Raw genomic sequence first — 55971 nt, 5'->3', positions numbered from 1 at the left:
CCTGTGCGCCTTGTGCGCCGGTGTTGCCTTGAACGCCCTGTGCGCCGGTGTTGCCCTGTGCGCCTTGTGCGCCGGTGTTGCCTTGAACGCCCTGTGCGCCGGTGTTGCCCTGTGCGCCTTGAGCTCCGGTGTTGCCTTGAACGCCCTGGGCGCCGGTGTTGCCCTGGGTGCCTTGGAACCCCTGGGCGCCTTGCGCGCCCGTCTCGCCTTGCGTGCCTTGTACGCCGGTGTTGCCTTGGGCGCCTTGTGCGCCGGTGTCGCCTTGAACGCCCTGGGCACCGGTGTTGCCCTGTGCGCCTTGAGCTCCGGTGTTGCCTTGGGTGCCTTGTGCGCCGGTGTTGCCCTGTGCGCCTTGAGCTCCGGTGTCGCCTTGAGCGCCCTGGGCACCGGTGTTGCCCTGTGCGCCGGTGTTGCCCTGCGTGCCTTGGAATCCCTGGGCGCCCTGGGCACCTTGCGCGCCGGTGTCGCCTTGTGCGCCCGTCTCGCCTTGAGCGCCGGTGTTGCCTTGGGTGCCTTGGAATCCCTGGGTGCCTTGAGCGCCGGTGTTGCCCTGGGCGCCTTGAGCGCCGGTGTTGCCCTGGGCGCCTTGAGCTCCGGTGTTGCCTTGAGCGCCCTGGGCACCGGTGTTGCCCTGTGCGCCGGTGTTGCCTTGGGTGCCTTGGAATCCCTGGGCGCCCTGCGCGCCCTGGGCACCTTGCGCGCCGGTGTCGCCTTGAGCGCCCTGGGCGCCCGTCTCGCCTTGAGCGCCCTGGGCGCCCGTCTCGCCTTGAGCGCCCTGGGCGCCCGTCTCGCCTTGAGCGCCCTGTGCGCCGGTGTTGCCTTGCGCGCCGGTGTCGCCTTGGGTGCCTTGGAACCCCTGGGCACCGTGTGCGCCTTGAGTGCCCGTGTCGCCTTGAGCACCTTGCGCGCCGGTGTCGCCCTGGGGGCCTTGAGTGCCCTTGTCCTTGGAGCCATGGGAGTCCTGCGGGTAGTCCCAGTTCGGCTGCTTCCCCCCGTCGTGCCCGCCCCACGGGCCCTGCCAGCCCTGCGGTCCGTAGTCCGGTGCAATGCCATCGTCAGGTCTGTCGCCGTCTTGGCGGACGGTCGACCAGGACAGCGGCCACCCGCCGTACTGGCCGAGGGGTCCGGGTGTACCGACGTGCACGCCATGGGCAGACGAGTTCGCTTCCGCGGGTTGCGCGGCGACTACGGGCCCACCCGTCATCCCGACTACGAGCAGGGCAGAACTCAGCCCTGAAGCGGCGCGGGCATGGTTCAGCCTCCGCCGCAGCCGTCGGTTGTTGCTCATGACCCCTCCAGAGAGTCATCCCGGATACACCCAGAGCCACGCAGCGGTGACTAAACGTCACCAAGCGGGGTGGTCTGTAGCGTATTCGACTGCTTCACCGAGGGATGGGCGATTAGCCCCAGTTGGGTAGATTGCGGACAAAGCGGAATTTCTTCACGCGTACCCCAAGGGCCTGTCGCTTTGCGGTGAGCCAGGATTGATCATTGGCGGCGGTTCGATCGCGCGGGCGGCCTCACGAGAAGGTCCCGACCAGCAGAGACGCTGGGCAGGGCTTTCTCGCCATCCAGGTCGGTCCGAACCGGCTGCGGGAACGATCCCACAACGGCGCGAGGCCCCGGACCGCAGCAGGCGGTCCGGGGCCTCAACGGCCAGCGCTCAGCTGTTCAGGCCGCAATCCTTCGTCGGCATCGGTACGCAGGGCAGCTTCTGGTAGCCGGCAGGAGCGGTGACCTCCAGCTTCGCCAGGTTCTCCGGGGTACGGGGCAGCCACTCGAAGTTAGTCGTCGTGGTCCCGCCGAAGCCCTTGCTGATCACGCGCACCGGCAGGTACGTCTCGCTGTCGACCCAGATCTGCATGGACGCCTCGGTGGTCTTCGCCTGGTCCATGGCGCTGTCCGGACCACCCAACCACTGCAGGTGTACGGCCGGCTTGCCGTCCACCGACTCCTTGCCGACGAGCGTCAGCTTCCCGTTGTCAAGCGCGCGTTTGAGCCCGTCGGGGTTGAGCGCGGGCTGGAGCGACTGGATCTGGTCGCCGTCCACCGGCGTGGCCTGAACGACCTCGTAGGTCCACCACTTCTTCTTGTCGTGGTTGAGCTCGGTCGCGTGGGAGCCGTCGACGCCGACGGTGTATGAACGGGTGTCGCCGAAGTAGATCTCGTTGTCCTGCCGGTGTCGCGACGTTTTGGGATCGTTCCAGGACTCTCCGCTGCTCGCGGCCTTGCCGTCGCGGCCCTGGTGCGAGTCGCGCTCGTGCTGCACGTATGCGGAGGTGTCGGCCAGAGCGGCACTGGTTCGCTCGGTGACGTAGCCGACCGTGAGCATGTCGGGGGCCGGTGCCGTCGAGCCGCCCGGGAAGGCCAGCGAGGCGCCCAGCGCGATGGCGGCGACCACCGGCACGGCACCGGCGATCCGCAGACCCCAGGTGCGGCGATTGTGTCTGCGGTACAGGGTCTCGGTGAGACCCGAAGGTGCGGTCATTGCGTACGTCTCCTCGTGCAACTGGTCGCCCAGTAGCCGGCCGAGCTGGTCGTCGTCGAGAGCAGTCATCCGGGAACCCTCATTTCGTTGGTTTCGTGAAAGTCCCCGAGCAGCTCACGCAGTCGTGACAGGGCCCTGGAGGTGTACGACTTCACCGTGCCGGTCGAGCAGCCGACCAGTTCGGCCGTCTGCTCGACGGAGAGGTCCTCGAAGTAGCGCAGCACGATCACCTGCCGCTGCCGGATCGGCAGCTTCGCGATCGCGTCGGTGACCGTCCGCCGGTCGTCGAGGCCCTCCAGCCCCGGATCACGGGAACGGAAGGCGTTCGGGTCCTCCGGTAGTGCTGTTTCGCGAGGGCGCCGCAGCACAGCCCTGATCCGGTCCCGAGACAGATTGACCAGGACGTGCCGGACATATTGCTCGGGTGCGTCACGCGCTTTCGACCAGCGGCGCATCGTACGCAGCAGGGCTGTCTGCAGCAGGTCCTCAGCATGGCCACGGTCCCCGGTGAGGAGGTACGCGAGGCGCAGTAGCGCTGCCGACCGCTGCTCGACGAACGCGTCGAAGCTCGGATCAACTTTCACGGAACTAAGAACTCCGCCCACGTCAGAGGGGTTGCCATGCCGACCGACCGTCACCGTGTGTGATTGAGCGGCACCTACTGGCCACTGGTGGCGCCCCGCAGGAACAGGGCAGCCGGCGCCATCTGCTCCATCGTCACGAGGTGCGGATGCACCGGGGGAGGCGTGGTCGGTGGACAGAGCATGAGTGCATTATCCCGTACGTCAGCTCTCGTAATCCATGTTGACCTGCGGTTATTCGCTTGACGCGACCCGTGCCGGCCTCACCGGTCACGCCGGCAGGTCGTCACCCGTGGCTGGCCCGCAGCACCGCGGTGGCGGCGACGAGCATCGCGATCATGGCGGTCGAGCCGAGTCTTATCCGTCGTGACCGGCTGTAGATGCCCGCCACCAGCGCCACCCCCACACCCAGCAGCCAGTGGCTGGCTTCGGGATGAGAGTCCAGGTCGATACCCAACTGGCCCACGGCCGTTCGGCCGTAGCCGACGAGTGCGGCACCGCTTGCCCAGATGAGCAGGGTCCAGGCGCAACGGCGGCCGGGACTCTCGGTGAGTCGCGAACCGTGGCGGGTGAGTGTACCGAGTAGGTAGGTCGCCGTCATCAGCAGCAGCAGGCCGATGAGCAGCACGAGAGCCAGCGGAACGAAGAACCCGAGCAGCACCCACTCGCCACCGGACGTGCCGCGCAAAATCAGGGCGGCGGCCGCACCGACCACGACCATCTGCCCCGCCGCCAGGCGGTGTGGGTTTGCCAGGGGTGTTGCGACAGTCGCCGACCTGGGCTGCTCCGCACCAGCGAGGAAAGGCATGAGTGCAGAATTTCGTAGGCCGTTGCCGTACGCCTGAGTGCCGCTACTCATCGGCGGAGTCGAGAGTAGGGGCCGGGAGAGCTGGCGGTGTCAGGCGTAGATGCTCTTGGCGTACTCCGGGCCGTAGTGGCGTTCCAGGTCCGCCAGGCTCTCCATCGGCGCCTCGACCTCCTTGATCAGCCGGGCCCGGGTCGGCAGCGCGTCCGGCCGCCAGGTCTCCGGCTGCCACAGTGCGGACCGCAGGAACGCCTTGGCGCAGTGGTAGAAGATCTGCTCGATCTCCACCACCACCGCGAGCACCGGCCGGTGCCCCTTGACCACCATGTCGTCGAACCAGGGTGCGTCCCGCACCAGCCGTGCGCGTCCGTTGATCCGCAGCGTGTCCGTCCGCCCCGGGATCAAGAAGATCAACCCGGCGTGCGGATTGTCCAGGATGTTGCGGTAGCCGTCGGCCCGCTTGTTGCCCGGCCGCTCCGGCACCGCGATGGTCGTGTCGTCCAGCACCAGGGCGAACCCGGCCGGGTCGCCCTTGGGCGAGACGTCGCAGCTGCCGTCGGCGCCGGCCGTGGCCAGCAGGCAGAACGGCGCGGCGGCCAGCCACTCCCGGTCCCGCTCGTGCAGACGGGCGCGTTCCTTGTTGGCGGCTCGCGGGGCCGGCGTGCCGAGCAGGTCGCGCAGCTCCTCGTGCGAGGTGATCTCCACCGTCACGTGATCCTCCCCCGGCCGTTGATCCGGGTGGCGGCGCCACCGTCCGACGGCCTCGCCCGTCAGCCTACGGCCCACCAGCGCGAGGTTTGCCCTGCGAGGTCGGGGGTACCGCCTCACCCGACGCGCGCTCACGGACCGACCAGTGGAGGCCGGAGATGGAGAGCCGACTCAAGGTACTGGGTCATCCCGTCCACCCGATGCTGGTCATGTTCCCGGTCGCGCTGCTGGTCACCGCGGTGCTGTTCGACCTGGTGGACACCGTCGGCGGGCCGGACTTCCTCGGCGAGGCCGCGTACTGGAACATCACGGTCGGCCTGGTCGGCGGCCTGCTCGCCGCGGCGGCCGGTGCCTTCGACCTGCTGGCGATCCCGACCGGCACCCGGGCCAAGCGGGTGGGCCTGCTGCACGCCGCCGCCAACGTCGCGGTGATCCTGCTCTTCGCCGCCGTCTGGGCGGTACGACTCAACGCGGAGTCCCGCGCCGCCGGAGGTGCCCTGATCGCCATCGAGGTGGTCGCGGTGGCCATCCTCGGCATCAGCGCCTGGCTGGGCGGGGAACTGGTCGACCGGCTCGGCGTCGGCGTCGATCGCGACGCCGGCCTGGACGCGCCCAGCTCACTGCGACCACCCACGACCACCCAGCGAATCGGAGAGGTGTGATGAGCGAGCAGGCCGGTGGGTTCGGTAGAGGATGGCGGGGTCGGCAGCAGGGCTGGGACCCGATGGGTGAACTGCAGTCGCTGCGCGCCGAGCTGAGCCGGCTGGTCGGCGGTCGGGCCGGGGCGTCCGACGTCGAGGTGACCGAGACGGCGGACGGCTGGGAGGTCGTCGTCCGGCTGCCCGGCGTGGCGCCGGAGGAGGTGGCGGTCGAGTTGGACGACCGGGAGTTGTGCGTACGCGCGCGCTCCGAGGCGGAGGTCAACGCCGACCAGGGCATCCCCGGCGGCTTCGAGACCCGTGGCTTCGAGTACCGCGTGGACCTGCCGTCCCGGGTCGACCCGGAGTCCATCGACGCGGTGATGGATCACGGCCTGCTGCGGGTCCGGTTGCCCCGGGCGGCCCGGCCCACGCCGCGCACCATCACCGTCGGCCGCACCGGGCCGCGCTCCGGCGGCCAATCCGGCGGTACGCCGATGTCGGGCGATCCCGCCGCGGACCGGGAGCTGCACCGCCCGGACACCGCTGGCGAACTCGACCGGCCGTAGCGGAACTGCGTGGTCACCCCGTCCCTACTCGGCTCGACGGCCGGGCGCGTACCCGACGTGCAGCGGATCGCCGTGCTGCGCGCCAACGCGCTCGGCGACTTCATCTTCGTACTGCCTGCCTTGGATGCGCTGCGCGCCGCGTACCCGTCGGCGGAGATCGTGCTGCTCGGAGCGCCGTGGCACGCGAAGCTCTGGCGCGACCGGCCCGGCCCGGTGGACCGCGTGCTGGTGGTGCCGCCGGCACCCGGCATCCGGCAACCGGAGCCGGGTGAGGCGGAGTCGGCGATGGACGACTTCCTGGCGGCGGCCACCGGCGAAGGGTTCGACCTGGCGGTGCAGATCCATGGGGGTGGCGCCAACTCGAATCCGCTGGTCAGCCGCCTCGGCGCCCGCGTCACCGTCGGGCTGCGCGCGGAGGACGCGCCGCCGCTGGACCGGTGGGTCCGCTACGTCTACTACCAGCACGAGGTGATCCGCTACCTGGAGGTGGTGGCCCTGGTGGGCGCTGCGGCGACCACCATCGTGCCGACGCTGGCGGTCACCGACGCCGACCGGGCCGAGGCGGTCCGGGTGCTCGGTCCGTCGGACCGTCCCCGGGTGGCGCTGCATCCGGGTGCCACCGACACCCGCCGCCGCTGGCCGGCGGACCGCTTCGCCGAGGTGGCGCGCGAGCTGCACGGCGACGGCTACGAGGTGCTGATCACCGGTACGCCCGCCGAGCAGGAGGTGGTCGACCAGGTGGTTGCCGCGGCGGGAGTGCCGGTCCGGCCGCAGGTGGGCACGCTCAGCCTCGGCGGACTGGTCGGCTGCTACGCCGGCTGCGCGCTGGTCGTCTCGAACGACACCGGCCCGTTGCACCTGGCTGCCGCGGTGGGCGCTCCGACGGTCGGCGTCTTCTGGGTGGGCAACCTGATCAACACGGCGAACCCGCTGCGCGGTCGGCACCGGCCGATCTGCTCCTGGACGGTGCACTGCCCGGTCTGCGGAGTGGACTGCACGCCGGGCATCTACCCGCACCGTCCGGGCGACGGTGAGTGTCCGCACCGTGACTCCTTCGTCACCGACGTACCAGCGGCCGAAGTGCTGGAGGCGGCCCGCGAACTGCTCCAGACGTAAGGAAGGGCACCTTCTTATCGTCTGGGGTAGAGCAGGGGTCCCTTCCTAACAAAAATTCAGGCCGGCTGCGCGGCGTCCTCGTCGGCGAGCACGACCTCCCACGCCTCGACATCCCGATCGGTGACCGTGGTGGGGGACTCCAGGTGGTAGGCGCCGCTGGGCAGGATGCCGGCGCCGCCGTACCGGGCCAGCACCGCGAGCTGGGCCGCCACGTCCTCGCCCTGGTGCTTCTCCTGCACCCGACGCCAGAACTCGAAGCCACCCGAGTCGACGAGCTTGGCCCGGTCGTAGAGGACGCATCCGCCGATCCAGGAGACCTTGTACGCCCGCCATGCGCCTGGCGGCAACGCCAACTGCTCGGTGACGTGCTGCAGGTTGGCCGCCGAGTGGATCCGGGCTCGGTTCCACTCCGGAGTGCCCGGCCGGATCCGCTCGGGTGCGGGTCGGCCGATCCACTCCTCGTAGTGCCCGTGCGCCTCGGGTCGTACGTCGTCGGCGTACGAGAGGCCGTGTACGCCGTTGCCGACGAACCCGCAGTCCAACTCCCCGAGCGCGGTGACCAGCCGGTGCAGCGTCCCCGACTCCAGCCACACGTCGTCGTCGAGGCTGAGTACGTACCGGGCGGTCGAGGCGGCCAGCAGGTACGCACGGTGCTCGGCCAGTCCACGCCGGGGCAGCCGACGGGTCAACAGCACCCGATGGCCCTGGTGGCGCAGTGCCCGGACCATGGTGGCGGCGGCGGGATGAGCGAACGCCGGTGCCCCGTCGGACTGGTCGCTGACCACCACGCCGAAGCCGGGCACCCCCTCCTGGGCGGCGAGCCCGGCCAGGGTGACCGCCAGCTCGGCGGGCCGGTTCCGCGTCGGAATCAGCACGTCGACCAGCCGATCGGCGCGGAACGTCGCCGGGGTGTCGAGGTCGAGGGGCCTGTTCACGAGGTTCGGGTGTGCACCGACGGGTCGGACTCGCGGTCCTGGCTGTGCGACCGGATCCGCTCGATGATCGCCGAGGTGGACCGGTCCGGGACGTACCCCAGGGTGCGCACCTGGCCGCCCAGCCGGCGTACCAGCGGTGCCTCCGGCACCAACTCCGGCGGATAGTCCCCGCCCTTGACGTAGACGTCCGGTCGGACCGCCTCGATCAGCGCGGCGGGAGAGTCCTCCTCGAAGACCACCACGTGGTCCACGCAGGACAGGGCGGCGAGCAGGGCACCCCGGTCCTCGACCGGGTTGACCGGCCGGTCCGGCCCCTTGAGCCGTCGTACGCTGCCGTCCGAGTTGACCGCCACGATGAGCAGGTCGCCCAGGGCGCGGGCCTGTTCCAGGTAGCGCACGTGCCCTCGGTGCAGTACGTCGAAGCAGCCGTTGGTGAAGACCACCGACCGCCCGGCGTCGCGGTATTCGGCCACGATCGCGTCCAGTTCCGCGGTGTCGACCAGCACCGGGTGGCTGGCGACCTGCGGCGGCAGGTCGAGCGCCGTCAGCAGGTCCTCCCGCCGACACACGCAGGTGCCGGTGTCCGACACGGTGATCGTGGCCGCCAGTTGAGCGAGCTGGGCGGCGGTGGGCAGCGGCGCGTCGGCGGCCAGGGCCAGCGTCATCGCCGCGAGGTACGCGTCGCCGGCACCCACGGCGTGACTCGCCGGGACCGGGGTGCTGTGGCTGCGGCGCGGCTCACCGTCGGCGCCGCCGACCACCGCGCCCTCGGTGTCCAGGGTCACCGCCACCACGTCCGCGCCGGTGTGCGCGCGCAGTTCGGCGAGGCGCGACTCGGCCAGTACGGCGCGGTCGACGCCCTCCCCGGCCTCGGTGTTCACGGTCACGCCGGTACCGGTGACGCTGAGCCCGTCGCCGGTGAGCGCCACCCGGCCCTCGCCCGGAGTCGGCTCGCCCACCGGGCCCAGGCGGTCGGCCCGCGAGAGGTGCGGGGCCGGCTCGCCGGTGCCGGCGTCCGCGTGGACACCGCCCGGGGCGGTGCCGACGGACAGTTCGGACGGTCCGTCGGCCGGGTCGCCGTCGGGATGTTCCAGGTGCAGTTCGGTGCCGTTCGACGGGCGGGTCGCACCACCGGCCCGGGCCAGCAGTCGGGTCGCCTCGGCGAAGCTGGGGGTGACCACGGTCGGCGCGAGGCCCCGCCAGTCGGCCAGGTCGTGGGCGTCCAGCGCGACTGTGGCGTACCGCTCTCGTTGCTCGACCAGCCAGGCGCGTACCGGCGCGGGCAGCGCGCCCAGGCCGTAGTCGCAGACCACCAGGGTCGGCGGATCCCCGCCGGCGGCGGCACGCAGCTCCTCGGTGGCGCAGCTCAGCGCCGTGAGCAGCCGGGTCACCCCGTCCGGGTCGAGCGCGTCGTCCGGGTCGCCGGAGTCCTCCCGCAGCAGGATCTGGTTGCCGGCCAGCATCCGCCGCTTCACCGGGGTGGGCCGGCCGGGCAGATTGACCGTACGGTCCCAGACGCCGGCCCGGTCCAGACAGTCATGCACCTCGTCGCCGGCGACATCGGCGCCGACCGGTGCCACCAGCACCGCCCGGCCGCCGAGGGCGGCGACGTTGACCGCGGTGTTCGCGGCTCCTCCGGCGGCGGAGATCCGTCGACGCAGGGTGAGGACCGGGGCGGGTGCCTCCCGGCAGAGCCGGTCGGAGTCGGCGAACCGCCATTCGTCCAGCATGGCGTCGCCGACGATCAGGACCGGGCGCCCGAGCCAGCTCTCCACGACGGTGGCGAGCCGGCGCTGCTCCGCTGCTGCTCCTGCCATGCCTTTCCGGGTCCCCAGCGGCCCCGGGGTCAAACCTGGGCGATGATCCACCGGCGCCGGTGAAAGCCGCAGGTCACGAGCTTCGAGCAGCACCTTGCCAAGGGGCGTGCATCCGGGCGGCCGGCAGCCCACTTGAGGGCGTTTCGGTCGTTCGGGACACGCCGTCGTCCGCGTCGCTGAAGTCAAGATCGACAGGGCCGGGGAAAGCGGCGGCGGGGGGCGAGCGGGAGGGGCGGGTTTTTCACGGTTCGGGGCATGTTCTGCGACGGTCGGGGCAGAAAGGCAGATGACCGAAGCCTCCGCCGCACCGGTGCTGAACCGTCAGCAGATCCGGCTGCTCATGCTGGGCCTGATGACCGGCATGCTGTTGGCCGCCCTCGACCAGACCATCGTCGGTACGGCCCTGCCGACCATCGTCGGGGAGCTGGGCGGGATCAACCACTACTCGTGGGTGGTCACCGCGTACCTGCTCGCCTCGACGGCGTCCACGCCGCTGTACGGCAAGATGGCCGACCTGTACGGACGCCGCCCGGTCTTTCTCTTCTCGATCGGCACGTTCCTGGTCGGGTCGTTGCTGGCCGGTCTGTCGCAGAACATGACCCAGCTGATCGTCACCCGGGGTATCCAGGGCCTCGGCGCGGGTGGTCTGCTGACGCTGGCGTTCACCATCATCTCGGATGTTGTCTCACCCCGGGAGCGTGGCCGCTACCAGGGTCTGTTCGGCGCGGTCTTCGGGATCTCATCGGTGGCGGGCCCACTGGTCGGTGGTTACTTCGCCGAGACCGACTGGCGATGGATCTTCTACATCAACGTGCCGCTGGCGATCCTGGCCATCGTGGTCTGCTACCACGTCATGCGGCTGATCCCGTTCCAGCGCCGGGACCACGCGATCGACTGGCTCGGTGCCGCTCTGCTGGTCGCCGCGGTCAGCTCCCTGCTGCTCGCGCTGAGCTGGGGCGGCAACGAGTACAGCTGGGGCTCCGGCGTGATCATCGGGCTGTTCGTGGCGGGTGTGGTGCTGGGCGCGCTCTTCCTGCTCCAGGAGACCCGGGTGGCCGAGCCGATCCTGCCGCTGCGGCTGTTCCGCAGCCCCACCTTCGCCCTGGCGAACTCGGCCGGCCTCGTGCTCGGTCTGGTGATGTTCGGGTCGATCATCTTCATCCCGTTGTACCTGCAGATCGTGAAGGGCGCCTCGCCGACCCGCAGCGGTCTGCTGATGCTGCCGATGATGGCCGGCATCATCATCACCTCGATCCTGACCGGTCGCGCCATGAGCCGGATCGGCCGCTACAAGTGGTTCCCGGTGGCTGGTTCGGTGACCCTGCTGATCGGCATGTTCCTGTTCACCCGGCTGGAGGTGGGCACCTCGCTCTGGGTCGCCTTCGGCTTCATGGTGGTGATCGGCGTCGGGCTGGGCCTGTGCATGCAGTCGCTGGTCCTCGCGGTGCAGAATGCGGTCTCCGTACGGGACCTGGGCGCCGGGACCTCCTCGGCGACCTTCTTCCGGTCGCTGGGCGGTTCGTTCGGCGTGGCGATCCTCGGTGCGGTGCTCTCGTCCCGGCTGACCGGCGGACTGGCCGACCGGCTCCCCGGTGCGATCGCCCAACTGCCGCCCCAGGAGCGGGCCGCGGTGGCGGCGAGCGGCGGTACGGACATCTCGATCAATGATCCGGCCACCATCCTGGCCCTGCCCGACTCGGTCCGCGCGGCCATCCAGGGCGCCTTCGTCGATGCGCTGGACATGGTCTTCCTGACCGCCGGTCTGATCGCCATCGTGGCGGTGGTGGTCACCCTGGCGCTGCCCAACAACGAGCTGCGGGGTGCCGGCCCGCAGGGCGCCACCGGCGGTGCCGACCCGCTCGGCGGCGAGGCCCCGGCGCCGGGTGGCAAGCCGTTGACCCGCGAATCCAAGGAGGAGGCGGCCGCCGACATGGAGGCCAAGTCCCAGACGATGATCTGACCGCGCCCGCAGGGCCCCTACCCCAGCGACGTCAGGCGGGGCGGCGGTAGGCGCCGTACCACCAGGTCGAGGCCAACTCCCGGGCGGCCGCCGCGTCGGTGTCGGGGTCGGCCGGGGTGGCGCTGACGTGGTCGGCGAGGAAGCGGTCGCCGCCGTACACGATCAGCCGGCTCGCGGTCGCCGGGTCCAGGCTCGCCGGCGTACGCCCGGCCTCCTGCTCGGCGCGGAGCACCTCGGCGGTGCGCGCCACGAACTGCTCCAGCCCGGCGGCCCAGTACTCGCGGACCACCTCGTCGTACGCCGCGACCTCGCTGATCGCCGCCAGCACCGGGGCGTACGTCCGGTAGATCCGGATCACGTCGGCGAAGACCTCGGTGAGTGCTTCGAGCTGGTCGCCGGGGCCGCCCGCGTCCCAGGCGCCGGTCCGGTCGAAGGAACTCTCCCGCATGGTGCCGGCGAGGCGCATGAGCAACTCGCTCTTGTCCCGGAAGTGGGTGTAGAACGTCGACCGCGCCACTCCGGCTTCGGCGGCGATGCGCTGCACGCCGAGGTCGGTGAAGCGGACGCCCTCCTTGAGTAGCCGCTCGGTGGCGGCCAGCACCCGCGCCTCGACGGCTGCTCGCTCGTCGGGGTTGCGTGGGCGGCGGCGGGTGATCGAGGGCATGACCGGAATCCTAGGTGGCCGGGGGTCGGGTCGGCGACGTACGCTCGTTGCCGGACATAGTGTCCGACATAGTGACCAGGGAGCGTCCGACCTCGGCCTCCGAACTCCCGCACCACGAGGAGCAACACGTGAAGTACCGACTGCTGGGCAACACCGGGGTGTACGTCTCGGAGATCTCGCTCGGCGCGATGACCTTCGGTGGCAGCGGGCACCCGCTCTGGGGCACCCTCGGCGGGCTGGCGCTGCCCGACGTGCAGAAGATGGTGGACACCGCGCTCGACGCGGGCGTCAACTTCATCGACACCGCCGACGGCTACAGCGACGGCGAGAGCGAGGAGTTGCTGGGCCGGGCACTCGGCAAGCGGCGTCGCGACGTGGTGCTGGCCACCAAGGTGCACTCCCGGGTCGGCCCTGGCCCGAACGACGTCGGCACCTCCCGGCTGCACATCATGCAAGGGCTGGAGGACAGCCTGCGCCGGCTGGGCACGGACCACGTCGACCTGTACCAGATCCACAACTTCGACGACGTCACCCCGCTCGAGGAGACGCTGCGCGCGCTCGACGACGCGGTCCGGCAGGGCAAGGTCCGCTACATCGGCTGTGCCAACTTCGCCGCCTGGCAGATCTCCAAGGCGCTGGGCATCTCCGCCCGCGAGAAGCTGGCCGGCTTCGTCTCGGTACAGGAGTACTACTCCCTGCTCGGTCGGGACGTGGAGCGCGATGTGGTGCCGATGGCGCTCAACGAGGGTGTCGGGCTGACCGTGTGGAGCCCGCTCGCCGGTGGCTTCCTCTCCGGCAAGGTCGGCCGGGATGGCACCGTCGCCGACAGCGGCGCCCGCAGCGCCCAGCCCGGCTACTCCAGCTTCACGCCGATGGACCCGGAGAGCGCCTTCGGCGTGCTCGACGTGCTCAAGGGTGTCGCCGAGCGGCACGGGGTCAGCCCGGCCCGGGTGGCGGTTGCCTGGCTGCTGTCCCGGCCGGCCGTGACCAGCGTGGTCGTCGGTGCGCGCAAGCTGGACCAGCTGGTGGACAACATTGCCGCCTCGGACCTCACACTGACCGAGCAGGATCTCACCGAGCTGGACGAGGCCACCAAGCTGCCTGTCGCGTACCCGAACTGGATCCAGGAGGCGTTCGCCGGCCTCCGCTACCCGCAGTGAGCCTGCCGCAGTTAGCCTGCCGCCCGGTCCGGCGCTCGCGCGTCGGGCCGGGCCGGCCTACTTGAGGATCAGACGGTTGGTCTGCTCGAAGACGTCCAGGTCGGCCAGGGTCTCGGTGACCGAGCTGGAGAGCGGGGCGGGGAAACGGTCGCGCGGGAAGAAGCCGGCGTCGGTGGTCTCGTCGGTGACCCGGGCGAGTTGCCCGTCCCACTCCTCCACCCGGAACGCCGTGGTGAAGACCTGGTACGTGTGCCCGTACATGTTGGTGCTGGTCCGGTCGGGGCCGGTGTAGAGGGCGAACGCGCAGACCCGCAGCGCCCGCAGCCCGGTCTCCTCGCGGACCTCCCGCACCGCGCAGTCCGCGATCGACTCGCCCAGCTCCATCGCGCCGGCCGGCATGGCCCACTGGCCGTTGTCGGAGCGTTGGATCAGCAGGATGCGTCCGGCGTTGTCGCGAACCACGGCACGGGCGCCCACGAACATCAGCGTCCGGTCCCCGGCGAGCGCGCGTAACTGCCCTACATATGAGTCGGCCCAGGAGATGCTCACCTGCGCCAATTTACGGGGGTTCCCAACGTGTGACCGGCGACACTAACTTGTTACCCATGCGTAGCACGATGATGGACGCCCCTCTGCAGGTCTCCCGGATCCTCGACCACGGCGCCACCGTGCACGGCACGGCCGAGGTGGTCACCTGGACCGGCGCCGAACCCCGCCGGATGACGTACGCCGAGGTGGGGCGAGCCGCCGCCCGGCTGGCGCACGCGTTGCGTGACGAGTGCGGGGTGACCGGCGACGAGCGGGTCGCCACGTTCATGTGGAACAACAACGAGCACCTGGTGGCCTACTTCGCGGTGCCGAGCATGGGCGCGGTGCTGCACACCCTCAACATCCGGCTCTTCCCCGACCAGGTCGCCTACATCGCCAACCACGCCGAGGACCGGGTGGTGCTGGTCGACAGCACGTTGATCCCACTGCTGGCCCGGGTGATCGGTGAGCTGGCCACGGTGCGGCACGTGGTGGTGGTCGGCGGTGGCGATCCGGCGCCGCTGGTGGCGGCGGCCGGTGACCGGATCACCGTGCACGACTGGGACGCGCTGCTGGCCGACCGGCCGGACGTCTTCGACTGGCCCGAGGTGGACGAGCGGGACGCCGCGGCGCTCTGCTACACCTCCGGCACCACCGGCAACCCGAAGGGCGTCGCCTACTCGCACCGGTCGATCTACCTGCACTCGTTGCAGGTCTGTATGCCGGAGGGGTTCGGCCTCGCGCCGACCGACCGGGAGTTGGCCATCGTGCCGATGTTCCACGCCATGTCGTGGGGGCTGCCGTACGCCGCGTTCCTCTCCGGCGCGTCGCTGATCATGCCGGACCGGTTCCTGCAGGCCGCGCCGATCGCCGAGATGATCGCCGCCGAGCGGCCCACCCTGGCCGGCGCGGTACCGACCATCTGGACCGATCTGCTGGCCCACCTGGACAAGCACGACGTGGACACCTCCTCGCTCAAGGAGGTCATCGTCGGTGGTTCGGCCTGCCCGCCAGCGCTGATGCACGCGTTCGACGAGCGGCACGGGATCGACGTCATCCACGCCTGGGGGATGACCGAGATGTCCCCGCTGGGTTCGGTCTCGCGTCCGCCGGCCGGCGTGACCGGGGAGCAGGCGTGGCGTTACCGCTACACCCAGGGGCGGGTGCCGGCCGGGGTGCAGGCGCGGATCGTCGGCGCGTCGGGCGAGCAGCTGCCCGCCGATGGCAAGGCCGTGGGCGAGTTGGAGGTCCGTGGGCCGTGGGTGACCGCCCGGTACGTCGGCGACGACACCCCGGACGAGGAGAAGTTCCGCGACGGTTGGCTGCGTACCGGCGACGTGGGCACCCTGTCCCCGGACGGTTACCTGACGCTGACCGACCGCGCCAAGGACGTGATCAAGTCCGGCGGTGAGTGGATCTCGTCGGTGGAGCTGGAGAACGCGTTGATGGCCCACCCGGCGGTGCTGGAGGCCTGCGTGGTGGGCGTCCCCGACGAGCGGTGGGACGAGCGGCCGTTGGCCACCGTGGTGGTCCGGGAGGGCGCCTCGGTGACCGCGGAGGAGCTGCGGGACTTCCTGGCCGACTCGGTGGCCCGGTGGCAGTTGCCCGAGCGGTGGGCCTTCATCGACACGGTGCCCAAGACCAGCGTCGGCAAGTTCGACAAGAAGGTCGTCCGTTCGCGGTACGCGGAGGGCGAGCTGACTGTCCGGGAGCTGACAGCCCCGTAACGTCTTTCCGGGCACCGTCGCCTCTTGGGGCGGGGACCTCCTGAACATTCCTCCCCAGGGGCGGCCCCGGCGTTCGCACCGCGCCGGGGCCGCCCGTTCCATCGCGGGGCGACCCGCACCGTCATTGTTGCGAAACTTGTTCGCCTCTGTCCTGATGATGGGCAAATCAGCTGGTCAGGGCCTCGATCAGGCATCGCTCGTGGTGATCAGCACCTTGCCCACCGCCGAGTCCTCCACCGCCTGGTGCGCCGTGGCCGTCGCGGCCAGCGGATAGCGGTGCAGCGGCAGGCCGGCGTCCGCGCCGACCCGGATCGCGCCCTGGGCGGCCGCCGCGGCCACGTCCTTCACGCCCTGCGCCCGGGCCGCCCTCGGCACCGCGTAGACCAGCACGAACTGCCAGCGGGCGTTCAGCGCGAACAGCGGGCGGACCGGGATGGTCATCTCGGCGCCGCCCTCGTTGGCGTACGTGCAGACCGCACCGCCGTGCCGGAGCACCAGCACGTCCATCTCCGCGTTTCGCGCCGGGGAGACCTCGACGATCGTGTGCACCCCGTCGGGAACGATCTTGTGGACCTCCTCGACCACGTCCTGCTCCCGATAGTTGATCACGTAGGAGGCGCCGGCCGCTGCCGCGAGCTGCGCTTTCTCGGCGCTGCTCACCGTGGCGATCACCGTGGCGTCGGCCCACCGGGCGAGCTGGATCGCGGCGTTGCCGACCGCGCCAGCCCCGCCCTGCACCAGCACGGTGTGGTCGGCCAGTGCCCCGGCCCGCAGCGTGTCCGGCATGAACTCGCCGGCGGTCAGGCAGCGGTGCGCGGTACGGAACGGAATGCCCAGGCCGGCCCCCAGGTCGAACGAGGCGTCACCGAGCGGAACCGCCTGCTGGACCGGCACCAGCGTGTACTCCGCGGCGGTGCCCCACGGCCGCTGGTGGGCCGCATCCCAGAGCCAGACCCGCTCGCCGATCCGATCCGGGTCCACGCCGTCGCCGGCCGCCTCCACGACTCCCGCGCCGTCCTGCCCGGGGATCTGCCAACCGTCCGGCGGGGAGGACCGCCGGGACTTCCAGTCCGTCGGGTTCACCCCCGAGACCGCCACCCGGACCAGGACCTCGCCCGCCCCCGGCTCGGGTACCGGCCGGTCGACGAGTTCCAGCACCGAAGGGTCGCCCGTGTGCTCGTACACGATGGCCTTCATCGGCCGTCTCCTCACCCGTCCGGTGTGCGGCACCCGGTCGAGCACCGGCGGCTGCGGTACCCCACCCGGTCGCTGTCATGCCGGGCCTGCCGGGCCGGAAAGGGACAAGCGGGCAGGGGTGGGACAGGCCGGTCAGCCGGCCAGCTGGTCGACCAGCTCCGGGGTCAACTCGCCGATCGCGCCCACCGTCGCCACGGCCAGCCCGGCCGCGTCCGGATCCAGCGGGTACGCGCCGTGCGGCACCGCCACCACCCGCATTCCCGCCGCGGCGGCGGACCGTACCCCGTTGGACGAATCCTCCACCGCCACACAGCGGGCCGGGTCGACGCCAAGGTGCCGCGCGACGGCCAGGTACACGTCCGGTGCCGGCTTGCCCCGCTCGGTCTCCTCGGTGGACAGGGTCGTGACGAACGCGTCGGTCAGGCCGGTGGCCGCCAGCGCCGCCGCGATCAGCCGGGTCGGCGACGAACTGGCCAACCCCAGCGGCCACCGCGCGGCCAGCCGGCGTACGACCCGGTCGGCGTCGTCGATCAACGGTACGTGCTCCCGGTAGCGCCGGGTCATCTCCTCGACCACCTCGTCGGCGACCTGCTCGGCGGTGCGCGCCACGCCCAGCTCGCCGCTGAGGTAGTGGGCCCACTCGCCGGTGCTCATGCCCATCAGCCGGCGCTGGGTGTCCGGCTGCCAGGTGCCGCCGTGCGTCGCCACGTACGACCGGCGGACCTCCTCCCACACCGGCTCGGAATCCACGATCACGCCGTCCAAGTCGAAGACCACCGCATCCACCACGGGCCCATCCTGCCTGATCGGCGGACCGCCGGTCAGGCGGGCAGCGCCGGCAGCCCGATCGGGCTGTCCGGCGGGATCACCGTGTGGCAGGACCGGGCCATCGGCAACAGCAGCTCCCGCAGCCGGTCCGTGTCGTCCGGGCCGAGCGCCCGCCAGGGATGCTCGGCGGCCAGATCGGTGGCGGCCTCGACCGCCCGGAACCCGGCCTGGCCCTGCTCGGTGGGCGCGCCGTCCGGCGTCAGCCACCCGCGCTGCGTCAGACGTTCGCGGGCTTCCTGCCACTGCTCCTCGGACCAGCCCCGGCCGAGCAGGTTCTCCGGCGACGAGTCCACCGCGACCCGCCAGGCCAGTGTCTCCACCGGGTCCAGGCCGGCGGCCACCAGCGCCGCCACGTGCCCGTCGCCCCGGTGCTCGCGCAGGGTGGTGGCGGCCTGCCAGAGCCGCGCCAAGGGGTACTCGCCGACCGGCAGCGCCGCGTTGGCCGCGCCGAGCACCCGACCGGCGGTCTGTGCCGCCACGGCGGCACGCTCCAGCAGGTCGGCGGCCTCGCGCAGGTGTGCCTCCGGCAGCTCGTAGGTCAGCTCCGCGAGAGCCTGAACGGCACCGGTCAGTCGGGCCCGCAGCGCCTCCTGCGGGGTGGCCAGCTGCCAGACCGCCGGCAACGCCCGGGTCACCATCGGCGGCGCGAAGGAGAAGAAGACGGCGATCACCGGGGCGGCCTCGGTGGCGCCCAGCGGGGCCGACCGACCGGCGAAGTAGCCCCGCCAGTAGCCGCGCAACCCGACCGCCTCGTACGCCGCACGGGCCCGAGGATGAAAGTAGGTGACCGCGTGCACCGGCTCGAAGTGCGCCCACATCAACCGGGCCGTCCGCCCGAGCTCGTCCAGAGCCGTCACACCGCACCTCCGCGCCCGCCCGGATGATCACCCCGGACGGCGGGCCGCCCGGGGTGACGCCGAACCTACTGCCGGTGGGTGACGGGCCGGAAGCCCCATGTGAACAACTCCATCGCGTCCGGGTGACAACCGGGGCGTTCCGGGCGGGTCACTGGGCGGCGAGCACGTCCACCACGAAGCGCAGCGGACCGGCCGGTCGGCCGCCCTGAGCGTCGTTGCCGTACGCCAGGTCGCCCGGGATGTCGAGCTGCACGCGGCTGCCGACGGTCACGCCGACCAGGCCCTGGTCCCAACCGGGGATGACCTGGCCCACGCCGATCGGGAACGAGGCCGGCTGGCCGGCGCTCCAGGACGAGTCGAACTCCTTGCCGTCCTTGAAGAAGACACCCACGTAGTTGGTGGTGATGGTCTGACCCTTCGCGACCGCCGGGCCCTTGCCCTTGATCAGCGGGGTCACCACGAGCTTCTTCAGGTCACCCTTGCCCGCCGCGACCGTCGGCTTGCTGCCCAACGCCGGGTCGGCGTCCGCCGGAAGCTGCGGTGCCGGGGGAGCACCGGCCGGGTCCTGGGTAGGGGCGGTGGCCGAGGGGGTCGCGTCGGCCTGGTTCGAGGGCTTGTCGTCGTCGCCGCGGCCGAACGCCACGAACACGATGATCAGCACCGCCACCACGCCGACACCGGCGAGGCCACCGGTCCACGCATTGCGGCGCCGCCTCGCCTCGGCCGCCTTCTTCTCCGCCAGCTGGGCGGCCAGCCGCCGCCCCGACTTGGTCGCCGGGCTCTGGTCCTGGTCCGCCGACCGGTTCTGCTGCGCGCGCTCGCTCACGTCGTCGACTCCCTGCTGCAAAGGTGTGGCCGGCACCCGGTGCCGGGGGGAAAGCCGACGCACACGGTACCCGCCCGGCCGCCCAACGTGCCCGCCCAGGACCGGTCAAACCGCGCAAGGAAGGGTCCCTTGCTAACGCCTGCGGTATAGGAAGGGACCCTTCCTAACTCTCTGGCGCACGACGGAGCCTTCACGCGCGCCTATTCCGGGACCACCATGAAGTCCGTCACGAACGAGGTGACCCGCCCGTCGGCGGCCCGGCCGATCCAGGTTCCGTAACAACCGTCACCCCAGCCCGTGGCGACGGTGACGATGTTGGCACCGGTGGCCTCGTCCAGGACCGCGGTGATCAGCCCCGGCACCGGCGACAGGGGCAGCTCGGCCGGGATGAAGACCTCCTCCACCCGGTCCTCGCCCCAACCCTCCAGGACGGTGAGCGCGGTCGGGTCGGCGAAGGTGCCGGCACCGGCGTCCACCCCGTAACCGAAGTAGTCGTCCTCACCGAGGGTCGCCACGTCCTGGTCGCCGGCGACGGCCAACTCCCAGCGGACCGCCGGCTCGTCCAGGACGATCATCTCCAGCGCGGCCACCCGCCGGTCCACTTCGGCGTCCTCCCGGAGCACCACCGCCACCCAGGCCCGCGCGGCATACCGCCCCGGGGGCACGGTGACCGTGAACGGCTCGGCCTCCGGGCAGACCAGCGGGTCACACCCGACCACCTGGCCGGTCGGCAGCACGATGTCAGCCAACGGGTGGGGCTCGATCAGGTAGCCGCCGTGCTCGTCCGCGAAGCGGGCGCCGGGCGTCAACAACCGGTCCAGGTCAGGGGTGTACGGCATGGCAGCTCCTCCGGTGGCCAACGGCCGGCGGAGCGTACCCGGTCCGGTGAACACTCCCGCCGCTGCCCGGCGGTCAGGCGCTCTTGCGGGGTGCGGTCTTCTTGGCGGCGGCCTTCTTCGCCGGCTCGGCCTTCTTGGCGGCGGTCTTCTTGGCCGTGGTCTTCTTCGCCGGCTCGGCCTTGGTCGCCGCCGTCTTCTTCGTGGCCGTCTTCTTCGCCGGGGCCTTGGCGGCCTTCTTCTCGGCCGCCTTCTGCGCCGAGCGGGCCGACGAGATGGGCGTCGGCGCACCACCGCCGCCACCGCCACCGCCACGAGCCGGCTCGCCGCGAGCGGCCTTCGCACGCTCCACGGACGCCTTCAGCGCGGCCATCAGGTCCACCGCCGCGGCCGGGGCCTCCTCGGCCTCCTCCGGCTGTACGACCTCCCGACCCTCCACCTTGGCGTCGATGACCTCCTGCAGCGCGGCCCGGTAGTCGTCGGTGAAGACGTCCGGCTCGAACTCGCCGGTCATCGAGTCGATCAGGGAGCTGGCCATCGCCAACTCCGGGGGGCGGACCTTGAGGTCCTCGTCGAGGAAGCCGAAGTCCGGGGTACGGATCTCGTCCGGCCAGAGCATGGTGTTGAGCAGCAGTACGCCCTCGCGGACCCGTAGCGTGGCGAGCTGCTCCCGTTGGCGCAGCGCCACCTTGACGATGGCCACCCGCTCCGAGTCGATCAGCGCGTCGCGCAGCAGCACGTACGGCTTTGTCGCCGTGCCCTCCGGCTCCAGGAAGTAGGCCTTGTTGTAGAGGATCGGGTCGACCTGCTCGGCCGGGACGAACTCCAGCACGTCGATCGCCCGTGAACTGGTCAGCGGCAGGTCGGCGAAGTCCTCGTCAGTGAGGATCACCATCTCCCCACCGCCGATGTCGTAGCCCTTGGCGATGTCGTCGTACGTCACTTCCTCGCCGCAGACCGAGCAGGTGCGCTTGTAGCGGATCCGGCCACCGTCCTCGCGGTGCACCTGATGGAACCGGATGTCCTTCTCCTCGGTCGCCGAGTAGAGCTTCACCCCGATCGAGACGAGCCCGAACGACACAGCTCCCTTCCAGATGGCCCGCACGATGCGCTCCCTTCCCCGGTATCGACCATGCTCGCATCCGAAAGAACATGACGCGAGGTGTTCGGCCTGCTACTACAGTCGGGTCGTGCCCGGCGCGCCGATCAAGCCGATGCTCGCGATGACCGGGCAGCTCCCGGCGGGTGACGGCTGGGCGTACGAGTTCAAGTGGGACGGGGTCCGCGCGCTGGCGGACATCTCCACCGGCGGGCAGCACCTGTACGCCCGTTCCGGCGTGGAGATCACCGCCGCGTACCCCGAGCTGGCCACCCTCGGGGAGCAGGTCGACGACGCGTTGCTCGACGGCGAGGTGGTGCTGCTCGGCGAGAGCGGGCAGCCGTCCTTCACCGCGCTGGCCGAGCGGATGCACGTCCGGGACCGGAACAAGGCGGCCCGGTTGGCGGCGGTCATGCCGGTGACATACATGATCTTCGACCTGCTCCGGCTGAACGGCGACGACCTGACCGGATGGTCGTACCAGCGTCGCCGCGCCGCCCTGGACGCGCTCGCCCTCGGCGGTGCCCGCTGGGCGGTGCCGCCGGTGTTCGCGGATGGCCCGGCCACCTACGAGGCGGCCGGTGAGCACGGCCTGGAGGGAGTGATGGCCAAGCGGCTCGGTGCCGTCTACCGGCCCGGGGTGCGCTCGCCCGACTGGGTGAAGGTCAAGCTGGAGGTGACCGGTGACTTCGTCATCGGCGGCTGGCGACCGGGCGCGCGTCGGATCGGCGGGCTGCTGGTCGGGGTGCCCGGCCCGGACGGCCGGCTGATCTACCGGGGCCGGGTCGGCGGTGGAATCGGTGCGGCCATCGAACGGCAACTCCTCACCGAGCTGGAGCCGCTGCGCTCCGGCGTGTCACCCTTCGCGTCCGACCTGCCGCGCGAGGATGCCCGAGGTGCGATCTGGGTAACTCCCCGGGTGGTGGTGGAGGTGAAGTACGGCCAACGCACCCCGGACGGGCGGCTGCGCTTCCCTCGGGTGCTGCGGTTGCGCCCGGACAAACCGCCGGAGGAGGTCGAGGATGCCGGCTGACCGACTGCGGGTGGACGTCGAGGGTCGCCCGCTGGAGCTGTCCAACCTGGACAAGGTGCTCTACCCGGCGGTCGGCTTCACCAAGGGTGAGGTGATCGACTACTACACCCGGGTCTCGCCGGTGCTGCTGCCACACCTGCGGGATCGACCGGTGACCAGGATCCGCTTTCCCAACGGGGTGGACGACAAGTCCTTCTTCGAGAAGAACAAACCGGCCGCGACGCCGGACTGGGTGCGGGTGGAGACGCTGCCCGCCCCCGGGTCGACCAAGGGCCGGGACACCCTCGACTACGTGGTCGCCGACGACCTGCCCACCCTGGTCTGGCTGGCCAACCTGGCCGCGTTGGAGCTGCACACGCCGCAGTGGAGGGTCGGTACGCACCCGGACCTGATGGTGGTGGACCTGGACCCGGGGCCGCCGGCCGGGCTCGCCGAGTGCTGCCCGGTGGCGGTGCTGATGCGCGACCGGCTCGCCCTGGACGGGGTCGAGGCGTACCCGAAGACGTCCGGCAAGAAGGGCATGCAGCTCTGCTGCCCGATCGCCGGCACCCAGTCCGCCGAGGAAGTCTCCGCGTACGCCCGGCGGATCGCCCAGGAGTTGGAGCAGGCGCACCCGAAGCTCGTGCTGTCGAGGATGGCGAAGAACCTGCGGCCGGGGAAGATCTTCATCGACTGGAGCCAGAACAACGCGGCGAAGACCACGGTGGCGCCGTACTCGCTGCGGGCCGAGCGGGTGCCGTCCGTCTCCACCCCACTGACCTGGGACGAGGTCGAGGCCGGCGGTCGAGGCCGGCGTCCGGCCGTGCGCCCGTTCACCGCCGCCGAGGTGCTGGACCGGGTCGAGGAGCACGGCGACCTGCTCGCCCCGCTGCTCGACGGCGGCCCCGAGCTGCCGGGCGGGAGCTAGGCCCGCCGCAACCGCCGGTAGGAGCGGACGACCAGGAGCACCACGACCGGCAACAGCCAGGTGTACTGCGCGGCGGCCGTACTGACGAACGCGATCGGGATCGAGATCGCGAAGGCGGTGACCGGAACCGCGAGGGCCCGTGCGGTCCCCGGCACCGCACCCGGCGGGGTGTCCGGCCGGAGCAGTCCGGCACGGTGGAGCTGCCAGAGCAGCAGGAGCAGGCTGACGCCGACGGCAACGACCACCGTGGCGTACGCGACGACGCCGACCTGCTCAGCGCCCTCCTGGCGGTGCAGTCGGGTGGCGAGCGGCAGGACGACGATGGTGAACAGGAAGAGCAGGTTCAGCCGGACGATCCAGGAGCCGATCCGGGCCACCCGCTGGAAGAGCCGGTGGTGCACCGACCAGAAGGCGGCGATCACCACGAAGCTGAGCAGGAAGGACAGGTACTCCCCGGTGAACAGCTCGCCGAGGGAGTGCCAGCGGGCCGCGTCGTCGTTGCCCTCCGGGAGCGGCAGCTCGATCGCGAGCAACGTCAGCGCGATCGCGATGACCGCGTCGGAGAAGAAGACCAGGCGTTCCAACCCCCGGTCGGTGCCCTCGGTCTCGCTCGGCGGGGCACTGTCGCGGGTCGCTGCCGTCACGGCGATCAGTGTGCCATCCGGGGCACGGTACGACGGCGGCCCGGCACCCGCCGATCGCGGGCACCGGGCCGATCCGGGACGAACTGATCAGTTGCGGCCGAAGACCTTCCGGCTGGAGCCGAGGCGCAGGAAGACCGTCTCACCGGTGGCGTCCTGGACGGCGTCGTTGTCGGTGATCGCGTAGACCTCGCCGTTGCCGGCCACGGTCAGACCCTCCAGCTTCTCCTGCGTCCAGCCGTTGGTGGCGCGCAGCGCGGGCAGCACGTCGACGGCGAGCGTCTTCGGCAGCACCCGCAGCGGGCCGGGCTGCGCGGCACCACCCGGCAGCGGCACGGTGTAGACCCGCTTCACCGTGGCGGCGGGACCATTCAGCTTGTCCCGTTCGATGACCGCGAGCCGGTCGCCGACCACGGTGATCTCGGAGAGGCCCATCCAGTCACCCGGCACGGTGGTGCTGCCGAGCTGGTAGCCGTACCAGCTCCAGGTGCCCGCCGCGACGTCGTAGCGGCCCAGCCGGACGGTCCCGGCCGGGTCGATGCTCAGCTCCCGCTGCACCGCCACCCAGACGATCTCCCGGCCCTGCCGGTCGGTGGTCGCGGTGACACCCTCCAGGCCCTGCTTGCCCAGGCCGGCGGCGACCTCCGTGGGCAGTGGCACGATCTGCCGGGTGACCCCGGCGGCGTCCAGCCGGACCAGCTTGTTCTCCGGGCCCTTCGCACCCTCGACGGCGAGCCAGAACCCGCCCTGCGGGCGGGCGAAGATGCCCTCGGCGTCGTACCCGACCGGCGTGCCGGTCGCGTCCTTCACCGGTAGCGCGCCGGTGATCACGGCCGGGGTGCGCCCCGCGTCGATGGAGAGGATCCGGGTCTGGCTGTACGCCGCGTCGGTGACGCTGTAGAGCTGGTCCCGCTTGCCGGGCGCCGCGGTCAGCGCGCCGAGGGCGCCCCAGCCGATCGGCGTGCCGGCCCGGTCGTTGCCCGAGACGATGCTCGGGAACGCCGGGGTGCCCTTGCCGAGCTGGTAGAGCGACACCGAGGCGCGGACGTTGACCGAGGCGTCGTCCTCCTCGCTGGAGATCGCGATCAGGCCCCGCGACGGGATGGGCAGCAGCCCCTCCGGCCCGTTGGTGGTCGGCAGGATCTGCTTGAAGACCGGCTTGGTGGGGTTGCTCAGGTCGTAGACGGCGACGAAGTTGCTCCGCTCCGAGCCGACGAACGCGTACCGTACGCCGTCGTACTCGGCGACCGCGACGCCCTCCGGCTCGGTGCCCTTCTTGCCGGCCCGGTCCTCGTTGTGCAGCCCGTACGTGACGGCGAGCCGCTCGAAGCTGTTGCCGGCGTCCCAGGCGACCCGCCCGGTACGGCTGTCGAAGACCGACCAGCCACGGGTGCCGCCGCGCCAGTCGCCCTCGTTGGCCGTGGCGAGGTAGCGGTCGTCGATCCAGGCGACCGCGTCCGGCTCACGCGGAACGTCGGTGATGCTGCCGGTCAGGTCGATCGTGCCGTCCTTGACGGTGTCGATCCCGCTGATGCTCGCCGTGCCGGCGCTGAACGCCTTGGTGATCCGGCCGGTGGGCAGGTCGATCAGGACGACGCCGTTGTTCTCCTGCAGCGTCAGCGCCAGTTGGTTGCGGCCGTTGATCGAGACGTACTCCGGCTCCGGGTCGATCGGCGCGGCCAGGCCGGCGTCGACCAGCGCGGGCAGCGCCTGCCCGTCGGTGGTGGTCAGCGGGACGGAACGCACCCGCCAGCCGGCCGGGTTCTTGCCGGCCAGATCGACGATCTGTACGAAGCCGGCGGGTGCCTGCGGCAGGTCGCCCTCCTCGCCGCCGGGCGGGGTGGCCTCCTCGTCGCGCTCGTTCTCGATGGCGATCGCGGCGTACCGCTGGTCCTTGCTGATCGCGATCGAGTCCGGCTGGCCGCCGAGGTCGAAACTGGCCACCCGCTTGCGGCTGGCCAGCTCGATCACGTCCAGCCGGCCGGACGGCTCGGTGAAGCTGCTGCTGGTGTTGACGACCACCAGCACGTACCTGCCGACCACGGCCACCGAGGTGGGCTCGTCCTCGGCGTTGCCGAGCTGAGCCAGGGAGAGGGTGCCGAGGCCGCGCGGGCGGTCGGCCCGGGAGATGTCGAGGAAGCCGATCCGCTTGGCCAGCGCGTCGGTGTGGATCAGGGTACGACCGTCCTCGCTGACCGCCGAGATCTCGGCGACCGTCGGGGTCGCCGGGTCCTCGCCGGCCGGGCGGTTCGTAAAGACCGGGTACGTGGCGACCCGGTCGAAGGCGAGCGCCCGGTCGGCGTGGTGCCCGCCGGCCGAGGCGGTGCCGGCGGAGGCCAGGGTGGCGACCGTGACGCCAGCCGCGGCCACCGCGGTGAGTGCTCTTCGCAAGGTCAAGGTGTTCCTCCGTGTGCATGCTCAGGCTCGGTCGGAGGCTGACAGCCACGGGCGAGGAGCAGTTTGCGCGCACATGAACAGTCGGGGTGGCCTCAGTCGGTCGCCGTCGAGCCAACCCGTGCGCGCAGCCGCCAGGCAGCCACCCCGAGCAGAGTCACCGTGACCAGGCTGACCGCGATGTCGCCGGCCAGCGCCTGCGCTGGCGACGCGTGGGCGTACGGCGGCACCAGGTACGCGAAGCCGGCGGCGGTGACCAGACTCGCCGAGCCGGCGGCGAGCACGTGCCGCTGCCCCCACCCGGCGCGCGAGGACCAGAGCGCGATCAGGCCCCCGACGACCGCGGCCAGCGCCAGCGCGATCCCCAGACCCGGCCAGCCCGGTGCCAGGTCGGTGCCGAAGTGGACGGCGACGACCACCAGACCCACCCAGATCGGGTGCGGGGCCCTGCGGGCTTTGACTGCGCTCGTTCCGGCGCGCGACGGATCCGCGGGTCGTACCTCGGCGGCTGGCGCGGCTGCGCGCCGCGGACGCCGCCAGTGGGGCAGCAGGGCTGCCGCGACCAGTGCGAGGACCAGCGCGCCGGCGAAGGCCAACTGGAGCGGGCTGGCCAGGAAGCCCTTGCGGCCACTGTCGTTGAAGATCAGCAGGCTGCCGAGCAGGTAGACCACACCGACCACGACGAGCCCGGGTCGCCCGAGCCACGGCCGCAGCCGGCGACCCGGTCCGAGGATCGACTCGACGAGGACGATCGGCGCGCAGATCGTCAACGTGATGTGGTTGCCCACGTAGTCGAAGGCCTGCCGGGCGCTGAACCCGAGCCCCGGCACCAGGGTCGCCTCGGCCGTGGCCCGGGTATCGGCGTACTCGGTGTCGTCGAGGTAGTCGGGATTGAACAGCGACTGGTCGACCAGGCCGGCCTGGAGTACGCCGAACGCGGCGGCGAGCAGCACGATCGTCGGCCAGCCCCCGCCGAGGTGACGAGCGGTCTCCCGGATCAGGATCGCGGCCCCGCCGTACATCGGACCGAGGAAGATCACTACTGGGAGGAATTCGTCGAGGGTGAAGCCGCCCCAGGAACACTCGGCGGCCCAGGGCGCGAGCACCAGCAGCGCGACCACCGGCACGAGCCGGCGGCGCAGTGCGAGGCGGTCGGTGCTGGCGGAGTTGGGCTCGTCCGTCATGGGCGCTCCTCGGCGACGCTTGCGGGGTCATCCGTACCCTGCGGCAGCCACTCGGACGGCCACTACGGCCATCGGCCGACGACGGGCGCGACCAAAGTCGTTGAGTAGGGTGGTTGCGACGTCAGCACCGGGGAGCGTGGACATGCAGCCAACCGTCACGGCCGATCTGGCGGCCCGGCCCGCCGATGCCGAGCGTCCGCTGCTGAGCTACCGCGACGAGGCGACCGGCGAGCGGGTCGACCTCACCGCGCAGCAGGTCGGTTCCTGGTCGGCGCGCAGCGCGAGCCTGCTGCGGGACGGCTGCGGGCTCGGCCCGGGCAGCCGCGTAGCGGTGCTGTTGCCGGCGCACTGGCGTACCGCTGCGGTGTTGTTGGGTGCCTGGGCCTCCGGCCTGGCGGTGTCGTTCCGGCCTCGCGCTCTCGCGGGTCTGCCGGTGCTTGAGCCCGGCGGCGACCGGCCGTTCGACGCGGTCTTCGTGACCCCCGAACGGCAGGACGACTGGTTGGAGGACGTGCCGGAGGCCATCCACCGCTACCTCGTCGGCACCGGGCCGGGCAAGCTGGCCGACGTGCCGTTGGGCTGGCTCGACTGGTCCGCCGAGGTGCTCCGCTACGCGGACGTCACGCCCGAACACACCGCCATCCACCCGTCGGATCCGGCCACCGTGGACGGCTCCACCTACGGCCAGTGGGGCGCGCTCGCGCGGGAGTTCGCCGGAATGATGGACCTTCGCGCCGGTGACCGGCTGCTGGTCGACGCCGCCGAGACCGAGCAGCCGCTGAAGTGGCTGTTGGCTCCGCTGTCGGCCGGCGCGTCCGTGGTGATCAGCGCCAACCTCGATCCGGCGCAGCGCGACGCGGTGGCCGCCGCCGAGCAGGTCACCCGGGTGCTCTAGCGGCTGCCGCACCCTTCCGGTGGAGTCGACACGCCCGGTCAGCCTTGGAGCCGCTGCGCCCAGTAGACCTGCCCGTCCGGCCCCATGTAGACCAGGGCCAACAGCAGGTCGGCCATCGCCACCGGCGCGGTCGCGATCGTCGGCTCCCGATCCGGCTTCTCCAGGTACGGAAAGCGTGCGACGAACGTCAGCGGCGTCGCCTTCTCGTCGGACACGCCGAGCCTGTTACCGCTGCTTCGCCATTCGTTCTCCCCGACCTTGACGTCGCCCGCACCTCGCAGCCAGGAATAGCGCTCGGCGATCCTGTTCTCGACACCGGCGCTTCCGAGGCTGACCGCCTCCTGGGACGCGGTCGCCACCAACTCCGCCGGCTTGCGGTTGGTGCGCTTGTCGATGAGGAACACCACGAAACGACCGCCATCAAGTGGCTTGGGAGGAGGTTGCCAGGAGACCTGGCCGAGCACCAACTGGTCATGTCCCGAGGCCAGCGGGGCAGGCGCGTGTTCGCCGAGCGCGGTCTGCGCCTCCGCGAAGCTGACGAACGTCAGCGAGGACGTGATGGCCAGCGCCCCCGGCCCGTACGGCGGGCGGTTGTGCGACCACCGCCAAGCGCCGACGCCCGCCACGACCACGATGGCCGCCAGGATGATCGCCAACACCGATCGAGTCCTAAGCCGCCCCATGCGCGACAGTGAACCACGCGCCCACCAAAGGACTGCGAACGTGACCGCCCCAGAATCAGTCGAAGGACGGCAGGGACGGGCCGAGGACGTCGTCGGCGTCGACGATCGTGTACGCGTAGCCCTGCTCGGCGAGGAAACGCTGGCGGTGGGCGGCGTACTCGGTGTCGATGGTGTCCCGGGAGACCACCGTGTAGAAGTGCGCCTGTCGGCCGTCGGCCTTCGGTCGCAGCACCCGGCCGAGGCGCTGTGCCTCCTCCTGGCGGGAGCCGAAGGTGCCGGAGACCTGGATCGCCACCGCCGCCTCGGGCAGGTCGATGGAGAAGTTGCCGACCTTCGAGATGACCAGCGTGCGGATCTCCCCGGACCGGAACGCGTCGAAGAGCCGCTCCCGTTCCTTGTTGGTGGTCGAGCCCTGGATGATCGGCGCGTCGAGATATTCGCCGACCTGGTGCAGCTGGTCGATGTAGGCGCCGATCACCAGCACCTGGTCGTCCGGGTGCCGGTCGACCAGCGCCTTGACCACCGGCAGCTTGGTGCGCGCGGTCGCCGCCATCCGGTAACGCTCCTCGGCCTCCGCGGTCGCGTACGACATCCGCTCCGCGTCGGTCAACGTCACCCGGACCTCGGTGCACTCGGCCGGCGCGATCCAGCCCTGCGACTCGATGTCCTTCCACGGCGCGTCGTAGCGCTTGGGGCCGATCAGGCTGAACACGTCACCCTCCCGGCCGTCCTCGCGGACCAGGGTGGCGGTCAGGCCGAGCCGACGGCGGGCCTGGAGGTCGGCGGTGAACCGGAAGATCGGCGCGGGCAGCAGGTGCACCTCGTCATAGACGACCAGGCCCCAGTCGCGTGCCCCGAACAGGTCCAGGTGGGTGAACGCGCCGCCGCGCCGCGAGGTGAGCACCTGGTACGTGGCGATGGTGACCGGGCGGATCTCCTTGCGCTCGCCGGAGTATTCGCCGATCTCCTCCTCGGTCAGCGAGGTGCGGGCGATCAGCTCCCGCTTCCACTGCCGGCCGGCGACGGTGTTGGTGACCAGGATCAGCGTGGTCGCCTTCGCCTCGGCCATCGCCGCCGCGCCGACCAGGGTCTTACCGGCACCGCAGGGCAGCACCACCACGCCCGACCCGCCGGCCCAGAACGCCTCCACCGCCTCGCGCTGGTACGACCGCAGCGTCCATGGCTTGCGGCCGTCCTTGCCGGCCTCGGCCAGCTCGATCGGGTGCGCCTCGCCGTCCACGTAGCCGGCCAGATCCTCCGCCGGCCAGCCCAGCTTGAGCAGTGCCTGCTTGAGTCGGCCGCGCTCGGACGGGTGCACCTGGATGGTGTCGTCGTCGATCTTGTTGCCGAGCATGCCGGCGAGCTTCTTGCTCTTGGCCACCTCGATCAGCACCAACCGGTCCAGTGCCCGCAGCACCAGCCCGTACGCCGGGTCGTTGGCGAGCTGGAGCCGGCCGTACCGGTCCATCGTCTCGGCCACGTCCACCAGCAGCGCGTGCGGCACCGGGTAGCGGGAGTACTTGATCAGCGTGTCCACCACGCCCTCGGCGTCGTGCCCGGCGGCCCGGGCGTTCCACAGCCCGAGCGGGGTCAGCCGGTAGGTGTGTACGTGCTCGGGGGAGCGCTCCAGCTCGGCGAACGGCGCGATGGCCATCCGGCAGGCCTGCGCGTCGGGGTGGTCGATCTCCAGCAGCAGGGTCTTGTCCGACTGCACGATCAGTGGTCCACCGCTCACGCCAGCGTCCTCTCCTCCGGTTGGTCGTCCGGCCGTGGCGCCTGCTTACCCGCCGACGGCCGACCAACCAGTGTTGCACGGTGCGGAGTGTCCGAAGAAAGATGCTCACCGGACGCAACCGAGACGGCACTTATGAACGTCTAGCTAAGGGACGACTGTCCAGGGAGGTTTCATGAAGCGTGTCCGGATCACTTCCCGGCTTGTCGCCCTGATGGTGGTCACGCTGGTCGGCGCCGGTGCGTGCGCGTTCGATCCGCAGGCCGGCGGGGGTGGTGGCGGGGGAGCCGCCCCGGCAGGTGCGGCGGAAAACCCGACGGGGGCGAGCGACACGACGGGCCCCGACCAGCGCGGCCGGCCCACGCCGACGCCGAAGCCCACCCGGACCACCCCGTCGACGCCGAAGCCGACCCGCAGCGCGCCGCCCGCGACATCCGCCAGCACGGTGAAGCCGGCCGCCGCCGGGTGTCCGCAGGGCGAGCAGCAGCGCGCGGTGGAGACCTACCTCGCGCAGCTCGGTGGGTTCGGGCCGGTGACCGTCGATGGCCGGCAGTCCGCCGCCGACTGCGCCGCGATCAAAAAGTTCCAGCGGCGGTACGGCATCAGCCCCGCCGAGGGGCGCGCCGGGCCGACCACATCCGACGTGGCCAAGCGGCTCGCCACCACCGACACGGCCAGTTGCAAGGCCGGCAAGGGCACCACGTTCTGCGTCGACCTGACCCGGCAGACCGTCTGGGCCCTGCGGGGCGGCAAGGTGATCATGGCGCCGACGGTGACCCGGACCGGGATGTCCGGCTACCGCACCCCGTCCGGCACGTACACGGTCAACTACCGCAACCCCAAGGAGTGGTCCGACCCGTACGAGGTGTGGCTGCCCTACTGGCAGCACTTCACCCAGGGGATGGGCTTCCACGAGACGACGACCTATCTGCACAACAAGTCGATCGGCTCGCACGGCTGCGTCAACCTGCTGCACGTCGATGCCGTCCGGATGTGGGAGCTGGGCAAGGTCGGCACCCGGGTGGTGCTGATCGGCCGTCGCCCCGGCACCTGACCACCCGCTGTAATCGGGGTTTTATCCCCTGTCACACCCGTCCCGGTAGTGACACTCTGGGAGTTCAGGGCCGGACCGGGCGGGGAGGCTGGGATGACGGTCGACCGTGACGTGATCGCTGAACACGAGCATGCACCACCCGACGAGGTGTCCACCGCGACGATGATCGCGTACGCCGTCGCGGCGACGCTCCTCGTCGGGTGGTTCCTCTTCGGTTGGCTGGTGTTGCGGCAGGGCTTCATCGACTCGGTCGGGGAGGCCGCCGGGGCCGGCTTCGCGCTGCTGCTGGTCGTCTCGGTCGTCGGCACCGTACGCCGCAGCCGCCGCTGACCGGCGTGGCCCGCTGGCCGGTCGGCGGCGCTTTCGATCAGTCCGCCAGCACCGCCGCGGTGACCCGGTGCAAGGCGAACGTGTGCAGCATCTCGGTCCGTTCGTCCTCGGCACGTAGGTAGCCCGCGCCGATCGAGACCGGCTTGACCAGCCGGGACGCGGTCGCCCCGTGGGCGTCCACGTACCCCACCCAGACCAGCGCCCGATCCCGTACCGCCTGCTGGAGCACGGCCAGCGCCTCGCTGTGCGAGTGCGCCGGCACCGGGCCGCCACCGAGGCCCGCCGCGCCGCCGCGCACCACCGCCGGTGCCCGTCGGGCCGCCCGCGCCGCCGCCTCGCCCCGGCGGATCTGCTCGACCACACCGAGCAGCCGCGGCATGGGGAGCTTCGGGGCGACCAGCGGATCCACCGTCCGGGTGGTCACCGGTACGCGGGCCGGTGCGCGCCGGATCCGAGGTCGGGACAGCACGGTGCTGCCGCTGGCGTCCTCCGGCACCGGGGCGTACCCGGCGTCGCGCAGCGCGCCCAGCAGCCGACCGACCTGGTACGGCGTGCTCAGTACCGTCGGGGCGAGCCGGCGCAGCGTCAGCGACTCCAGCCGCCGGTCGGCCAGCACCTCGGTGAGCAGCGCCTCGTCGTCACTGCGCAGGTACGCCCCGGCCGAGCCGACCCGCAGCCCGCCGTGCTTGCGAGCCACGTCGTCGACCAGGTAGCTGAGCCCCTGCGGCACCGGCGTACGCGACCGTCGCCGGAACACCTCGTGCAGGTCGTCGGCCGAGTAGCCGGCATCCAGTGCTCGCCGCACGCTCGCCGTGGTGACCCGGTGCACGCTCGCCCCGCCGGCCGACTCGAGCTCGGTCATCGCCTCCAACTCGGCGGCGAGCGCCGGATCGGGCGGCCCGGGCACCACCACGGTCAGGTCGGCCTGCACCAGGAAGTGGTCCACCGGGGCGGGCAGCAGCGCGTCCAATGCCCGGGCGGCACCCGACGGGTCACCACTCTCGGCGTCCGCCTGCAGCCCCAGCGGGTCGTCGCCGCCCCGCTCGTCGGCCGAGGTCAGGTCGGTCAGCAGCAGCCGGCCGTACGAGGTGAGCGCACCCAGGCCGGTCACGCCGAGCTGGGCCGCCTCGGCCAGCACCTCCCGGTGGGCGGCCTCCCGTCCCCGACTGCGCCGAGGTGCCCGCCAGTCCAGCAGGTCCTGCACCTCCTGGGGGGTCGGCGCGGTCGCGGGCTCCAGGTCGGCGAGTACGCCGAGCACCGCCCGCCGGGTCGCCGGTGCGCCGGCCCGCTCGGCCTCGGCGGAGAACACATTGATCGGCCGGTCCCGGTCGTCGCGCCGGCCGACCAGTCCCACCTGGCGGGTCATGCTCAGCCACGCGCGCGCCAACTGCTCCCAGCGCTGGGCCAGCGAGGCGGCCCGCCACACCTCGTAGCCACCGGTCGGCACCACCTGCTGGTCCGCCCCGAACCGGGTGGTGCTCGCACCGGGCAGCTCCAGCTCGCCGAGGAGCCCCGCCGCGTACGCCACCTCAAGCAGCAGCGCGGCGTTCGGCTCGTCCAGTCCGGCGGTACGCGCCAGCCGGCGTAGGTCCCGGACGCCGATGCCGCCGGAGCGCAGCACCGGTGCGGGTTCGGCGGTGAGCTGCTCCAGCAGACCCTCGGTGTGCCGGACCACCTCCATGGTCTGGCCGGCACCGGCCGAGTCGACGGTCTTCGGCTCGCGCGGCGCGGCGGCGACCGGCGGCGGGCTGGTCTGCAGCGGCCCGAGCGGCCCGCTGTCCCGCCGCAGCAGCAGCCCGACCTCGCGGGGCAACTCCACCGTGCCGCTGGCGGTGGACGAGCCGGCGGAGACGGGGACCAGCAGTCGGTTGTCGACCAGCCAGCGCACCGGGGAGCCGGTCGGCGCGCCACCGTTTGTCGGGTCCGAGAGGACCGGATCCTCCGCGCCGAGCGGCGGTGCCTGCAACGCGCCCGGGGGGACGCTGCCCACCGGCGGCCCGGCCGCGAGCCGGTCCAGGATCGCCCGGGCCGAGGGGGGCGCCGCGAGCAGCGTCCGCCGCAGCTTCGCGGGGTCCGCGCAGAGCGCGGCCGTGCTCGGGTCCAGCTCCAGCGCCGGCCGGCCGAGCCCGGCGGGGTACGGGGCGACCTCGTCCACGCCGGCCATGACCTGCATCGCGTGCTCCGGCCCGTACAGCAGGAAGAGCGCACGCAGTCGGCCGATGGCGGCCCGGACGGCCGTCGGTGCCGGCGGGCGTGGGCCGGCGGTAGCCATGGCGAGTACGGCGTCGGTGGCCGTGGTGCCCTCGGCCGGGTCACGAGTCAGCCGGGCGGCGTCGAGGATCTGGAGGGTGAACTGGTCCAACCCGTCCAGCGCGCGGGCCACCGAGACCCGGGACTGGGCACGGATGGCCAGGGCGGAGAGGTCGGCCGGCACGGGTACGACGAGGTCAGGTCGCAGCGAGAGGAGCGCGGCCAGCGACTCGTCGGGCAGCGACCGCAGGTGGTCGGCGAGTGAGGTGCTCATTGTCTTTCCACGCTAGCCCGGCACCGGGCCGTCGCGCTCGTCGGACGTCCGGCCGAATGGCGTCGCCGGGTACGTTTCTTGACATGCCCGCACTGACCGTCGGATTCGATCTCGACATGACGCTGGTCGACTCCCGCCCCGGCATCGCGGCGACCTTCCGGGCGCTGACCGCCAGGACCGGTGTGCCGGTCGACGCCGACCTGGCGGTTTCCCGCCTCGGTCCGCCGCTGCGCACCGAGATCGCCCACTGGTTTCCAGCGGAGCAGATCGAGTCGGCCGTGCGGGTGTACCGGGAGATGTACCCGGCGTACGCGATCACTCCGACGGTGCCGCTGCCCGGCGCGCGGGCGGCCATCGACGCGATCCGTGCCCGGGGCGGCCGGGTGCTGGTCGTCACGGCCAAGATGGGCCGGCTCGCCCAGCTGCACCTGGACCATCTCGGCCTCGTGGTGGACGAGCTGGCCGGCGACCTGTTCGCCGAGGAGAAGGCCACCGCCCTGCGCGAGTACGACGCGACCCACTACGTCGGCGACCACGTGGCGGACATGGCGGCGGCCGGGGCGGCCGGGGTGCCCGGAATCGGCGTTGCCACCGGGCACTGCTCAGCGGACGAGCTGCGTGCCGCGGGGGCGAAAGTGGTGCTGGACGATCTCACCGAATTCCCAGCGGCGCTGGACGGGATGATCCAGCTAGCCTTGAGGCAGTAGACGGCTCAAGTGAAGCAGGGGTTCTCAGGTGCCTACGGGTCGAGTGAAGTGGTACGACACGGCCAAGGGATACGGCTTCGTCACCAGTGACGAGGGCGGCGACGTGTTTCTGCCGAAGGCCGCGCTACCGGCGGGCGTCACCGATCTCAAAGGTGGTCAACGGGTCGACTTCAGCGTGGTGGACAGCCGTCGGGGTTCGCAGGCCATGGGAGTCAAGCTGCTGGACGCGCCGCCGTCGATGGCGGAACTGCGCCGCCGGCCGGCCGAGGAGCTGCACGGCCTCGTCGAAGACATGATCAAGGTGTTGGAGGCGAAGGTTCAGCCGGACCTGCGTCGGGGTCGATACCCGGACAAGAAGGCCGCGCAGAAGATCGCTCAGCTGGTCCACGCGGTCGCGCGCGAGCTGGAGGTCTGAGGCACCAGCCCGGCGTCGGCGGCGCGGTCGAGCAGGGCCGCAACCGCGGCGAAGCCGGCCTCACCCAGGTCGGCGGTGAACTCGTTGACGTAGAGGCCGATGTGCCGGTCCACCACGTCGAGTTCCATCTCCTGGGCGTGCGTGAGCACGTACTCCCGGCTGGCCGCCGGGTCCGCCCAGGCCTGCCGGACCGACTCGCGGACCCAGCCGGCGGCGGCCTCCGGGTCCACCGCGCCGCGCCGCGCCAGGATCGCGCCGAGGGGGATGGGTAGGCCGGTGTCGGCCTCCCACCACTCCCCGAGGTCGACCAGCGCGGTCAGGCCGTGCCGGTGGTAGGTGAACCGGGCCTCGTGGATGACCAGCCCGGCGTCGTAGCGCCCCGCCGCGACGCCCGGCATGATCTCGTGGAACGGGACCACCTCGATCCGGGCCGGCGGTCGGCCCGCCGACCAGAGCCGGAACAGCAGGTACGCGGTGGTGCGGTCGCCCGGCACCGCCACCGTGGCGCCGGTCAGGTCGGTACGGTCACCCTTGGTGAGCACCAGCGGCCCGCAGCCGCGACCGAGCGCGCCGCCGCAGGGCAGCAGGTGGTAGTCGTCGAGCAGCCAGGGCAGCGCCGCGAAACTCACCTTGACCAGGTCGAACGCGCCCTGCTCGGCCGCGGTGTTGGTCACGTCGACGTCGGCGTACGTCACCTCGACCGGCGGTGCGTCGGGCACCCGGCCGTGCACCAGCGCGTGGAAGACGAACGTGTCGTTGGGGCAGGGCGAGATCGCCAGGGAGAGCGCCACGCCCCCACGGTAGCCCCGCCCCCGTTCGGCCGCCCGTGCCAACCCCGCGCACTGTGACGCGGGACCGAGCCGGCCCGTTCACCGCGTCCTACCGCACCAGCTTCACCAGCCTCTGCACCCCGGTCAGTGTGTACGGCGTGCGTGTCCCGAAGATCGATGGCAACTCCACCACCACCGTCAGGTCGTCGACCGCGTCCATCGGTACGGTCTGCGACTCGACGAACCGGCTCTTTCCCCCGACCGGAATCCGGGTGTCCCCGTCCGCGCTCAAGCCCTTCTTCGTCTGCTCCGCCGGGTCCGGGTACTTGTGGCCCGTCACCGCGGCGGCCTCGGTCAGCTGTGGCCCGTACAGGAGGGTGAGCTGCCGCGACGACGGCGCCACGGGCAGCGCCGCCTGGCCACCGTTGTGGACCTCCACCGTCAGCCGCACGATCGTCCGTGACTCGGGCACGTCGACCCCCCAGGAACTCGGCACCCGTTCGACCGCGACCAGCTTCGCGGTCACCCCGTCGGGCCAGGAGGCGGTGGCCGTCGCCGGCCCTGCCGTCACCGGTGGCGGCCCGCTCGGCTCGACGGCATCACCGGACGCGGTCGACGTCACCACCGGTGTCGGCCGGCTCGTCGGCTCGTCGTCGCCGGAGCACCCCGCCCCGAAGAAGGCGAATACCGCAGCAACTACGACAATTCGAAGAACACGCATCCGCCCAGGATCAGCCACGCAGCGTGAGCTCATCGTCACCGACACGCCACGTTGGGCCGGCTACCTGTGAGAACGTGCCACGCGAGGCGGGTTGTCCACCGTTCCGAGGGGTTGTCCACAGCCTTATCCACAGCCTCTGTGGGGGTGTTGATAACTCCGGGCGGGGCTGCGCGGCCCAGGTCAGCGCAGGGCCGGCGCTGCCGCGGTCAGGGCGGCGAGGGCCTCACGCAGCCGCCAGGCATCCCGGTCCCGAGGGCCGATCGGGTTGGAGATCGTACGCAGCTCGGCGAAGGGCAGACCGGCCTGCGCCGCGGCGACCGCCACGCCGTACCCCTCCATGGCCTCCGCGACCGCCTCCGGGTGTCGGCGGCGCAGCTCCCGCGTGCTGGCGGCGGTGCCGGTGACCGTGCTGACCGTGAGCACCGGGCCGGTCGCGGCGGCCGGTAGGGCGGCCCGCAGCGCGGCCAGCAGCCGTGGATCGGTCGGTACCACGCTGCCGCCGCCGAGCAGCGCGGCCGGCATGCCCAGCTCGTCGATGGGGATGAAGCCGTCCGGTGACTCGGCGCCCAGGTCCGCGGCGATGCTGGCGGTGCCCAGCACGGTGTCGCCGACCGCGACCCGCTCGGCGAAGCCGCCGGCCACGCCGGCGCTGACGACCGCGCGGTACGGGCGGCCGGCCGCCTCGGCCAGCGCCAGCAGGCGGGCGGTGGCGGCGCCGGCCACGGCCGGGCCCACCCCGACCGGGGCGACGGTCACGGTGGTGTCGGTCAGCCCGGCCCGAACGGCGTCCGCCTCGGCAGGTACGGCGGTCACCACCAGCAGGCCGGTCACGAAAGGGGCCCGGGGGACTCCCGGCGGGTCTCGTCGTCCGCGCCGCCACCCGGGCCGCCGACCGCCGAGGAGGGGCGGTAGATGTGGTAGCCGGGCGGGGCGAGCCGGGGGTCGTCGTAGCTCGGTGGGTCGGTCCGGGTCGGCGCTGGCGAGGTGGGTGCCGGGTCCGCGGAGTCGTCCGCCGGCTCGTCGTCCGCCGGCTCGTCGTCGACCAGCTCGTCGTCGCCCAACGGTCGGCCGGCCAGTTTCTCGCCGCGCAGCCGGCCGGCGACGAGCACGCCTCGGACGGCGGCCAGCACGGCCACACCGGCGGCGACCGCGATGCCCGTGCGGCCGTCGAACGGGACCAGCCCGAGCCCACCGCCGGCGACGAAGGCGAGCATCAACGCCGTCTCGGAGTGGGCGAAGGAACTGGCCCGCAGGCGCTCCGGGATGCGCTCCTGGATCGAGGCGTCCACGGCCAGCTTGGCCACCCCGCTGACCAGCGCGGCGACCAGGCAGAGCAGGGCGACCATCGGCAGCGAGAACTGGATGACCGCGAGCACGGCGACGCCGGCCACGATGATCATGCTGCTGGACTGGATGGCGGTCGGACGGTGGATGCGCAGTCGGGTGCCGACGGCGGTGGCCAGGAAGCTGCCGACCGCCAGCGCGCCGCCGACCAGACCCAGCGCCCACTCGGCGCCCAGGTCCCGTCCGAACACGTCGGTGGTCAGGTCGCCCTTCTTGATCGCGAAGGCGAGGAACAGCAGCAGGAAGCCGTAGACCGCGCGCAGGGTCGCCGCACCGATCAGGGTGGCGATCACCAGGCGGCCGGCCGGTCGGCCCCGCCCCAACGGCCGGTCGCCCCGGCGTCGGCCCAGCGCCCGCAGGGCTCGCGGGACCCGTTCGGGCGGCTCGGAGTCCGCCTTCGGCGGCAGGCGCAGGGAGATCACCATGCCGACCAGGAAGATCACCGATGCGACCCGTAGCGGCCACTGCGGGCCGAACCAGAACGCGGCCAGCCCGATCGGTGCCACCAGCGCGCCCGCCACCGTGCCGTAGACGCTGGCCCGGGCACCCACCTGGGACAGGCCGAGTCCCTCCGGCAGCAACCGGGGCACCGCCGCCGAGCGGGCCACGCCGTACGCCCGGGAGAGCGCGAGCACCCCGAACGCGGCCGGATAGAGCCCGAAACCGTGGATGTAGTCGGAGATCAACCAGGCCAGGAAGGCGCGGCCGAGCATGGTGGCGGCCAGGGCGTACCGCCGGCCGTGCCGGAAGTGGTCCAGCAGCGGGCCCACCACGGGGGCGAGCATCGCGAACGGCACCATGGTCACCAGCAGGTAGAGCGCGACCTTGCTGCGGGCCTCACCCAGCGGCACGTTGAAGAAGATCGTCCCGGCCAGGCCGATGGCGATCAGCGTGTCGCCGGCGCAGGACACGGCGTGCAGGTCGAACAGGCGGACCATGCCGACCTCGCCGCCAGCGCCCCGGGCCCGCGCCCGGCCGGCCCGACGGGTCACCCAGCGGCTGCTGCCCACCGAGCCACGCAGCAGCAGACGGATGGCGCGAATGCCGGTGCCGACGGTCCGTCCGAGGACGGATCGCCCGGAGCGGGAGTACGACGGCATGTCCACCATCCTTGCCCATCTGCTCCAGGTGCGCCGCACCACTGCGGTGAAAGGTTCCCCGGGAGTCCCTGTCACCCCTGCGGGGCGCATGGGGAACAATGGTCGGGTGACCAGGCCCGCCTCCACCCGTGCCGCCCGTCTCGACCAGGTCTGCGCCGCCGCCGTCGAGGTGGCCCGCGCCGGCATCACCGAGGTGGACGCCGACGATGTCGGCGACCACCTGCAGGTCGTGGCCGAGGGCGATCGACTGGTCACCCACTACTTCGAATGCCGGCTTGCCGGTTACCGCGGCTGGCGCTGGGCGGTCTCGGTCACCCGGGTGCCGCGCAGCCGTACGGTGACCATCTGCGAGACGGTGCTGCTGCCCGGCCCGGATGCGCTGCTCGCACCCGGTTGGCTGCCCTGGCAGGAGCGGCTCAAGCCCGGCGATCTCGGCCCGGGTGACCTGCTGCCGACCTCGCCGGACGACGACCGGCTGGCACCCGGTTACCTGCTCTCCGACGACCCGGCGGTCGAGGAGACGGCCTGGGAGCTGGGCCTCGGTCGGCCCCGGGTGCTCTCCCGGGAGGGGCGCACCGACGCGGCGCAGCGCTGGTATGACGGTGACCACGGCCCGTCCGCTGCGATCTCCGCCGCCGCGCCGTCGGCCGCCCGCTGCGGCACCTGCGGCTTCTACCTGCCGCTGGCCGGCGCGATGCGGCAGGCGTTCGGCGCGTGCGGCAACTTCTACGCCCCGGACGACGGCCGGGTGGTGAGCGCCGACCACGGTTGCGGCGCCCACTCCGAGACGTTGATCGAGGCGGCCGAGACCGCGGTCGACGAGCTGCCCACGGTGTACGACGACAGCGCGGTGGAGGCCATGTCGGTCAGCCGCGCCCCGGGGTCGGTGGAGACCACCGAGCCGGCGGAGCCGTACGGGCACCCCTGACCGTTCGCGCCGGCTGTGCCGGCGACCGGCCGGGTCAGCTCGCGCGGCGGCGGCGTCGGTTGGCGTCGTGCCGCATCATCGTGGCCAGGCCGGGGAAGCCCCACAGAAAGCCGGCCAGGCAGGTCCAGAGCCAGTTCTGGTGACCGTGCTCGGTGAGCCAGTCCCGGAAGAACACCAACAGGATCAGCCCCGCCACCGCCCACGCGATCAGCCCGGCGATGGCGAACGGCACCATCGGCGGGTCCAGTGGCGCTGGCCGGGGCTGCTCGTTGGGCATCGGGCAAGCGTACGCGATCCACTTCCCCTGCCCGCCAACGATCTGGGACGATGCGCGCGACAACCGGAAGATCACCTGCGAGGACCCGATGGCAGTAGCGCCGCCCGAGAACGGCACAACACCCGACCCCGCTCACCCGCGTAACGGCTTCGACCGGTTCTTCGAAATCTCCGCCCGTGGCTCGACGATGAGCCGCGAGGTACGCGGTGGCCTGGCGACCTTCTTCACGATGGCGTACATCGTGGTGCTCAACCCGCTGATCCTGGGTGGTGCCGTCGACGGTGACGGCAAGACCCTCCCGATCCCGGCGCTGGCCGCGGCGACCGCGCTGGTCGCCGGCCTGATGACGATCCTGATGGGTGTGGTCGGACGGTTCCCGCTGGCGCTGGCCGCCGGTCTGGGCGTCAACGCGCTGGTGGCGTACGAGATCGCTCCGGAGATGACCTGGGCCGACGCGATGGGCCTGGTGGTGATCGAAGGTGTGATCATCGCCGTGCTGGTGTTGACCGGCCTGCGGACCGCGGTGTTCCGCTCGGTGCCGACCCAGATGAAGACCGCGATCGGGGTGGGCATCGGCCTCTTCCTGACCATCATCGGTCTGGTGGACGCCGGGTTCGTCCGGCGGATCCCGGACGCCGCCAACACCACCGTCCCGGTCGGCCTGGGCATCGGCGGCAAGCTGGTGAGCTGGCCGGCGCTGGTCTTCGTGGTGGGTCTGCTGATCACGCTGGTGCTGGTGGTCCGCCGGGTCCGGGGCGCGATCCTGATCGGCATCCTCGCCTCGACGGTGCTGGCGGTGATCGTGGAGGCGATCGGCAACATCGGCCCGTCCTTCGTCAACGGTCAGCCCAACCCGAAGGGCTGGTCGCTGAACGTGCCGGAGCTGCCGAAGACGATCGCGGACCTGCCGGACCTGTCGCTGCTGGGCAAGTTCAACGTGCTCGACTCGTGGGGCCGGGCCGGCTGGCTGGTCGTACTGATGTTCGTCTTCACCCTGCTGATCACGGACTTCTTCGACACCATGGGCACGATGGTCGCGGTCGGGCAGGAGGGTGGGCTGCTCGACGAGCGGGGCACCCCGCCGAGGGCCAAGGAGATCCTGCTGGTCGACTCGATCGCCGCGGCGGCCGGCGGTGCGGCCAGCACCTCCAGCAACACGTCGTACATCGAGAGCGCCGCCGGTGTCGCGGAGGGTGCCCGGACCGGGGCGGCCAACCTGGTCACCGGCGTGCTCTTCCTGCTGGCGATGTTCCTGGCGCCGCTGGTGGTGGTCGTGCCGTTCGAGGCGGCCTCGACGGCCCTGGTGGTGGTCGGCTTCCTGATGATGACGGCGGTGCGGACGATCGACTGGTCCGACTACGAGATCGCCATCCCGGCGTTCCTCACCATCGTGCTGATGCCGTTCACCTACTCGATCTCGAACGGGATCGGTGCTGGCCTGATCGCCTTCGTGGTGGTCAAGCTGGCCAAGGGCAAGGCCCGGGAGATCCACCCGCTGCTGTACGGGGTGGCGGCGCTGTTCGTGCTGTATTTCCTGCGCGGGCCGATCGAGTCCCTGGTGCTCTGACCTGCTGCTCCGGGCGGGGGCCGGATCGGACTCCCCGCCCGGAGCAGCACGAATCTCCTCGTGAGCCTGGTCATAACAAGAGTCGTTAGCCAGGCTCATTAGTTAAGCTAACTATCGTGACGGAGCGGACGGTGACGGCGAAACGCGTGCCACCGGCGCAGCTGGCTCCCCAGCTGCGTGATGCGATCACCCGACTCAACCGGCGGGTCCGCCAGGCCCGACCGGTCGGCGACCTCACGGTCACCCAGGTCTCCGCGCTCACCAGCCTGCGGCTGGCGGGTGCTCTGACGCCCCGGGAACTGGCCGACGTGGAACGGGTGCAGCCACCGACGATGACCAAGATCGTCGCGAAGTTGGAGGACCGCGGCCTCGTGCAGCGGACCCCCCATCCGACCGACGGCCGGCAGGTCATCCTCGCGGCTACCGAAGGAGGGCAGGCCGTGCTCGACCAGTTCGAGCGGGCCCGCGACGAGTGGCTGGCCCACCGGCTGGCCGAGCTCACCGAGGACGAACGGGAGACCCTGCACAGGGCCGCCGAGATTCTTCAGCAACTCGCTCGCGCCTGAGCAGAGGCCGCACCACCGGGCCGTGCCGTCACCTGTCGATGACGCGTACGTCCCGGAGGAGGCGCACCAAGAGTGCAGGCCAAGCTGAGCACGATGTTCCAGTCCCTACAGGTCCGCAACTACCGGCTCTTCGCATCCGGGCAGCTGATCAAGCTGATCGGCGTCTGGATGATGTTCATCGCCCAGGACTGGCTCGTCCTCGAGCTCTCCGACAACTCGGCCACCGCGCTCGGTGTGGTCACCGCCTGCCAGTTCACCCCGGTGCTGGTGCTCACCCTGCTCTCCGGTCGGCTCGCCGACCGGTACGACAAGCGGGTGCTGCTCTTCGCCGCCAACACGTTCTGGACCATGCTGGCGCTCGGCATGTCCCTGCTGGTCGTCACCGACCTGGTGCAGCTCTGGCACGTCTTCGCCTTCGCCGCCCTGCTCGGCACGGCCAACGCCGTGGAGACGCCGGTCCGTCAGGCGTTCGTGTCCGAACTGGTCGGCACGCCCCTGCTGCCCAACGCGCTGTCGCTGAACGCGGCCGTGTTCAACTCCGCCCGGATCGTCGGTCCGGCCGTCGCCGGCCTGGCCATCGCCGCCTTCGACGTGGGCCCGGTCTTCCTCTTCACCGCGGTCAGCTCGATCGCGCCGCTGGTCAACGTGGTCCGGATGCGGACGTCCGAACTGCACCGCGATGCCCTGCTGCCACGCGACGAGCGGGCGTCCGCCCGGGTGGTCGACGGGCTGCGGTACGTGTGGGGCCGACCCGACCTGCTGCTGCCGATGGCGATGATGTCGGTGATCGGCATGTCGCTGTTCAACTTCCAGCTCACCCTGGCCGCGCTGGCCAAGACGGTCTTCAACACCGGCGCCGCCTCCTTCGGCCTGTTCAGCACCGCGCTGGCGGTCGGCGCGCTGGGTGGCGCGCTGAGCGGCACCGGCCGGCGTGCCCGGCCGTCGGTGTGGCTGGTGCTCGGTGCGGCCGTCGCCTGCGCCAGCTTCGGCACCATGGTCGGCCTCGCGTCGACGTACTGGCTGGTCGTGGCTTTGCTCGTGCCGACCGGCTTCTTCATGGTCTTCTTCGCCCAGGCGTCCAACCAGCGGATCCAGATGGGCGTGGACGCGGCCTTCCGGGGTCGGGTGATGTCCCTGTGGGTGCTGGTCTTCCTGGGCACCAACCCGGTCGGCGCGCCGATCATCGGCTGGGTCGCGGAGAACTACGGTGCCGGTGCCAGCATCTGGATGGGCGGGCTGCTCTCGCTGGCCACCGCGCTCACCGCGCTCACCTGGCAGTTGCGCCACTCCGGCGCGCGACTGCGCTTCCGGGTGCTGCCGATGCCCCGCTTCTACGTCACCTCCACCGACTGCTGAGGTCTCGCCGAAAGGGCCACTCGCTCGGCCGGGTGGCCCTTTGCGGCCGCCGTCGAGGCGGGCACGTCCCGTTGGTCGGATGGTGCGGATGCGGCCAAAACGCTGGCGGGGCGGCACGACGGGGCTTAGCGTCGATACGTGGGAGTCGGACGTGCGCTGATGCTGGCCCTGGCGATCCTCGCCGTGGCCAGTCTGCCGGCGGCGTTCGCCCTGCTCTTCTGCGCCGACGAGATCCTCGACCGGGTCGTCTGCGGTTGGTCCGAGTGGCGCGAGCGCCGACAGGAGCGACGCACCATCGCCCGCCTCGACCGTGCCGTCGAGGCCGACGCGCTGACCAGGAACATCGACCTTACCGAGTTCGACCGGACCGACCGGCGTCCCCTGGAGCAGCTCGCCGCCGACCTGCGTCGCCTCGGCGGCCAGCGGCTCGGCGGCACCGGCCGCTCGATGGTCTGGCACGGCGCGGTGCTCCAGGCGTACGACGACCGGCTCCGGCTGGCCTGCCACGCCCTGGGCATCACCGAACACCTCACCGAGCTGACCGGCGTCGACCAGGAGATCGAACGGGTCCGGGTGGAGGGCGTGCTGCACGCTGCCGGGCTGACCCTGCCGGCGGCCCGGGCCGGGCACCGGCAACGGCACCGCTGAACCGGCCGACGGTTTGCGGCTCTTCGTCGCGGTCTACCCGCCCGCCGTGGCGGTCACGCACCTCGGCGCGCAGGTCGCCCGACTGCGGGTCGGCGCGGCGGCCGCCGACGGCACGAACGTCCGACTCGCGGACCCGGCCCACCTGCACGTCACGCTGGCATTCCTTGGTGAGGTGGAGACGACCCGGCTGGTCGAGGTGGAGAGCGCGCTCGGTCTGGCCGCCGAATGGTTTCGGGACGGCCGGGGCGACTCGCCACAGGTGAGCCTCGGCGGTGGCGGCCGATTCGGCCGGGGACGGTTCACCGTGCTCTGGGCCGACCTGCGGGGTGACGTCGAGGCACTGCACGTGCTGGCCCGGCTGATCCGGTTCCGGCTGCGGAACGCCCGGCTGCCGTACGACGACAAGCCGTTCCGCCCGCACCTCACCATTGCCCGGCCCGGCGACCGGATCGACCGGGCCGACATCGAGGCCGACCGGGCCACCCTGGACGACTACCAGGGGCCCGAGTGGCCGGCGACCGAACTGCTGCTGGTGCGCAGCCACCTCGGCCCCCAGCCGCGCTACGACCGCCTCGCCGCCTGGCGACTCTGAGTCAGCCGACCGCCGAGTTGTGGACAGCAGTGGCGCAGGTGCACGTTCCGTGCCTCGCGCCGACGGGCGGCGAACCGCCACCCGTCAACGCGAAGCGTCAGGAGGACTCCCGCGCGGCCGGACCGCTGCCGAAGAGCACGTCGTCCCAGCTCGGCAGCCGCTTGCGCGGCTTGCCGTTGGCGTCGGTGGACTCGCCGCCGGCAGCCGCCGCGGCACCCGTCCGGCGCGGCCGCAGCACCGCCAGCGACGGAACGGCCGGCACTTCCTTGGGCGCGTCCGAGTCGTCGTCGAAGGCCGACCCCGGGCCACCGCCGAGCAGCGCGGCGGCGCCCCCGCCGACCGGCCGCTGCCGGGGCGCGTCGGACCCGGCCAGGGCGGCCGGGGTACGCGGCTCCAGACCGCGACCCGACGAGTTGCCGAGCGGACGGTCCAGCGAGGCGAGCAGGGCGTCCCGCCCGGCCCGGATCGGATCACGGCCCGGGCGTGGGTGCTCGGAGGCCGCCGGCAACCCGTGCCCACCACGGCTCGGCTCGCCGCGCGACGGACCGGGCAGGGCGTGCCCGCCCCGCTCCGGCGCCGGCTCCTGGCCGAGGATCGGGGTGGGCCGCTCGGCGCACAGATATTGCGCCATGTCGTCGTGCGGCGCGACCGCCTGCCGGGTCTTGTCGAGATCCCAGATCGCCTGCGCGGTGGCCTTGCCGGACGGCCACGTGGCGACGATCCGCCAGGTGCCGTCGTCGCGCCGGAACGCGTCCCAGGAGATCTTCTCGGTGTCGATGCCGTGCTGGCTCAGCCGACCGTTGACCACCTCGGCGAGCGGGGTGGGCTTCTCCGCGCCCTTGAGCTTGGTGCGGCGGGCGTGCTGGGCGAGCATCGCCCGCTCCTGGAGGACCGGGCCGGCGTAGCGCAGCACCCGGTCGACCGGCACGCCGGCGATCCGGGCCACATCCTCGGCGGACTCGCCGGAGCGGATGCGGGCCTGGATGTCCCGAGGAGACAGCGAGGGCACCGGATCCGCGGCGCTCGGAGCCACCGCGAGCGGCGGGGCACCCGGCTCGGCGTGCAGCGCACCGGCGATGCGTTCGTCAATCGGCAGGGCGAGCAGCCGCCCGACCTCGTCAGCGAGAACCAGGGCATGGCCGTCCTCGGAGAGGGCGACGAAGCGTACTGGGCGCATTACGTTGCCTCCGTCCCGCTTCGCTGGCCGCACGCCACGAGTCGGCCACCCAGGCGTCTCGGACCACCGTACGCGCATCTGCCTCGGGGTGGGGAGAGCGACACCCCGCATGTCGCGACTGAGCTGCAAGGATGATCACGTTCGGTGTCCATCAAGGCCCCGACGGACACCGAACGTGACGATCCTCAGAGTCGCTCGACCACGTAGTCGATGGACGCCGTCAACGCCTCGACGTCGGCCGGCTCGATGGCCGGGAAGAGCGCCACGCGCAGCTGGTTGCGGCCGAGCTTGCGGTACGGCTCGGTGTCCACGATGCCGTTGGCCCGCAGCGCCTTGGCGATCGCGGTGGCGTCCACCCCGTCGACGAAGTCGATGGTGGCGACCACGTTGGACCGCAGCGCCGGGTCGCTGACGAACGGGGTGGCCACGGTGGACCGCTCGGCCCAGCCGTACACCGCCGCGGCGCTCTCGGCCGTCCGCTTGGCTGCCCAGGCCAGGCCACCCTGCGCGTTCATCCAGTCGGTCTGCTCGGCGGCCAGGAAGATGGTGGCCAGCGCCGGGGTGTTGTACGTCTGCTGCAGCCGCGAGTTGTCGATCGCGGTGACCAGGTCGAGGAAGGCCGGGATGTACCGGCCGGACGCCTTGATCTCGGTGGCCCGGTCCAGCGCGGCCGGCGACATCAGGGCCAGCCAGAGACCACCGTCGGAGCCGAAGCACTTCTGTGGGGCGAAGTAGTAGACGTCGGTCTCGCCGACGTTGACCTCCAGGCCGCCGGCGCCCGACGTGGCGTCGACGAGCAGCAGCGCGCCCTCGTCCGCCCCGGCCACCCGGCTGATCGGCACCGCGACGCCGGTCGAGGTCTCGTTCTGCGGCGTCGCGTAGACGTCCACGCCGGCCTCGGCCACCAGGCTCGGCGCGCTGCCCGCGTCGGCCTTGCGGATGGTCGGCTCGCCCAGGAACGGAGCGTCCTTGACCGACTTGGCGAACTTGGCGCCGAACTCGCCGAAGCTGGCGAACTGGGCCCGGTCGCGGACCAGGCCGAACGTCGCGACCTCCCAGAACGCCGTGGTGCCGCCGTTGCCGATCACGACCTCGTAGCCCTCGGGCAGCGAGAAGAACTCGGCGATGCCGGCGCGCAGCCGGGCAACCTGGTCGCGAACCGTCTTCTGCCGGTGCGAGGTGCCGAGGTAGCTGGTGGCCACCTCGGCGAGAGCGGACACGGCCGCCGGTCGGACCTTGGACGGGCCGCAGCCGAAGCGTCCGTCGGCGGGCTTGATATCATCGGGAATCCGGATGGTCGGTGCGTCAGCCACGGTCTTGAAGATCCTTCCGCAAGGGCGAGGGCGGGCCCGGTCAGAGGGCTCGGTGCGGATCGACGGCGGGCGCGTACGCGGGCGCACGGCGGGCCGGGATCCGTATCGGCGATCCGGCGACACTGCCGGCCCTCATCCTCGCACCCGGGCCCGGTGGCGGTGTCCGGGGTCCCGACGGCCGGTCTGAGTCGTTCGCCACATCCGGCGTCGAGTGCCTGGTGGCAGTTAGGAAGGGCCCCCTCCTATACATCAGGCGTTAGGAGGGGGCCCTTCCTTTCAGCTCAGACGCCGTGCGGGATGGCGGCCCAGCCCTCGACGTCGGACGGCTTGCGGGTCTCCGGGCCGATGTAGCGGGCGGACGGCCGGACCAGCCGCTGCAGGCGCTTCTGCTCCAGGATGTGCGCGCTCCAGCCACCCATCCGGGCGCAGGTGAACATTGAGGTGAACATGTGCGCCGGCACCTCGGCGAAGTCGAGCACCACGGCCGACCAGAACTCGACGTTGGTGGCCAGCACCCGGTCCGGGCGGCGGGCCTGCAACTCGGCCAGGGCCGCCTTCTCCAGCGCCTCGGCGATCTCGAAGCGCGGCGCGCCCAGCTCCTTGGCGGTGCGTCGGAGCACTCGGGCACGCGGGTCCTCGGCGCGGTAGACCCGGTGACCGAAGCCCATCAGCCGCTCGCCGCGGTCCAGCACGCCCTTGACGTAACCCTCCGCGTCACCGCTGCGCTCCACGGCCTCCAGCATGCTGAGCACCCGGGACGGCGCACCACCGTGCAGCGGGCCGGACAGGGCGCCGATGCCGGAGGAGATGCAGGCCGCCGCATCCGCGCCGGTGGAGGCGACGATGCGGGCGGTGAAGGTGGAGGCGTTCAGGCCGTGCTCGGCGGCCGAGATGAAGTACGCGTCGACGGCCTTGACGTGCCGCGGGTCGGGCTCGCCCCGCCAGCGCTTCATGAAGCGCTCGACGATGGTCTGCGCCTTGTCGATCTCCTTCTGGGGCACCGCCGGCAGGCCGAGGCCCCGGGCCGACTGCGCGACGAAGGAGAGCGCGGTCACCGAGACCCGGGCGAGGTCCTCGCGGGCCTGCTCGTCGGAGATGTCCAGCAGCTGGCTGAGCCCCCAGTACGGCGCCAACATGGCGACCGCGGACTGCACGTCGACCCGGATGTCGCCGGAGTGCACCGGCACCGGGAACGGCTCCGCCGGCGGCAGACCCGGGCCGAAGCGGCCGTCGACCAGCAGCGCCCAGACGTTGCCGAACGAGACCTGGCCGATCAGATCCTCGATGTCGACCCCGCGATAGCGCAGCGCGCCACCCTCACGGTCCGGTTCGGCGATCTCGGTCTCGAAGGCGACGACGCCCTCCAGCCCGGGTTTGAAATCGGCCATGTCGCTCTCCTGGATCTGGTCGGTGCGCCCGATCAGCTCATCCGGCCCGTTCGGCCGAGCGCCTTAGGCGACCCTCAGGGATGTGTTCGGAACATCTTGCCTGCTGAGTAACCAGATACGCGACCCGCTGCGACTGTGCTGCACGCGACATCCGGGAACGCGCATTTCCCGCGCCACTCGGTGAGACTGGGCGGGGCGGGCTGGCCAGCGCGGGAGAGCGCCGCCGGGGCCGCCGAGAAGGAGTGGGGACGTGACGGGTGACACACCCGCCCCGGCCGTGATGCGTAACGAGTACGCCGCGGACCTGGGCCTGACAGAGGCTGACCTGGCCGCCGACTGGCACACCCAGTTCGACCGCTGGTTCGTCGACGCGGTGGCCTTCGGGCTGCCGGAACCGAACGCGATGGTGGTGGGCACGGCGGACGCCGTCGGCCGGCCGAGCGGACGGACGGTGCTGCTCAAGGGGTACGACCCGGAGGGCTTCGTCTTCTTCACCAACCACCTCTCGCGCAAGGGCGTCGAGGCGTCCACCAACCCGTACGCCAGCCTGGTCTTCCCGTGGTTTCCGATGCAGCGCCAGGTCGTGGTCGGCGGACGGATCGCGCCGGTCGACCGGTCGACGACCGAGGCGTACTTCGCCAGTCGCCCGCACGGCTCCCAGCTGGGCGCCTGGGCCAGCCCACAGTCCCAGGTGGTGCCGGACCGGGCGGCGCTGGAGGAGCGCTACCGGGCGGCCGCCGAGCGGTTCGCGGACGAGGCCGTGATTCCGGCCCCGCCGCACTGGGGTGGGCTGCGGGTACGGCCCGAATCGGTGGAGTTCTGGCAGGGCCGGGCCGGCCGGCTGCACGATCGGCTCCGCTTCCGCCTGCTCGGCGAGGGCGACTGGACCGTCGAGCGGTTGGCGCCGTGACGGGTGTTCAGGAGACCCGGTCGCGCGAAGCGCGCCGCTGGGCGATCGACCTGCGTCCGCTTCGCGTACCGGCGTACCGGCGGCTCTGGCTCGGCAACACCGTGGCGATGTTCGGCTTCCAGTTCACCGCCGTCGCGGTTCCGGTGGAGATGTACGCGCTGACCCACGACTCGTTCTGGGTCGGCCTGCTGGGTGTGGCTGCCTTCGTACCCTTGCTGATCTTTGGTCTCTGGGGTGGTGCGGTCGCCGACGCCCGCGATCGCCGGGCGGTGCTGCTCGGTGGGTCGGTCCTGCTCTGGGCGTCCACCCTCGGGCTGCTGGTCCAGGCGCTGCTGCGGGTGGGCAGCCCGGTGCTGCTGCTGGCGCTGATGGCGGTGCAGTCGGTGGCGTTCGCGATCAGCTCGCCGGCGCGCAGCGCGATGCTGCCCCGGCTGGTGCCGGACGGCCTGGTGCCGGCCGCCAGCACCCTGAACTACACCACCTTCACCGCCGCCTCGGTGGCCGGCCCACTCGCCGCCGGCCTGATCCTCGCCGCCTCGCCGCGCACCGAGGTGGTCCTGCCGATCGCCTACGGGGTCGACGCGGTGCTGTTCACCGCGATGCTCTGGGCCGCGCTGCGGCTGCCGCCGCTGCCACCGGAGCCGACCGCCGACGGTCAGGCCCGCCGCGCCGGCCTGGCCAGCGTGGTCGACGGGTTCCGCTACCTGGCCACCACGCCGGTGCTGCTCCTCTCCTTCGGGGTGGACCTGATCGCCATGATCCTGGCCATGCCGCGGGCACTCTTTCCGGAGATCGCCACCGAGCGGTTCGGCGGTGGCGCGGCGGTCGGTTGGCTCTACAGCGCCATCGCGATCGGGTCGATGATCGGCGGGCTGACCTCCGGCTGGATCGGTCGACTCCGCCGGCAGGGGCTCGGCCTGGTGGTCGCGGTGGTGGGCTGGGGCGTCGCGATCGCCGCGGCCGGGCTGGCCCACCAGCTCTGGCTGATGGTCCTGCTGCTCGCCGTGGCCGGTGCCGCGGACCTGGTCAGCGCGGTGCTGCGGCAGTCCATGATGCTGGTGTACGCGCCGGACCGGATGCGCGGTCGACTCCAGGGCGTCAACACCGTGGTGGTGGCCGGTGGCCCGCGCCTGGGTGACCTGCGGGCCGGCACGATGGCCGCCGGCTTCGGTGGTGGAGTGGCCTGGGTGGCGGGCGGGCTCGCGTCGGCGGTGCTCGTGGTGGTGCTCGCGGTCGCCTTCCCGGCGCTCGTGCGCTACCGGGCGGCGACGGCGTCGAGCGGCGACCGGACGTGACCGGTTAGGGTCGCCGGCATGGAAAGCCCCGACCAGCGCCCGTTCTCCGGCGCCCAGTGGACCATCTCTGCCGCCGGTCACGAGGCCGTCATCGTGGAGGTGGGCGGCGGGCTGCGGACGTACCGGCAGGACGGTGTCGACCTGGTCGACGGGTACCGGACCGACGAGGTCTGTCCCGGCTGTGCCGGGCAGGTGCTGGCGCCCTGGCCGAACCGGATCCGGGACGGCCGCTACCCGTTCGGGGACCGGACGCACCAGCTCCCGCTGACCGAGCCGGAACGGCACGTGGCCATCCACGGGCTGGTCAACTGGGTGCCGTGGCAACTGCTGGAGCAGTCGGCGGACGCGGTGACGGTCGGCTACGACCTGCCGCCGCAGCCCGGCTACCCGTGGCCGCTGCGGCTGCGGAGCCGGTGGAGCGTCGGCCCGGACGGGCTGCGCGCCGAGCACGAGGTGACCAACACCGGCGGCGAGCCGGCGCCGTTCGGCTTCTCCGTGCACCCGTACCTGCAACTGCCGGGCGTCGCGGTGGACGACCTGGTCATGCGGCTGCCGACCCGTCTCCGACTGCTGATGGACGGCCGACTGCTGCCGGTCGGCGCGACCCCGGTGGCCGGCACCGAGTACGACTGGACCAGCCCGCGCCGGATCGGCGCCGCCGAGTTGGACCTCTGCTTCGGTGACGTGATCGCCGACGGCGACGGCAACTCGTCGGTGAGTCTGGCCGCGCCGGACGGGTCGGCCGGGGTGCGCATCTGGGCGGACCGGGAGTTCGGTTGGTGGCAGGTGTTCACCGGGGACGCGCTCACCGGTGAGCGGCACCGCCGTTCGGTGGCGATCGAGCCGATGACCTGCCCACCGGACGCGTTCCGCTCGGGCAAGGACCTGCTCACCCTCAAGCCCGGCGCGACCTGGCGGGGCGCCTGGGGCGTCCGCCCGGGGGCCTGATGGAGTTCGCCGAGGTCGTCCGCCGCCGACGGATGGTGCGCAACTACGACCCGGACCGCCCGGTCCCGCCCGACGTGGTGGACCGGCTGCTCGACCACGCGGTACGCGCGCCCTCGGCCGGCTTCGCGCAGGGCTGGGGCTTCCTGGTCCTGGAGGAGGCGGCCGACCGGGAGCGGTTCTGGGCCGCCACGACGCCGGCCGGCGGCGGCCGGGAGCGTTGGCTGGCCGGGATGCGCCGGGCACCGCTGATCGTGGTGCCGCATGCCAACGAGTCGGCCTACCTCGAGCGGTACGCCGAGCCGGACAAGGGCTGGGCGGACCGGTCCACCGACCGTTGGCCGGTGCCCTACTGGCACGTGGACACCGGCTTCGCCGCACTGCTGATGCTGCTCACCGCGGTCGACGAGGGCCTGGGCGCGTGTTTCTTCGGCATCCCGCCGCAGCGGCTGACCGCCTACCGGGACGCGTTCGGCGTGCCGACGGAGTACGCACCCATCGGTGCCGTCACAATCGGTTACCGAGCGCCCGACCATCGGTCACCGTCGCTGCGCCGAGGGCGCCGTCCGGTGGACGAAGTGGTGCGGCGCGGTCGGTGGAGCTGAGCGCGCCGTCCCGTTCGTCCGGTTGAGGATCGGACGAGCGGTAGCGAAACTGACATCAAGGAGCAGAACGCGTTGTGCGCGGGACGGTTAGGCTGGCACGGTCATCGGTACCGCGCCGTCGCGGTGCCCGCCGCGACCCGGCTCGGCGCCGTCGGTCGGCTCGGCCAGGGGGAGGGGAGCGTGCCGTCGTGATCTTCAGAGCGGTCCGGGACGGGCGTCCCTATCCGGAGCACAACCTGACGCTCAAGCAGTGGGCGGAGATCCCGCCGCGACCGCTGCGCCTGGATCAGATGATCACCACCAAGCGTGAGCTGGCGCTCGACAAGCTCCTCGCCGAGGACTCCACCTTCTACGGTGACCTCTTCCCGCACGTGGTGCAGTGGAACGGTGGGCTCTATCTGGAGGACGGGCTGCACCGGGCGTTGCGTGCCGCCCTGCAGCAGCGCAACCAGATCCACGCCCGGGTGCTGGTGCTCTCCGGCTCGACCGAGTGACGCGACCACGCCCGGTGGCCTGAGTCTTCGTTAAGGTGGCGTCCATGACCGCTCCACTCGACCTGCTCGACCTGGACCCGTCGCTCACCGAAGAGGAGCGGCAGATCCGCGACGTCGTACGCCAGCTCATCGACGACCGGGTGCGTCCGCACGTCGCCGACTGGTACGAGGAGGGTCGGGTCCCCGCCCGGGAGCTGGCCCGGGAGTTCGGCAAGCTCGGGCTGCTCGGGATGCACCTCACCGGCTACGGCTGCGCCGGCGCCTCCGCGGTCGCGTACGGGCTGGCCTGCCAGGAGCTGGAGGCCGGCGACTCCGGCGTCCGCTCGCTGGTCTCGGTGCAGGGCTCGCTGGCCATGTACGCCATCTGGCGCTACGGCAGCGAGGAGCAGAAGCAGCGCTGGCTGCCGTCGATGGCGACCGGTGAGGCGATCGGCTGCTTCGGCCTCACCGAGCCGGACCACGGCTCCGACCCGGCGTCGATGACCACCCGGGCCCGCCGCGACGGCGACGACTGGGTGCTCACCGGCGGCAAGATGTGGATCACCAATGCGCCGATCGCGGACGTCGGGGTGATCTGGGCGCGTACCGAGGCTGGCGTACGGGGCTTCGCCGTGCCGATGGACACCCCCGGTGTCACGGCCCGGGAGATCCGCCGCAAGATGTCGCTGCGCGCGTCGGTGACCGGCGAGGTCGTGCTCGACGAGGTCCGGCTCCCGGCGGACGCCCAACTGCCCGAGGCGGTCGGGCTCAAGGCCCCGCTGAGCTGCCTCACCGAGGCTCGCTACGGCATCATCTGGGGCGCGGTCGGCGCGGCCCGGGACTGCCTGGAGACCGCACTGGCGTACGCCACCACCCGTACCCAGTTCGGTCGCCCGCTGGCCGGCTTCCAGCTCACCCAGGCCAAGCTCGCGGACATGGCCGTCGAGCTGGTGAAGGGGCAGCTGCTCGCACTGCACCTCGGTCGGCTCGCCGACGGCGGTCGGCTGCGACCCGAGCAGGTCAGCGTGGGCAAGCTGAACAACGTGCGGGAGGCTCTGGCCATCGCCCGGCAGTGCCGCACGATCCTCGGCGCGAACGGCGTGTCCGGGGAGTACCCGGTGATGCGGCACGCCAACAACCTGGAGAGCGTGCTGACGTACGAGGGCACTTCGGAGATTCACCAGCTGGTCGTCGGGCAGCGGCTCACCGGGGTTTCCGCCTTCACCTGACCTGCACGTTTACCTATTCCGGGCGCTCGACGCGCGACTGTCGTACCGGGGCCGTACCGTCATTGGCAGACGACGTGTCTGACAAGGACGGTGAGCCAGATGGCCCGCGACGCTGACATCAACGAGCCCACGAGGGAGTTTCCGGGTTACCCGACCGGCGACGATCTCAAGGAGCGGTCGGCCGCGAAACCCGAGCCGACCACCCACACACCGGACGACTCGGTTCCCCCGAGGCCGGGCGGCGGTGGGCCGGCCCGCGGCCTGCTCGTGCTGCTCGGGGCCGCCGCGCTGGCCGTGGTGGTGCTGCTCGGCGTGCAGGCGACCGGCTTCCTGCCGGACTTCCGCAACCCGTTCGCCAAGGAGCAGACCGATCGCAGTCAGCCACCGCTGCTGAAGTCGATCCAGGACCTCAGCCGCTACGTGGCAGCCGAGGGCAACTTCCAGGTCGTGGTCGACACCCAGAACGACCGGCGCAACGTTCCGGATTTCCTGCTCAACGAGCGCACCCTGTTCGTCGGGGCGGGCAGCGTCGAGGCGTACGTCGACTTCGCCAAGATCGGCGAGGGTGCCGTGGTGGAGTCCGCCGACGGCAAGTCGGTCGAGATCAAGCTGCCCGCGCCGCAGTTCGGTGAGACCAATCTCGACCTGGAGAAGAGCTACGTCTTCGCCGAGCAGCGCGGTCTGCTCAACCGGATTGGAGACCTGGTCGGCAACGATCCCAACCGGCAGCAGCAGGTCTACCAGCTCGCCGAGGAGCGGATCACCGCCGCCGCCCGGGACAGCGGGCTGGCCGCCAGAGCCGAGGCGAACACCCGCAAGATGCTGGAGGGGCTGCTGCGCTCCCTCGGCTACGAGCAGGTCACCGTCACCTACGTCGCCCCCTGACCCCACCTCGCCGCAGCGCCCGCCCCGACGATCGTCGGGGCGGG

55 protein-coding genes are annotated in these 55971 nt (G+C 71.8%); 26 read left to right on the top strand and 29 right to left on the bottom strand.

The features are described 5' to 3' along the window. The 5 genes from ACFQGL_RS29120 to ACFQGL_RS29100 all read right to left on the bottom strand — a co-directional run. A partial coding sequence (locus ACFQGL_RS29120) for a collagen-like domain-containing protein (RefSeq protein ID WP_465263544.1) occupies positions 1-1288 on the bottom strand: 1288 nt, incomplete at its 3' end. A 375-nt stretch (positions 1289-1663) separates the two neighbouring features. Further along, entirely contained in the window at positions 1664-2557 is an 894-nt protein-coding gene (locus ACFQGL_RS29115) for a hypothetical protein (RefSeq protein ID WP_377515817.1), read from the bottom strand. Continuing rightward, on the bottom strand, positions 2554-3072 hold the full coding sequence (locus ACFQGL_RS29110; protein WP_377515816.1) for a SigE family RNA polymerase sigma factor: 519 nt from the start codon (positions 3070-3072) through the stop codon (positions 2554-2556). Before ACFQGL_RS29110 ends, ACFQGL_RS29115 begins: the two co-directional genes overlap by 4 nt. A gap of 283 nt (positions 3073-3355) precedes the next feature. Further along, entirely contained in the window at positions 3356-3790 is a 435-nt protein-coding gene (locus tag ACFQGL_RS29105) for a hypothetical protein (RefSeq protein WP_377515815.1), read from the bottom strand. 177 nt (positions 3791-3967) lie between these two features. After that, positions 3968-4585 carry a pyridoxamine 5'-phosphate oxidase family protein gene (locus tag ACFQGL_RS29100; protein ID WP_377515814.1) on the bottom strand — a complete coding sequence of 206 codons (618 nt, stop codon included), beginning with the start codon at positions 4583-4585 and terminating at the stop codon, positions 3968-3970. A 155-nt stretch (positions 4586-4740) separates the two neighbouring features. Here ACFQGL_RS29100 and ACFQGL_RS29095 point away from each other — a divergent pair, with 155 nt between their 5' ends. The 3 genes from ACFQGL_RS29095 to ACFQGL_RS29085 are packed head-to-tail and all read left to right on the top strand — an operon-like array spanning position 4741 to position 6905. After that, positions 4741-5244 carry a DUF2231 domain-containing protein gene (locus tag ACFQGL_RS29095; protein WP_377515813.1) on the top strand — a complete coding sequence of 168 codons (504 nt, stop codon included), beginning with the start codon at positions 4741-4743 and terminating at the stop codon, positions 5242-5244. Next, positions 5244-5789, top strand: coding sequence for an Hsp20/alpha crystallin family protein (locus tag ACFQGL_RS29090; RefSeq protein ID WP_377515812.1), 546 nt, complete (start codon positions 5244-5246; stop codon positions 5787-5789). The genes ACFQGL_RS29095 and ACFQGL_RS29090 overlap by 1 nt, the downstream gene beginning before the upstream one ends. A gap of 9 nt (positions 5790-5798) precedes the next feature. Then, positions 5799-6905, top strand: coding sequence for a glycosyltransferase family 9 protein (locus ACFQGL_RS29085; RefSeq protein ID WP_377515811.1), 1107 nt, complete (start codon positions 5799-5801; stop codon positions 6903-6905). A 56-nt stretch (positions 6906-6961) separates the two neighbouring features. On the opposite strand, the gene ACFQGL_RS29080 is transcribed toward ACFQGL_RS29085, so the two are convergent. Further along, on the bottom strand, positions 6962-7840 hold the full coding sequence (locus ACFQGL_RS29080) for a glycosyltransferase family 2 protein (RefSeq protein WP_377515810.1): 879 nt from the start codon (positions 7838-7840) through the stop codon (positions 6962-6964). Continuing rightward, positions 7837-9657, bottom strand: a complete 1821-nt coding sequence (gene rfaE2, locus ACFQGL_RS29075) for a D-glycero-beta-D-manno-heptose 1-phosphate adenylyltransferase (protein ID WP_377515809.1) — start codon at positions 9655-9657, stop codon at positions 7837-7839. Before rfaE2 ends, ACFQGL_RS29080 begins: the two co-directional genes overlap by 4 nt. A 286-nt stretch (positions 9658-9943) precedes the next feature. Between rfaE2 and ACFQGL_RS29070 the strand changes: the two genes are divergently transcribed. Next, positions 9944-11617 carry an MDR family MFS transporter gene (locus ACFQGL_RS29070; protein ID WP_377515807.1) on the top strand — a complete coding sequence of 558 codons (1674 nt, stop codon included), beginning with the start codon at positions 9944-9946 and terminating at the stop codon, positions 11615-11617. Positions 11618-11648: 31 nt separating this feature from the next. Here the strand turns inward: ACFQGL_RS29070 and ACFQGL_RS29065 are convergent, their stop codons facing one another. Beyond that, the gene (locus ACFQGL_RS29065; RefSeq protein ID WP_377515806.1) at positions 11649-12281 is read right to left on the bottom strand and encodes a TetR/AcrR family transcriptional regulator; all 633 of its coding nucleotides are present in this window, start codon (positions 12279-12281) and stop codon (positions 11649-11651) included. 128 nt (positions 12282-12409) lie between these two features. Between ACFQGL_RS29065 and ACFQGL_RS29060 the strand changes: the two genes are divergently transcribed. Beyond that, entirely contained in the window at positions 12410-13441 is a 1032-nt protein-coding gene (locus ACFQGL_RS29060) for an aldo/keto reductase (protein WP_377515805.1), read from the top strand. A 57-nt stretch (positions 13442-13498) separates the two neighbouring features. Here ACFQGL_RS29060 and ACFQGL_RS29055 read toward each other — a convergent pair whose 3' ends face one another. After that, a complete protein-coding gene (locus ACFQGL_RS29055) occupies positions 13499-13990 on the bottom strand; it encodes an NUDIX domain-containing protein (RefSeq protein ID WP_377515804.1) in 492 nt (163 codons plus the stop codon). A gap of 71 nt (positions 13991-14061) precedes the next feature. Here ACFQGL_RS29055 and ACFQGL_RS29050 point away from each other — a divergent pair, with 71 nt between their 5' ends. Further along, positions 14062-15696 (top strand): fatty acid--CoA ligase, encoded by a 1635-nt coding sequence (locus ACFQGL_RS29050; RefSeq protein ID WP_377515820.1) that lies wholly within the window; start codon positions 14062-14064, stop codon positions 15694-15696. A gap of 186 nt (positions 15697-15882) precedes the next feature. On the opposite strand, the gene ACFQGL_RS29045 is transcribed toward ACFQGL_RS29050, so the two are convergent. The 6 genes from ACFQGL_RS29045 to ku all read right to left on the bottom strand — a co-directional run bounded on the left by ACFQGL_RS29045 (position 15883) and on the right by ku (position 21345). Further along, on the bottom strand, positions 15883-16893 hold the full coding sequence (locus ACFQGL_RS29045; protein ID WP_377515803.1) for an NADPH:quinone reductase: 1011 nt from the start codon (positions 16891-16893) through the stop codon (positions 15883-15885). A gap of 132 nt (positions 16894-17025) precedes the next feature. Then, positions 17026-17682, bottom strand: a complete 657-nt coding sequence (locus ACFQGL_RS29040) for an HAD family hydrolase (RefSeq protein WP_377515802.1) — start codon at positions 17680-17682, stop codon at positions 17026-17028. 32 nt (positions 17683-17714) lie between these two features. Next, a complete protein-coding gene (locus ACFQGL_RS29035; protein ID WP_377515819.1) occupies positions 17715-18539 on the bottom strand; it encodes an SCO6745 family protein in 825 nt (274 codons plus the stop codon). A gap of 187 nt (positions 18540-18726) precedes the next feature. Next, on the bottom strand, positions 18727-19440 hold the full coding sequence (locus ACFQGL_RS29030; protein WP_377515801.1) for an FKBP-type peptidyl-prolyl cis-trans isomerase: 714 nt from the start codon (positions 19438-19440) through the stop codon (positions 18727-18729). Between the two features lie 164 nt (positions 19441-19604). Next, positions 19605-20243, bottom strand: a complete 639-nt coding sequence (locus ACFQGL_RS29025; protein WP_377515800.1) for a DUF4241 domain-containing protein — start codon at positions 20241-20243, stop codon at positions 19605-19607. Between the two features lie 73 nt (positions 20244-20316). After that, positions 20317-21345, bottom strand: a complete 1029-nt coding sequence (gene ku / locus ACFQGL_RS29020; RefSeq protein WP_377515799.1) for a non-homologous end joining protein Ku — start codon at positions 21343-21345, stop codon at positions 20317-20319. Between the two features lie 85 nt (positions 21346-21430). Between ku and ligD (ACFQGL_RS29015) the strand changes: the two genes are divergently transcribed. Further along, positions 21431-22372: a non-homologous end-joining DNA ligase gene (gene ligD, locus ACFQGL_RS29015; RefSeq protein WP_377515798.1), complete on the top strand. Its 942-nt coding sequence runs from the start codon at positions 21431-21433 to the stop codon at positions 22370-22372. Continuing rightward, complete coding sequence (gene ligD / locus ACFQGL_RS29010; protein WP_377515797.1) at positions 22362-23279, top strand: non-homologous end-joining DNA ligase; 918 nt, start codon at positions 22362-22364, stop codon at positions 23277-23279. Before ligD (ACFQGL_RS29015) ends, ligD (ACFQGL_RS29010) begins: the two co-directional genes overlap by 11 nt. On the opposite strand, the gene ACFQGL_RS29005 is transcribed toward ligD (ACFQGL_RS29010), so the two are convergent. The 3 genes from ACFQGL_RS29005 to ACFQGL_RS28995 form a co-directional block, all read right to left on the bottom strand. After that, a complete protein-coding gene (locus ACFQGL_RS29005) occupies positions 23276-23923 on the bottom strand; it encodes a TMEM175 family protein (RefSeq protein ID WP_377515795.1) in 648 nt (215 codons plus the stop codon). The two genes, ligD (ACFQGL_RS29010) and ACFQGL_RS29005, sit on opposite strands and share 4 nt — an antisense overlap. An 87-nt stretch (positions 23924-24010) precedes the next feature. Beyond that, positions 24011-26317, bottom strand: a complete 2307-nt coding sequence (locus ACFQGL_RS29000; RefSeq protein WP_377515794.1) for an esterase-like activity of phytase family protein — start codon at positions 26315-26317, stop codon at positions 24011-24013. Positions 26318-26409: 92 nt separating this feature from the next. Continuing rightward, positions 26410-27498: a hypothetical protein gene (locus ACFQGL_RS28995; protein ID WP_377515793.1), complete on the bottom strand. Its 1089-nt coding sequence runs from the start codon at positions 27496-27498 to the stop codon at positions 26410-26412. Positions 27499-27640: 142 nt separating this feature from the next. On the opposite strand from ACFQGL_RS28995, the gene ACFQGL_RS28990 reads away from it, so the two are divergent. Then, positions 27641-28393 (top strand): TIGR03089 family protein, encoded by a 753-nt coding sequence (locus tag ACFQGL_RS28990; protein WP_377515792.1) that lies wholly within the window; start codon positions 27641-27643, stop codon positions 28391-28393. A gap of 38 nt (positions 28394-28431) precedes the next feature. Here the strand turns inward: ACFQGL_RS28990 and ACFQGL_RS28985 are convergent, their stop codons facing one another. Both ACFQGL_RS28985 and ACFQGL_RS28980 read right to left on the bottom strand, forming a co-directional pair. Continuing rightward, on the bottom strand, positions 28432-29052 hold the full coding sequence (locus tag ACFQGL_RS28985) for a hypothetical protein (RefSeq protein ID WP_377515791.1): 621 nt from the start codon (positions 29050-29052) through the stop codon (positions 28432-28434). Between the two features lie 79 nt (positions 29053-29131). Beyond that, the gene (locus ACFQGL_RS28980) at positions 29132-30811 is read right to left on the bottom strand and encodes a DNA repair helicase XPB (protein WP_377515790.1); all 1680 of its coding nucleotides are present in this window, start codon (positions 30809-30811) and stop codon (positions 29132-29134) included. Between the two features lie 172 nt (positions 30812-30983). On the opposite strand from ACFQGL_RS28980, the gene ACFQGL_RS28975 reads away from it, so the two are divergent. Next, entirely contained in the window at positions 30984-31862 is an 879-nt protein-coding gene (locus ACFQGL_RS28975; protein WP_377515789.1) for a L,D-transpeptidase family protein, read from the top strand. A gap of 93 nt (positions 31863-31955) precedes the next feature. Next, positions 31956-32192 carry a hypothetical protein gene (locus ACFQGL_RS28970; RefSeq protein ID WP_377515788.1) on the top strand — a complete coding sequence of 79 codons (237 nt, stop codon included), beginning with the start codon at positions 31956-31958 and terminating at the stop codon, positions 32190-32192. Between the two features lie 37 nt (positions 32193-32229). On the opposite strand, the gene ACFQGL_RS28965 is transcribed toward ACFQGL_RS28970, so the two are convergent. Beyond that, positions 32230-34716, bottom strand: coding sequence for a helicase-associated domain-containing protein (locus tag ACFQGL_RS28965; protein ID WP_377515786.1), 2487 nt, complete (start codon positions 34714-34716; stop codon positions 32230-32232). Between the two features lie 83 nt (positions 34717-34799). On the opposite strand from ACFQGL_RS28965, the gene ACFQGL_RS28960 reads away from it, so the two are divergent. Together ACFQGL_RS28960 and ACFQGL_RS28955 are read left to right on the top strand one after the other, a co-directional pair. Beyond that, positions 34800-35423: an HAD family hydrolase gene (locus ACFQGL_RS28960; RefSeq protein ID WP_377515785.1), complete on the top strand. Its 624-nt coding sequence runs from the start codon at positions 34800-34802 to the stop codon at positions 35421-35423. 28 nt (positions 35424-35451) lie between these two features. Beyond that, positions 35452-35838: a cold-shock protein gene (locus tag ACFQGL_RS28955; RefSeq protein WP_377515783.1), complete on the top strand. Its 387-nt coding sequence runs from the start codon at positions 35452-35454 to the stop codon at positions 35836-35838. Here ACFQGL_RS28955 and ACFQGL_RS28950 read toward each other — a convergent pair. From ACFQGL_RS28950 to ACFQGL_RS28935, 4 genes are all read right to left on the bottom strand, one after another. Continuing rightward, complete coding sequence (locus ACFQGL_RS28950) at positions 35799-36629, bottom strand: 1,4-dihydroxy-6-naphthoate synthase (protein WP_377515782.1); 831 nt, start codon at positions 36627-36629, stop codon at positions 35799-35801. The two genes, ACFQGL_RS28955 and ACFQGL_RS28950, sit on opposite strands and share 40 nt — an antisense overlap. A gap of 88 nt (positions 36630-36717) precedes the next feature. Further along, the gene (locus tag ACFQGL_RS28945; protein ID WP_377515781.1) at positions 36718-37329 is read right to left on the bottom strand and encodes a hypothetical protein; all 612 of its coding nucleotides are present in this window, start codon (positions 37327-37329) and stop codon (positions 36718-36720) included. A 180-nt stretch (positions 37330-37509) separates the two neighbouring features. After that, positions 37510-38160, bottom strand: a complete 651-nt coding sequence (locus ACFQGL_RS28940) for a futalosine hydrolase (RefSeq protein WP_377515780.1) — start codon at positions 38158-38160, stop codon at positions 37510-37512. Next, positions 38157-39773, bottom strand: coding sequence for an MFS transporter (locus tag ACFQGL_RS28935; protein WP_377515778.1), 1617 nt, complete (start codon positions 39771-39773; stop codon positions 38157-38159). The genes ACFQGL_RS28940 and ACFQGL_RS28935 overlap by 4 nt, the downstream gene beginning before the upstream one ends. Here ACFQGL_RS28935 and ACFQGL_RS28930 point away from each other — a divergent pair. Next, positions 39772-40701: a DUF3027 domain-containing protein gene (locus ACFQGL_RS28930; protein WP_377515777.1), complete on the top strand. Its 930-nt coding sequence runs from the start codon at positions 39772-39774 to the stop codon at positions 40699-40701. The genes ACFQGL_RS28935 and ACFQGL_RS28930 overlap by 2 nt on opposite strands. 34 nt (positions 40702-40735) lie before the next feature. Here the strand turns inward: ACFQGL_RS28930 and ACFQGL_RS28925 are convergent, their stop codons facing one another. Continuing rightward, complete coding sequence (locus ACFQGL_RS28925) at positions 40736-40978, bottom strand: DUF2530 domain-containing protein (protein WP_377515775.1); 243 nt, start codon at positions 40976-40978, stop codon at positions 40736-40738. An 88-nt stretch (positions 40979-41066) separates the two neighbouring features. Here ACFQGL_RS28925 and ACFQGL_RS28920 point away from each other — a divergent pair, with 88 nt between their 5' ends. The 5 genes from ACFQGL_RS28920 (at position 41067) to thpR (ending at position 45707) form a co-directional block, all read left to right on the top strand. Next, positions 41067-42545 carry an NCS2 family permease gene (locus ACFQGL_RS28920; RefSeq protein ID WP_377515773.1) on the top strand — a complete coding sequence of 493 codons (1479 nt, stop codon included), beginning with the start codon at positions 41067-41069 and terminating at the stop codon, positions 42543-42545. A 116-nt stretch (positions 42546-42661) separates the two neighbouring features. Further along, entirely contained in the window at positions 42662-43111 is a 450-nt protein-coding gene (locus tag ACFQGL_RS28915) for a MarR family winged helix-turn-helix transcriptional regulator (RefSeq protein WP_377515771.1), read from the top strand. Between the two features lie 72 nt (positions 43112-43183). Continuing rightward, a complete protein-coding gene (locus ACFQGL_RS28910; protein WP_377515770.1) occupies positions 43184-44467 on the top strand; it encodes an MFS transporter in 1284 nt (427 codons plus the stop codon). Between the two features lie 138 nt (positions 44468-44605). Next, positions 44606-45115 (top strand): hypothetical protein, encoded by a 510-nt coding sequence (locus ACFQGL_RS28905; protein WP_377515768.1) that lies wholly within the window; start codon positions 44606-44608, stop codon positions 45113-45115. Positions 45116-45128: 13 nt separating this feature from the next. After that, positions 45129-45707 (top strand): RNA 2',3'-cyclic phosphodiesterase, encoded by a 579-nt coding sequence (gene thpR / locus ACFQGL_RS28900; RefSeq protein WP_377515767.1) that lies wholly within the window; start codon positions 45129-45131, stop codon positions 45705-45707. Positions 45708-45804: 97 nt separating this feature from the next. On the opposite strand, the gene sepH is transcribed toward thpR, so the two are convergent. The 3 genes from sepH to ACFQGL_RS28885 form a co-directional block, all read right to left on the bottom strand. Continuing rightward, a complete protein-coding gene (sepH, locus tag ACFQGL_RS28895; RefSeq protein WP_377515766.1) occupies positions 45805-46884 on the bottom strand; it encodes a septation protein SepH in 1080 nt (359 codons plus the stop codon). A gap of 185 nt (positions 46885-47069) precedes the next feature. Beyond that, positions 47070-48197 (bottom strand): phosphoserine transaminase, encoded by a 1128-nt coding sequence (gene serC / locus ACFQGL_RS28890; protein ID WP_377515765.1) that lies wholly within the window; start codon positions 48195-48197, stop codon positions 47070-47072. A gap of 281 nt (positions 48198-48478) precedes the next feature. Further along, complete coding sequence (locus ACFQGL_RS28885) at positions 48479-49585, bottom strand: citrate synthase 2 (RefSeq protein WP_377515764.1); 1107 nt, start codon at positions 49583-49585, stop codon at positions 48479-48481. Positions 49586-49865: 280 nt separating this feature from the next. Here ACFQGL_RS28885 and pdxH point away from each other — a divergent pair, with 280 nt between their 5' ends. The 7 genes from pdxH to ACFQGL_RS28850 all read left to right on the top strand — a co-directional run bounded on the left by pdxH (position 49866) and on the right by ACFQGL_RS28850 (position 55927). Next, on the top strand, positions 49866-50495 hold the full coding sequence (pdxH, locus tag ACFQGL_RS28880) for a pyridoxamine 5'-phosphate oxidase (protein WP_377515818.1): 630 nt from the start codon (positions 49866-49868) through the stop codon (positions 50493-50495). Next, positions 50492-51790, top strand: coding sequence for an MFS transporter (locus ACFQGL_RS28875; protein ID WP_377515763.1), 1299 nt, complete (start codon positions 50492-50494; stop codon positions 51788-51790). The genes pdxH and ACFQGL_RS28875 overlap by 4 nt, the downstream gene beginning before the upstream one ends. Before the next feature lie 18 nt (positions 51791-51808). After that, positions 51809-52738 (top strand): aldose 1-epimerase family protein, encoded by a 930-nt coding sequence (locus ACFQGL_RS28870; protein ID WP_377515761.1) that lies wholly within the window; start codon positions 51809-51811, stop codon positions 52736-52738. Continuing rightward, positions 52738-53340: a nitroreductase family protein gene (locus ACFQGL_RS28865; protein WP_377515759.1), complete on the top strand. Its 603-nt coding sequence runs from the start codon at positions 52738-52740 to the stop codon at positions 53338-53340. The genes ACFQGL_RS28870 and ACFQGL_RS28865 overlap by 1 nt, the downstream gene beginning before the upstream one ends. Positions 53341-53528: 188 nt before the next feature. Beyond that, the gene (locus ACFQGL_RS28860) at positions 53529-53834 is read left to right on the top strand and encodes a type II toxin-antitoxin system VapB family antitoxin (RefSeq protein ID WP_377515758.1); all 306 of its coding nucleotides are present in this window, start codon (positions 53529-53531) and stop codon (positions 53832-53834) included. A gap of 44 nt (positions 53835-53878) precedes the next feature. Then, positions 53879-55042, top strand: coding sequence for an acyl-CoA dehydrogenase family protein (locus ACFQGL_RS28855; protein WP_377515757.1), 1164 nt, complete (start codon positions 53879-53881; stop codon positions 55040-55042). 99 nt (positions 55043-55141) lie between these two features. Continuing rightward, the gene (locus tag ACFQGL_RS28850; protein WP_377515755.1) at positions 55142-55927 is read left to right on the top strand and encodes a DUF4230 domain-containing protein; all 786 of its coding nucleotides are present in this window, start codon (positions 55142-55144) and stop codon (positions 55925-55927) included. The last annotated feature ends 44 nt before the right edge of the window (positions 55928-55971 follow it).

The sequence above is a fragment of the Micromonospora vulcania genome (assembly GCF_042658605.1).
Lineage (GTDB): Bacteria > Actinomycetota > Actinomycetes > Mycobacteriales > Micromonosporaceae > Micromonospora > Micromonospora vulcania.
Note: the sequence above shows the minus strand (reverse complement) of the source record. Positions and strands in the feature narration are given on the sequence as shown.

Coding starts and splice junctions, on each gene's coding strand:
- ACFQGL_RS29070 (WP_377515807.1), top strand. CDS start 9,944: ATGACCGAAGCCTCCGCCGCACCGGTGCTGAACCGTCAGCAGATCCGG.
- ACFQGL_RS28970 (WP_377515788.1), top strand. CDS start 31,956: ATGACGGTCGACCGTGACGTGATCGCTGAACACGAGCATGCACCACCC.
- sepH (WP_377515766.1), bottom strand. CDS start 46,884: ATGCGCCCAGTACGCTTCGTCGCCCTCTCCGAGGACGGCCATGCCCTG.
- ACFQGL_RS29115 (WP_377515817.1), bottom strand. CDS start 2,557: ATGACTGCTCTCGACGACGACCAGCTCGGCCGGCTACTGGGCGACCAG.
- ACFQGL_RS29090 (WP_377515812.1), top strand. CDS start 5,244: ATGAGCGAGCAGGCCGGTGGGTTCGGTAGAGGATGGCGGGGTCGGCAG.
- ACFQGL_RS28990 (WP_377515792.1), top strand. CDS start 27,641: ATGCAGCCAACCGTCACGGCCGATCTGGCGGCCCGGCCCGCCGATGCC.
- ACFQGL_RS29045 (WP_377515803.1), bottom strand. CDS start 16,893: ATGAAGGCCATCGTGTACGAGCACACGGGCGACCCTTCGGTGCTGGAA.
- ACFQGL_RS29105 (WP_377515815.1), bottom strand. CDS start 3,790: ATGGTCGTGGTCGGTGCGGCCGCCGCCCTGATTTTGCGCGGCACGTCC.
- pdxH (WP_377515818.1), top strand. CDS start 49,866: ATGCGTAACGAGTACGCCGCGGACCTGGGCCTGACAGAGGCTGACCTG.
- rfaE2 (WP_377515809.1), bottom strand. CDS start 9,657: ATGGCAGGAGCAGCAGCGGAGCAGCGCCGGCTCGCCACCGTCGTGGAG.
- ACFQGL_RS28935 (WP_377515778.1), bottom strand. CDS start 39,773: ATGCCGTCGTACTCCCGCTCCGGGCGATCCGTCCTCGGACGGACCGTC.
- ACFQGL_RS28870 (WP_377515761.1), top strand. CDS start 51,809: ATGGAAAGCCCCGACCAGCGCCCGTTCTCCGGCGCCCAGTGGACCATC.
- ACFQGL_RS28960 (WP_377515785.1), top strand. CDS start 34,800: ATGCCCGCACTGACCGTCGGATTCGATCTCGACATGACGCTGGTCGAC.
- ACFQGL_RS28920 (WP_377515773.1), top strand. CDS start 41,067: ATGGCAGTAGCGCCGCCCGAGAACGGCACAACACCCGACCCCGCTCAC.
- ACFQGL_RS28885 (WP_377515764.1), bottom strand. CDS start 49,585: ATGGCCGATTTCAAACCCGGGCTGGAGGGCGTCGTCGCCTTCGAGACC.
- ACFQGL_RS29065 (WP_377515806.1), bottom strand. CDS start 12,281: ATGCCCTCGATCACCCGCCGCCGCCCACGCAACCCCGACGAGCGAGCA.
- ACFQGL_RS28945 (WP_377515781.1), bottom strand. CDS start 37,329: ATGCGTGTTCTTCGAATTGTCGTAGTTGCTGCGGTATTCGCCTTCTTC.
- ACFQGL_RS29035 (WP_377515819.1), bottom strand. CDS start 18,539: ATGTGGGCGCACTTCGAGCCGGTGCACGCGGTCACCTACTTTCATCCT.
- ACFQGL_RS28850 (WP_377515755.1), top strand. CDS start 55,142: ATGGCCCGCGACGCTGACATCAACGAGCCCACGAGGGAGTTTCCGGGT.
- ACFQGL_RS28865 (WP_377515759.1), top strand. CDS start 52,738: ATGGAGTTCGCCGAGGTCGTCCGCCGCCGACGGATGGTGCGCAACTAC.
- ACFQGL_RS28965 (WP_377515786.1), bottom strand. CDS start 34,716: ATGAGCACCTCACTCGCCGACCACCTGCGGTCGCTGCCCGACGAGTCG.
- ACFQGL_RS28855 (WP_377515757.1), top strand. CDS start 53,879: ATGACCGCTCCACTCGACCTGCTCGACCTGGACCCGTCGCTCACCGAA.
- ACFQGL_RS28925 (WP_377515775.1), bottom strand. CDS start 40,978: ATGCCCAACGAGCAGCCCCGGCCAGCGCCACTGGACCCGCCGATGGTG.
- ACFQGL_RS29095 (WP_377515813.1), top strand. CDS start 4,741: ATGGAGAGCCGACTCAAGGTACTGGGTCATCCCGTCCACCCGATGCTG.
- ACFQGL_RS29050 (WP_377515820.1), top strand. CDS start 14,062: ATGGACGCCCCTCTGCAGGTCTCCCGGATCCTCGACCACGGCGCCACC.
- ACFQGL_RS28975 (WP_377515789.1), top strand. CDS start 30,984: ATGAAGCGTGTCCGGATCACTTCCCGGCTTGTCGCCCTGATGGTGGTC.
- ACFQGL_RS28930 (WP_377515777.1), top strand. CDS start 39,772: ATGTCCACCATCCTTGCCCATCTGCTCCAGGTGCGCCGCACCACTGCG.
- ACFQGL_RS28995 (WP_377515793.1), bottom strand. CDS start 27,498: ATGACGGACGAGCCCAACTCCGCCAGCACCGACCGCCTCGCACTGCGC.
- ligD (WP_377515797.1), top strand. CDS start 22,362: ATGCCGGCTGACCGACTGCGGGTGGACGTCGAGGGTCGCCCGCTGGAG.
- ACFQGL_RS29025 (WP_377515800.1), bottom strand. CDS start 20,243: ATGCCGTACACCCCTGACCTGGACCGGTTGTTGACGCCCGGCGCCCGC.